Source organism: Neobacillus sp., assembly GCF_031988165.1.
In the GTDB taxonomy this organism is placed as follows: domain Bacteria; phylum Bacillota; class Bacilli; order Bacillales; family Cytobacillaceae; genus Neobacillus; species Neobacillus rhizosphaerae.
This window is the reverse complement of the sequence record NZ_DALZYO010000043.1, coordinates 1-44065: the sequence shown is the minus strand read 5'-3', so window position 1 is coordinate 44065 and position 44065 is coordinate 1. Positions and strand designations below refer to the sequence as shown.

Here is a 44065-nt window from a genome sequence, read left to right as displayed (position 1 = left end):
AGACCTGGAAGCCCCGGCTGATAGGCGGCTTTGATGAAGGTTTAAAAAGAATCCCTTGGATTTATCCATGGGGAGAAGTCAATGTGAACACGCACTATCATAGTGACCATGTAGGAGGGAATTTTCATCTTCAAAAAAATTATGGTGTTACGATTGCTGCTCATAAATGGGAAGCCGATTTAATTAATTCTTGTGACCCTGAAGCCTGTAGAACCTTATCGAGTTGATACAAAGCTCTCAGATAACGATGAGATTAATACAGGAAGTAGAAGCTTGAAAATCTTGTACACACCGGGTCATACGTTAGGGCATATTTCTTTATATGAACCTGAAGAAGAGATATTAATTTGCGGGGATCTCTTTCACAAAAATGATATCGGATGGTTAAATATCTTTCGAGAGGGTGTTACATCTATCCAACGATCTATAGAAAGTTTGGATCGGTTGTCCATGCTCCGGATCGGGCAGGCATATTCAGGACATGGACCTCAAATGGAGAATCCTCTGGCTGCCATTGATGCAGCAAGGGAACGGTTTGAAAAGTGGCTCAGGAAGCCAGAAAAAGTTTCATGGCATGCCTGCAAAAGGATTTTTTCATTCACATTAATCATTAAAAACGGATTAGCAAAAGAAGAAATCGATAACTACCTACTAAAGTGTGGTTGGTTTCAAGATTTTGCACGCTACTCTTTCCAGCTTCAACCAGATGAATTTATTCAAATCCTGCTCGATGAAATGATTCGTTCCGGAGCAGCAAGCTGGCACAATAATCATTTAATCGCCGCCACCTCATACCAAGCACCACAAAAGAAATGGATGAATAAGAACATAAAGCCGAAAGATTGGAAACCTCAAGATTTTCACACATAATACAGTATAAAACCTTCAGGGGGAGATTTATATGTCATTAAAAGTAGGAGATATTATTTCGTTTGAACGGACTTTTTCAGTAAGGGATGTTGAATTATTTACAGAGATTTCAGGTGATGAAGGGATTCATCATATAACGCCAGATGAACAGGGGAGACTTGTAATTCAAGGGTTATTAACGGCAACTCTACCAACAAAAGTAGGTGGAGATAATAACGTACTGGCTCGTACTATGAATTTTGAGTTTTTAAGACCTGTGTTTACGGGAGATACAATAATTTGTGAAGTTAAAATTGAAAAATACGAAAGGCAAGAAAATAATAGAACAGCTATTATTGCATCCTTTTTATGTAAAAATCAGAATGAAAAAGAAGTATTGAAAGGGAATTTTTCAGGTGTAATAGACGTTATCTCAACATAAAAAGAGGGGTTTATTTGAATATTATACGTTAAGGGGGTCCTAAAAGGGATTCCCTTTTTTTCTCCTATTTTGCAATAGTGCAACAAAAGCACTTAAAGAAAAAGGATGATCGATTCAGCATCTGCTGTTGGTTTGGAATAAAGTTTGATTAAAAACAACTTGCAAACACTGATCTTACCAGGAAGCAAAAGAGCTCATTTTGACTAAACATTGATCAAAATGAATTCTTTTCTCTAACTTATCCCTGTAGTTTTTTATAAAAAAGTTTAATCGCTTGCATGTGTCCTAGTTACATATTTATAGTACTTCTAAACTATGAATATAATTTGAATTATCTATTTTTCGTTTAATTGACAATTATCCTCTTTTGAAGAACTATTTTCTGATGGCACATGGTTTACCCCACACGTGTCCTTTTTGTTATTATCCGACTTGGGATCAATCCACTGTTGAAGCTTTGCACTTACTGACTGATTTAAGGGGCTTGTATAAACTGCTGTTCCAATACCCATAAATAAAATGATCAACATCATTACTATCATTACTTTTTTCATAAAAGAATGTTCACTCCTTATATTGTGCCATGTGTTGAAGTAGGTTCACCATATAATTCCTATTTTTTAACCATTATTCGGTTTATTTCCTTAAGTTCTTTCCCAGCTATTAAAAGACTACTTAATAAAATGGATGATATTTTTTTTCACTTTTGTACCTCTTTCAAGGGAGTTCTACTTCATTTTAACAAGGAATTAGTCTTTGAAATTTTGATAAATATTAAAAATCGGTGAAATATACGTAATCAATACAATCATCACAATAGTAATAAACATAAAATTTTCTTAAAAGATATATGTTATAAACTCAAACTTTGCACCTTGATAAGTAGGCGGAATACTTGCCAGTTAGAATTCTCACAAAATGCTAGTTAATACAAAAAACATCTCATTCTTTGAAAAGGGTTTCACAATTTATACATAATATTTACAGTTAATATCTTTTATAATTAATAGTGTGAGCAAATAAAAAAAAGTAGAGGTATTAATAATGAAATCTAAAAATACACGCAGTTCTAATAAGGGGAAAATTATTGCATTAACTGTAGGCCTTTTAGCGATAATTGGTATTATATTAGTATTTAGTTATACTCCTGAACCTGATAAAGAAAATGCTAAAACGCTTAATATGGAAGGTCAACCTACTATTGGTGAAAAAAACGCCAAGGTTCAAATTGTTGAAATGGGAGATATAATGTGTCCAGCATGTAAAGTTTGGAGTCTTCAGTATTTTCCTGTTATAAAAGAAAAATACATAGATACAGGAAAAGCAAACTTTTCCTTCACAAATGTTTTATTCCATGAAGAGCCTTCAAAAATAGGAGCCCAAGCATTTGAAGCGGTTTATGAATTATACCCTGATTATTTTTGGGATTATGTACACAATCTATATCAAGCGCAACCAGAAACTTCTAATCACGATGAAGTTTGGATAAACCAAGATATAGCTGTCGATGTTGCAGGTAAAACAATCCCTAATTTTAACAAAGACGAATTTATTGCAAAAATGAATAGTCGAGAAGTACGTGACCAAATAAGTAAAGATGATTCACTAGTAAAAGAAATAGGATTAAAATTAACACCTGGTATCTTTATTAACGGAGTGGAATTAACTGACCCATTTGATATGGACAAAATAAACGAACTAATTGAAGAGGGGTTAAAGTAATGAGAACTTCTAATTCAAATTACAATGTATATTATTTTGTCGCAGCTTGGATGGTGGCCATTACTGCAACACTAGGGAGTTTATTCTACAGTGAAGTAATGAATTTTATCCCTTGTAGTTTGTGCTGGTATCAAAGAATATTTATGTACCCACTTGTTTTAATTCTAGGAATTGCAATCTACCATAATGAATATAGTATAAAAAAATATATATTAGCAGTTTCATTTATTGGGTGGTTAATTGCGCTTTATCATGTTTTACTTCAAAAAATACCTGCAATGAAGGCAATTGAACCATGTAAGCAAGGTGTTCCATGCTCTGTTGATTATGTAAATTATTTAGGATTTATAACTATTCCAATGATGTCATTAACAGCATTTACTTTAATAATCATATCTATTTGGCGTGTAAAAAAGTAGCTGCTGCTACTTTTTTATTTTTGTTATAAAAGTATCTCTACTATAATTTTTACCATTTATATTAATTGAAAATAGAAATAGTAGAAGTCTATACTACATTTTCTTAGTACCTCTAAAGCTTGGCTGAAAAATACAAAATTGTTTTCACTACTTTCTAATATTTGTATCTAAATTACAATATTGGTGAAATTAAGCGCATAAGGGATTCGAGTATTCGTTTTCGAATACTTCGTTTTTGAAATGAATCCCATCTAATTTCCATGGATTCCTTAAAATCTTGCTCGAAATCACGCTTTATATCTAAAACCGTATTAGATTCATATAGTACTGAAATGAGTTCATAATTAAGCTCAAAGCTACGAATATCCATATTTGCTGTACCAATTGTTGCGATTTCATCATCAACAAGTACAATTTTTGCGTGCATAAATCCATCTTTATAGTGGTAAATTGAAGCTCCTGCTTTTAGTAGTGGTGTAAAGTAAGATTGAGATGCCTGGTCACTAATAACACTGTCACTTTTTCCTGGATATAGAATGCGGACATCAATTCCAGCGGTTGCGCTTAAACGTAGTAATGTTAATGTTTCTTGATCTGGTATGAAATAGGGTGTTGCAATCCAAATTGATTTTTTTGCAGATCCCATAACTGCTAATAGCGTATTACGAATGCTTATGTCATCTGAGCTTGGGCCACTTGCAACGATTTGAACAGCGCCTTCAGCTTGATGAATTCCACGTTCTGGAAAATAATCTCTGTTAATAAATGAATCCCAAGAATAATTGTTTAAACCGCTAGAAGCATAGAGCCAATCCTCTAAAAAAATAGCTTGTAGTTTATATAATGCTTTTCCTTCTATTTTCAAATGACTATCGCGCCAGATAGGAAACTTTTTCGAACGGCCGAGATATTCGTCACCAACGTTGAGCCCACCTGTAAAACCAATTGTTCCATCTACAATAACAATTTTACGATGGTTTCGATAATTGACTGTTTCAAGCAGCCACGGTGAAAGAATAGGATCAAATTCGATAACCTCAATTCCTGCATCCCTCATAGGTTGTAAGAAGCGATTTCGTAGTGAATTGCTTCCAAGCCCATCATAAAGAAAGCGTACGATTACACCGGATTGTGCTTTTTTTATTAAGGCCTCCCGAATTTTTGTACCAATTTCATCTGAGCGATAAATATAGTATTGGATATGAATGTGATGCTGTGCGCTTTCGATAGCTTGGATGATTTCTGTAAATGTTTCTTCCCCGTTTGTTAAAAGAGTTGTTGCTGTTTCATTTGCGACAGGACCACCGCCAAATTTTTGTATGACCTCTTTTAGATAGGTAGACCGCTCACTTAATGAAGATGGTAATGGAGATGTTAAATCAAAACGCTTATCTGTTAAAATTTCTCGGAATAACTTTCTTTGTTCCTCTGCACGATGTAAATGCCTTTTTCGTCTCCAACGGCTTCTGCCAAAAAGTAAGTAGAATAGTACGCCTATAGCCGGAAGAAGTGCTAATACTAAAAACCACGCTAATGTACTTTGTGGAGAACGATTTTCAATAAAGATAACAAAGGAAATCCCTATAAGAGTGATAGGCCATAATATACCTACAAGAGTGTTTAGCGATATGAAGGATTTATTAACGAGAATAAGGATAAACAGCACAATTGCAAACACAGTTAATAATTGAACGATACGATTTTTCATATGTATAAAATCCACCCACTCTTTCTTAAAATTTGTTGAGTATTGAACATGAATCTCTCTCCTTTGGACTATCATAAGCGGTATTAATTTCCAGTATTTTCAGGAAAAATCATTGATAATGATTAGTACCTGGTTCTAATATTTAATTATAAAATCTAGTGTAAAAATAGTAAAGGGGACAAACGAATGCGATCAAAAGGAAGGACTACAGCTATTGGTACCTATATACCCGAAAAAAACTTACCAATGATGATTTAGAAAATATAGTAGATACAAACGATGCGTGGATTGTACAAAGAACAAATACTGGTGCCTGTCACCACCCGATATATGTCGAGATTTGTAGAATCAGGGGTTTTTTCTTATTGAGCTACCGGGGCAGGTTAGCATTCCTGTAGATCGTTAAATATCAGGTTTGAAAAAAATAGAGCCCCTCAGTAAGATACGAGTATAGAGTCCAATCTAACTCAGAGTCTTAAGGAGGAAGCCCTACTATGAATTTTAAAATGCAATACAAACAAAATCAACACCAAAGCGATAGAGCAATTGCTATTATTTGCGGATCGATAATGGTAATAAACGAACAGGTTATTTAGCTGCCAATACATTTTTAAATTTAAACGGATATAGAATTTGTGTTAGAAATGAAGAACTATTCGCTAAATGTATAGAGATTGCTGATCAAAATTCTCGACCAAGACTTGAAGATGTTGAAATGTGGCTAGAAAAGTATTCTGAGATATATGATTACGAAAAGGACTTAGATGTTTAATGGTTACTTGTTTCAATAAAGGGAACAAGTAACCATTTTTTATATATAGAAATCCTAACCCTTTTGAAGACTGAAAAAAAGAACAATATTGATTGATGTTCTTGTCAGTCTTTGAAAGGTTTTTTTTCTTCCATAAATTTGAGAGAAACCGCTTTAAATATCACGATTACTTTATCCTCTCTAAGTTATTTGTATCTCGTTCTGACATTAATTTTGCAATAACTTCTTCTATGAAAATAAAGAATACTGTTCGAGTTTTTTCAAAAGGTAACAGATTTTCATCTTGAGTAGAATTTGTTAAGTAAAATATATTATCAATTTCTAAAGCCAATGAAGTATTATACTCTTCCAAAATTAATAACATTTCAGCCCCGCAAGACTTTACTGTATTTAAAAGGTTTTCAAAGGAAGAGAATTTACCAGTTACTGACAAAACAATTAAAAGTGTTTCTTTATCAACCAAATGTTGAGCATAATCTTCACTTTGGGCTACTGAAATATTTTTACCTGATAGAAGAGCGAGTTTATAAGCAAAATATTCCACACAAAAAAAGGATGGACCTAGTCCGAAAAGGACGATTTTGTTGTATTTATTAAACATACTTAAAAAATTATCTACTAGAACTGGGTCAAAGTTTTCTATAAAATGTTTTAACCTTTCTAGTTCACTCGACTCTTTTTTGTCTTCAGTCATTATTTGCTGTCCGCTAAAAAATTGCTTGTATTGTTTAAAATTTTCAAACCCTAGTTTTCTTACAAGTTTTGAAACCATAGAAGAAGATACATCACAATAATCAGCAGCCTCTAATATTTTTATATTAAAATTATTTTCTATAATTTTAGAAAGTTTGTTATGGACGGAAAGCTCTAATTGATTTAAGTTATTTAAATTTATATTTATCATCTACTTTTTCCTTTCTCTATATTGAAATCATTTTAATCTATTGTATTTCAGTAGTCAACGACGAGGAAAATTTTCCATAATAAATTAAAAAAATAAAAAAAGTAGAAAATTTTCTAATGAATTCGTTTACATTTAGATTTGGCTATTGTACAATGTCCATATCAAAAAACAATATTAGGATGGTGAAAAACATGAATACTGAAAAAATGAGTATTAAAGATTTCTCAATGAATTTTTTTAGCTTAAAAGGAAAAGTTGCCATTATCACTGGAGGAAATTCTGGATTAGGGCAAGGTTTTGCATTAGCACTTGCAAAAGCAGGGGCTGATATTTTTGCAGTTAGCATCGCTGATGACAATGATGAAACTAAGAAAATGATTGAAGCAGAAGGTGTTAAATACCATCTTATGATTACAGACGTTACTGAAGAAGGCGCTTGTAAACAAATAGCAGAAGAATGTATTCAAACATATGGAAAAATAGATATTCTCATGAATAACGCAGGTATTTGTATTAATGAACCAGATGTAACCAAGTTTTCACGAGTTCAATGGGATAAAATGATCTCTATCAATTTAACAGCTGGCTTTGAATTATCTCATGAGGTTGCTAAGTACATGATTCCACAAAAAAGTGGAAAAATCATTAATACTTGCTCATTGTTTTCATACCTTGGAGGTCAATGGTCACCAGCATATGCTGCAAGTAAACACGGTTTAGCAGGTTTTACAAAAGCTTATTGTGATGAACTAGCTCAATTTAATATACAAGTTAACGGTATTGCACCTGGGTATTTTGCTACTGCAGTTACAGCAGAGACAAGAGCTAACCCTGAAGCTAACCAACGTATTTTAGACCATATTCCAGCAAATAGATGGGGAAATATCTTAGATTTAATGGGTACAGTCGTATTTTTAGCTTCAGACTCTTCAAATTATGTAAATGGTACGTTAGTAAATGTTGATGGTGGATACTTAGTAAGATAATGAATTGTAGAAATTGATAAAAGGAGAAATGATACTATGGCTAATGAACAGTTATTAAAAGGTGAAAATAATACTATGGTTAAAGAACAGTTATTAAAAGAATTAGAGTCTATTATTTCATTAGAACAAATTAATACAGATGATGAGGCACTTTATGATGCGTCGGCAGACCGTTATAAAAAATATGCAAAAGCTAAAAAAGCACTTGATGTTCCAATGCCTATGGCAATTGTATACCCACACTCAGCAGAAGAAGTGAAGTCACTGCTAATGTTCTGTGATAAAAATAATATCAATGTTATTCCTAGAAGTGGAAAAACAGCTACTGAAGGCGGCCTTGAAAACTGGAAAGAAACCGCTTTAGTCATTGATGGATCAAGAATGAATAAAATCATTAAAATTGATCCATATAATATGCAAGCAACTGTACAAGCTGGTGTGAAACTACAAACGTTAGAAGATGAATTACGTAAAATTGGCTACACTACAGGTCACTCTCCACAGTCAAAACCAGTTGCACAATATGGTGGATTATTGGCAACAAGAAGTATTGGACAATTTTCAACCTTATACGGCGCTATTGAAGATATGGTTGTAGGATTAGAATGTGTATTTCCTAACGGACATATTTCTAGAATAAAAAATGTTCCAAGAAGAGCTGGCGGACCTGATATTAGACATATTGCCATTGGTAATGAAGGAACCTTATGCTATATAACAGAAGTTACCGTTAAAATTTTTAAATTTCACCCAGAAAACAATGTTTTCCATGGTTACTTAATAAAAGACGTTGATACAGGTATAAAGATTTTAAGAGAAGTTATTACAAATGGCTTTAGACCATCCGTTGCACGTGTATATTCTGAAGAAGATGCAAGACAACATTTTTCTCATTTCTATAAAGACAAATGTGTTTTAATTTTTATGTCAGAAGGACCATCAAGTATTGTCAAAGCAACTACTGAAGCGATTGAAGAAGCAGTTTCTAAATTTCAAGAAGGTATCATTGAAAAAGTAGAAGATAACTTAATAGAAAATTGGTTTAATAACTTGAATTGGACGCAAGAACATATTGATAAAGAATTCCAAAGAATGATTGATACTGATAAGCATGATGGTTTTACAACTGAAGTATCAGCTGACTGGGAAAACATTGTTAAGATTTATCACAATGTTATGAAAAGAGTAAGGGAAGAGTTTGATAGAATTGAAGATGTAACAATGCTTGGCGGGCACTCATCACATAGTTATCTTAATGGTACGAATATGTATTTTGTATACAACTATAATATTAATTGTGCACCGGAAGATGAAATGAGAATTTATCATCATCCAATTCATTCAATTATTATTGAAGAAACGTTAAAACTTGGCGGTTCAATGTGTCATCACCATGGTATTGGAAAATATCGTAACCAGTGGACAGAAGAAGAGCACGGTTCTGCTTACTATATGTTAGAAAAATTAAAAGAAGTGTTTGACCCTAATGGCATCATGAATTTTGGTACCATTTTCCCTCAAGAAGAAGGCAAGAAATATTTATAATAGTTTACATGAGGTGCATGTATGAGCAAGTATGTAATGGGGATAGATAATGGTTCTCAAAGTACAAAAGTAGCCATTTTTGATTTAGAAGGAAATGAAATTGCATTTGGTTCTTATAAATTAAAAGAAACTTTATCACCTAAACCAGGTGTAGTCATACATCCTGATGATGATTTGTGGGACAGCGTGTATGGTGGAATTAAAAATTGTCTAGCTAATTTCACTGGCAATCCTAAAGAGATTATCGGAATTGGTTTATGTACAATAAGATGTTGTCGCGTTTTGTTAAAGGAAGATGGCCATCTAGCTTATCCTGTGATAAGCTGGATGGATTCCAGACTTGACAAACCATATGTACATTCTGATGATCAAGTAAAGTATGTAACGACAACTTCTGGTTATCTCGGCTTTAGATTGACAGGGGAATTTAAGGACACTGCTTCAAACTATGAAGTTAACTGGCCATTAGACCGCGAAACGTTAGATTGGTCCAATGACGATGAAGTAATGAAGGCGAATGGGTTGAAAAGAGAGATGTTATTTGATCTTGTAAAACCGGGTGAAAAGCTGGGAACGCTACAACAAGAACTGGTTCATGAGTTTGGTCTTAATAAAGATATACCAGTAGTAGCAACAGCAAATGATAAAGCTGTAGAGGTTTTGGGCTCCGGAATTAAGGACGAAGGGACAATTATGATATCTCTTGGAACATTTATTTCGTCTATGTTGTTACGGGATGAATTTTCTGAAAATGCTAACAATTTTTTTCCTACGCTCGCATGTATTCCATTTAAATACGTTTATGAATCCAATGGAATAAGACGCGGTATGTGGACTGTGAGTTGGTTTAAAAAACTAATTGGCGAGGAACTTGTTACAGAATCTGGAAAACTAGGTGTATCGGAAGAGGAATACTTGAATATTCAAGCAAAAGATGTTCCAGTGGGCAGTGATGGTCTGATTACCATCCTCGACTGGTTGTCTACACCATCTATACCCTATCGAAAAGGTGTCATGATTGGTTTTGATCAGCGCCATACTAAATACCACATTTACCGCTCTATATTGGAAGCGATTGCATTCAATATAAAAAACAATATTGATGATATGTTAGAAGAAATAGATGTAAAGCTAAATGATTTAGTAGTGATAGGTGGTGGCTCCAAAAGTGATGTGATGATGCAAATTATTGCTGATCTTTTTGGATTACCCGTTCACAGACGTGAAGGCAGCAGTAGTGCCTGTCTAGGAGCTGCTATTTGTGTGTGCCACTATTTATCCATTTACAAAGATTTTTATGAGGCAACAAGTAAAATGGTTAAAACTCAACAAACGTTTGTACCAAACCAAAACAATCACGAACTCTATAATACTATCAACGAGACTGTTGTAAAAAATGTGAGAAAGCATACAGATGAGATTTTAAAGCTTACTTATCCAATTTTTAGCTAAGATAGGAGTTGTTTCAAAGTGGGAAATTTTAAAAGGTATTTTCAGTTTTTTCTGATTGTTTTAGCAGCAGGAGCGATATTTCCTCTTATCTATTTAAAAACAAATTATCAAGAAACGATTTTGGAAGTTTACGGAATAACTCTTGGACAGCTAAATGGTATATTTTCCGTGTTGGGTATAGCTTATCTCGTGGGATATGGACCAAGTGGCTGGCTTGCTGATAAATTTTCAGCAAAAAAACTTTTATTTATTTCACTCCTGATTTGTGGACTTACCGGACTATGGTTTGCTCAAGTTCCGAGCTATTCAATGGTTTTGGTGATATTTGGTATTTGGGGATTTTTTTCCGTATTCACCTTTTGGGCAGCTCATTTAAAACTTGTAAAGTTAATTGCTAAAAAGGAAGAAGAAGGAAGATTTTTTGGCGCTTTAGATGGTGGTCGTGGATTAATAGAAGCTATTTTGGCTAGTATAGCATTATTTATTTTTACAAGTATTTTAGGAGATAGTTCAGAATTTGTTCAGAAGAAAGAAGCCTTAAAATATGTTGTGTACATGTACTCCGCTATGCTTATAGTGGTGTCAGTACTTATTTTGTTTTTTGTTAAAGAAGACGAATTTTCTTCTAAAAAAGAAGAATCTTCATCTAAAGTAGGAACTACTAATAAAATTAATGTTAAAGATTTCAAACAAATATTTAGTAATAAGTTTATATGGCTGCTTGGCGGCATCATATTTATGTCCTATATTGTGACATGGGCTGTATATTATCAAGGTGGATTTTTACAAACGAATATAAAAATTGATGCAGGAACTGTAGGTAAAGTAACTGTATTAATGCTCTGGATGCGCCCGATTGGCGGGTTTTTAGGTGGATTTTTAGGTGATAAGTTTGGGAAGAGTAGTATTTTAATGACAGCCCTTGGGTTATCTGCCATTTTTTTAATTGCTATATCAGTCTTACCCATTACGATGCCTCACATTTACTTTTATGTCCTTGTAGTATTAATTGGATTAATGATTTATACCGTTAGAGGTCTTTACTGGTCGTTACTTGGTGATTGTAAGATAGATGAAAAGATACTCGGTCTTGCAATTGGTGTCATATCCTTTGTAGGCTATACACCAGATATTATCATGCCTATCGTAAATATTGTGTTGTTTAAAACATTCGGAGCTAACGGTGGTTATAATGCCTACTTTATCTTTTGTGCAAGCGCAGGTATTATTGCGATCTTAATAGCTTTATTCTTTAAGATTTCAGTGAAGAAAGATGCTATAAATTCCATTAAAACAGAAGAATTAATTGCAAAAAATGCTTAATTTATTATTGTAATATTAGGTCGAAAAAGTAGACCCCAAAATTTTTTATAACTTCCTGTGCCTGTCACCACCCGATATATGTCGAGATTTGTAGAATTAGAGAACCAGAGTAGGGATTTTGGGGCCATAATAAACTCAACTAAAGTGTTAAAGTGAGACAGAGAGACGGGGGTATTGCTCTCTGTCTTTTTTTGATTGGGTGTCAGTGGTGGAAGTACTTATTACTACCCAGTGATAGACATCACGAAAGGGATAGCGTCTTACTTTAAGGGGGGAAACAGAAGACAGTTCTCGACATCTTTTTATAGACATTGGATGTAAAAAGCGGTTTTGGAAGCAGGCTGAAGACATTTTTAATCAAACGTTTGAGTAGTGTTGGAAAATAGGAAAATGAGTAGAATTATGTAGGTTTAATAAAATAGAATCATTTACTCCGGAATATTGTACTTTTTTCTGCTAGAACCTTAATGTTTCATAGACAAAATATTTTCCTATGAGATGAAAAAATCCCTTATATATCAATGATCACTCTGTACTTAATTAAACGATTGAATAGTATAGCATATACGGAAAATGATCGAAATTTGTCCTTTAAGAGGGAAAAGGTTGTTCGTTTCAGAGTCAGTACATTTTCTAAGTACTTTTCTACAAATTTCTTTCACATTGGGAAGGACAAACCTTGATTTAATGGAGTTTGCAGCAAATTTAATCAAACGTTTGAGTAGTAGGGAAATGGCGAGTAAAAAATCGAATGATGTAAGTTCAAGAGAAACCAATCTCATTTTGTGGAAAGGTAAGTTATTACCTGCGAAATTCTCTTGCGGTTCTCGACAAACTTCTTTTTTGCTTGGTAGGGAAAAATCTTATAAGTCGTACTTACAGCTGATTCAACCAAACGTTTGATTAGTATATCCTATATGGAATTTAGTCGAATGGATGTCGCTTAATGGGATTAGAAAAATAACAAATCCTTATTCAAAATAAGAAAGTACCAGATTGGTAAGAATAGAACAGTGAAAGGGGTGTGAAGATGGAGTTAACAATTAACTGGAAAGAAAAAATGTCATTTTCGGGGGTTACTCCCTCCGGGCATGAAATAATTATGGATGCAGCTCCGGAAGTAGGAGGAGAGGATACAGGAGCAAGGCCGACGGAATTGCTTCTACAGGCGGTCGCAGGTTGTACAGGAATTGATATTATCTCTATTTTGCATAAAATGCGTCTAGAGCCTTCCGGTTTTCATATGGATGTTAAAGGCGAACGTGCCGGGGATCATCCTAAGCGATTTATTACTATTAACATTCATTATGCGTTAGAAGGAGAATTACCTGAAGATAAGGTCATTCGTGCTATTCAATTGTCAAAGGACAAATACTGTTCAGTTGCCCATTCCCTAAATTCAGAAATAACCGTTAGCTACTCGATAAATGGTTTGAAAGGCGAAAAAAACATATAATTCTTTAATGTAATAACGGCCAAATGAATGGTTACTTCTTTTAACAAAAAAACCACCCCGCGCAGAATAAAGGGTGGTTCGCACAAATAAGCAGCAGCTTTGATAACCACACCCTGACGGTAGCAGTTACAGGGAGAAGTGTTACAGCACTTCTCTGATTAAAAGGTACGGGTATTTGTTTGGGCTATGTATGATTCGTTCGAAACGGAGAAGCAAGGGAGTGTTCTCTTGCTTCTTTTGAAAGAATGTAAAAAGCATTTAGAATCTCATAGTGAAAAATGCGGAACTTGTCACGGAAGTTTGTGTGGATATGTCTCCCGCATTTATCAAAGGGGATTACTCTAGGAAAAGGCACAACCCTTGTTCAGACACTCTTCAAGGTTCCTTTTTGATAAAATGGAGGACAGCTCTCGACATTTATTTTCTGAGATTAGCTTGAAAAACTCAGTCTTAAAGCAGGCTAATGCCAAATTTAATTAAACGTTTGATTAGTGTTGGAAAACCGGAAAATAAGTAGAATTTTGCAGGTTTAATAGATTGGAATCATTTTCTCGTGGATATTGTTTGTTTTTCTGATAAGATGCTAACGGGCTATCGACAAAATTATCTCCTTCTAGATAAATCAAATCCCTATATAGCAAGGCTAATATCGTATTTAACCAAACGATTGAATAGTATATCACATACAAGAAATGGTCGATATTTTTTATTTTTATAGTGAAAATTTATCGAGACTTAAATCGGTAAGGGTAGGGGGATTCCTACCCTTTAATTGAGTGGCCGTCGTCGGGACGCGTGAAATTCCCCCATCTGTGATAGGCATGGAAGCACGAGAAGAACCGTCCTCACGCTTCCTATAGCTTGGGTTTTTTGATGAATAATGACAGTACAACATTCATCACCGCTAATAATAAACTAATTTTAAACACCAGTGCAGATCCCGATGCTGCTGCATGTGTCGGTTCATTCGCAATAGCTGCTACGTAACTATTCTGTTTTGCTGATAAAATCGAGACCATTACTGCAATACCAACTGCGCCAGCTACTTGTTGGACCGTTTGCGTTATAGCGATTCCATCTGGATAGTACTGTTTCGGAAGTGAATTTAGCGTGTTTGTTTGGACCGAAGCAAGCACCGCCCCTATCCCTAACATCATCACAATATGAGTTACGACAATTGTCCATAAAACCGTGTCTGTACCAAATTGTGAATACAATCCATAACCAATGGCTACTAAAAGGGTTCCAGGTGTAATCACTGCTTTCGGGCCATATTTATCAAATAAACGACCAATGGTTGGAGCTAATAAACAATTAAGCAAGCTGCCTGGCAGCAGGATCAGACCAGTTGTAAAAGCAGTAATCACTAAAGCCATTTGCATATACATTGGTAAAACAACAAGCATGGATAACATATTAAAGAACGTGATAAAACTCATAATGACGCCAAGTACGAAAAGAGGGGAATGAAATGCTTTTAGATTCAACATAGGATGCTCCATTTTCGTTTGACGAATTGAAAAAATAATGAGTGCAGCGAGTCCAATGATGATTGTTCCAAGAACAATTGGACTTGTCCACCCGACTTCACCAGAAACACTTACTCCGTAAACAATGCCTCCGAATCCAATCGTCGAAAGAATAACAGATAATACATCAATTGAAATCTTACGTATCTCATTCACATTCGGTAAATACTTGAACCCGAAAATAAGAGAAAACAGTAAGAAAGGTACAGTAACCCAGAAAATCCAATGCCATGATAATGTATCTAAAATAAGACCTGCTAATGTTGGTCCTAGTGCTGGGCCTGCTAACATAACTAAGCCCATGACTCCCATTGCGGCGCCTCGTTTATTTGGTGGGAAGATGGTAAAGATAACATTTTGAGTTAAAGGCAAATTAATCGCTAATCCTGCTGCCTGAATAATACGTGCCACCAATAAAACACTAAATAAGGGTGCTGCTGCTGCTAGAATTGTCCCGATAAGGGATAGCAATATAGAAGTCAAAAACATTTGACGAGTTGTTAATTTTTGCATCAAAATACCTGTTACCGGTACTAAAATACCTAATGTTAAAAAATAGCCTGTTGCTAACCATCCGATCGTCGTTGCATTGACATTGAATATTCGACCTAAATCTCCTAAGGCAATATTTAATGCCGTTTCACTAAAAAGTCCGACAAAGCCTGCCACTAAAAGAGCAGCCATTATCGGGCCTGTTTTGATTTCTTGTTTCGTATTCGGAACTGTATTCATTTGTTGTTTCGCTATCGAGTCTGTTTTGATTTGTGTATTCACGTATTTAACTCCTTCAATAAATTTGGTCATACATGCAAAATAATTTTTAGTGATTTATTACATGCTTAAAGATTTTTTTTACTTCTACGACCTTATATCCTTTCCGCTGAAAAAGAGTTGTCGTGCCTTCGATTATCAGCGATTATCCATTTCCGTAGTACACCCCCACTTACTAACGGGTCTGTTAACTATATCAATAATTTTTCCTTATTGTCAACAAAGTTGACAATATTAATACAAAGAAAAACCTCCACTTTGTCAACTTAATTGACAAGGTGGAGGTTTTTAACAGCCTTTATTGTTCGATTCCCCACTCTACCTTTAATAGATCCTTAAGAATCTTTACTTGCTCAACACCTATTTTTTCTGCAATTTTATTTTCAAGCTGGGCTTTCAGGACCTCGTTTTTTTCGTAGCATTCTTCTCCTAAAGCTGTTAACTGGATACACTTCTCTTTCTTGTTGTTTTCTAGATTATTGATTTCCACTAATCCTTTTACAGAAAGATTTTTGATAAACTTATGTATCGCCTGGCGAGAAATTTCTACATTTTTTGTAACATACGAAATGGTAGGCCGCTTTTTATAAATCCTGGCCATAATATACCATTCAGAATTTGAAATATAAATCTCACTTTTATCGTTCCATGCTTTCTCTGAGATTTTACGGACCAAACTATGACGTTCACTTATTAAATCTATAAGATCCAAGTTTTGTAATTCAGAGTTTGAAATCAAACGATCCACTCCAATCATAATCTTCGCCACTTACTATACAAAATCCACCATTGTATGTCAATTTGGTTGACAGCCAATAGCATATTGGGGTCAGACCTCCACTCAAGGTGTTTTAATAATGGTTTTGTAAGAAACCTCTTTTTAGATCAAAAAACAGTGGGGTAACAATTATTGCAATTTCCAATCGGGGTTTGCAGACTGAATAAAGTTATCCATTTTTTCAGTACTTAATTGTCCTTTTACAATATCATAATAGTTCCCGTCTATTTCCAAAGGATCTGTAAATGTAATGCTCATAAGTTTTTTGTCGCCATTATAAAAGTCTGCACTATGAATCCAACCTTTAAAATCATCGTGTTTCTTTTCTTTTTTTATAACATATCTATCCATCATCTTTATAAAATCATTTGTCTGATTCTTATCATTAAGAGTAAATGGGTTGTTTTTTCCTCTTCCATCAAAAAATACTATTTTTGTAATATCGCTATATTGTATATTTGTAACTTCGCTTATCTTTTTTTCTTTATTTTCAAAACCAGTACACCCAAATAATAGCGAACTAAAAATTACTGTTAGTATAAGCGTTAGTGTTAGTCTCTTTGTCATAATTAAATCTTTCCCCCTTTTTAACTCTTTTTAAATAGACGGAAAATTCCTTCATTTTGTTACTGGTGGTTATGCTGTTTAAGGGAAGCACAGGGGACAGGAGCCCCTCCCAATTACATATAGTGTTGCGCAGTGCCGCAGCTTATTCTGAAATTGGATATTAAAAAATCTTTAATAATCTATGCAGTAACCACTTCATGTTCAGTAAATCCATAACTACTACCGTTCCTGCTGCAACAAGGTTGTAATCCATGGAAGGCTCAAAGTTACTTAAAATCACATTAAGCAGATAAATCTCGACAATTTTCTTCAGTAATCTGATGCGAAAATCTAGTATTGACGCGGTCTCAAGGTATTTTTAATCAAACGTTTGATTGAGAGGGAAAAAAGAGGAGAATGGTCGAGGGCTGTCATTTCATCGTAGTTGGGTTGTTAAGGAGTATTGAAATCCCGTATAAATCTATCCAAAGCTTCGTTCCCTCTAATAACGCTTGTGCCATTGTCGCTCACCTCGTTTCACCTACTATTTATAAAATTTCCGTACCTAGGCACCATCCCAATTCTAGAAAACAAGAAAATTACCCCGGGGCGTCACAATCAAAATGGGCAAGGTTATTCTGGTACGGAATCGATGGTGTTTGTAACGGAAAGATATGGTAGTATTATTTAAAAGAAATATTCAATAAACCGAAAAATTATTTTGGGAGGCATAGCCATGCGCATTCAATGGAATTTGATTTTAGCACTTATTTTTACTTTTATCGTGGCCATCTTTGCTGTTTTAAACGTGTCATCGGTCAAAATCAATTACTTGTTTGGTAACAGCGAAATCCCAATAATTCTCATTATCATTGGATCAGCCCTGTTAGGGGGGTTAGTAGTGGGGATGTTCGGAACTCTTCGTCAGTTCAAGCTTCAGATGAAAGTAAAAAAGCTTGAAAAAGATCTAAATGAGATGAAATCACGGGAGAATCAAGTGATTGAACAGAACGCGGATATGGAGTCAAACTAATACACTTTAGTTCACTTTTGGTCAAAAGAAAAATAGGCAAAGTGACCGACCGGAACAGTTCATGTATAAAAGAAGCATTTCTTTAATAATCACCCTTTTCTACTTTAGTAGGAAAGGGCTTTTGTTTGATCACAGCCTAGGCTGCGGAAGTAGCTATTTATTAATTTTCTATTGGAAGCAATATTTGGGTTTGGCACCATTCCCAGTTCAGTCGCTTCCATAGATTTCTTTTAAAAAAAGTCATGATTAGAAACAGCCCTCGCCAATCTTCTTTTGTAATTTGTAGGGGAAAGTCGTGGGGAGGAGGGGAACAGGAACCTCGTCCTAGTGATAACGACCATTCATTATCAGGTTTAATGTGAAAGATACGAACAGTGCCTAGCACTGTTCGTATTATGGTTTATAATTAATACTCAAAGATGAGACAATCATCAATAGGGTAAAAATAAACAGAAAAATACTTAGACTGATTCCCCATATGGCATAAAGTCTCGATCGTTTTCTGGTAAATAGCCCAATTATCCCGAGAAAAAAACTTAGCAACGGAAGTTGATAAATAAAGATTCCAGGAAACACTTTTTCTTTTATTAAAAGGGCAACATTTAATCCTACTAACGAAATGAGCGCAATTAGAAAAGATAGAAAACCAGATATTGTTGGTAAGCTTTTATGATTACCTTTTTTCTTTATTCCCAGTTCCATAGCTTTACCTCCCCAACCTTTAGTGCACGTATTTCTTTCATATCTTGAAGCTTTCTAATTTCTTCAGTTGGACCAGTTATGACTGCGCCGTACACCTTTATGCCATGTTCTTTAATATAGGCCAAACGGCTGCTCATGGATAATGATTTGGCACGGGCAACTTTTTCAGCAACGGATTCATTTTTTTCAAGCAGTGATAAAATATCAAGAAATACCTCTTCATTTGATTCTCCATTGGTCTTAAATGGGGACCAAGTGGTGTGGTCGTACTGTGCAGGATAACCTAGCGGCGTAATCGGTACTCCTTCTTTATCTTCTTGAGTGACTTCCATTCCTGTATCCACCGCGAACCAGCGAAGTTCCATATTTTTTGGCATGCTTTCTTTCAAATCGTCTGGTTTCATTAAATGATTTAACGATATATAGACCTCAGAGACAGTCCCGTCCGGAAGCTTTTTTAATATATCCCACCCATCTGTCGTAGAAAATGGAATACTTACCTTTGGATGGACCATGACTTCCGTTTCCTTACTCGGGTTTTCAGCTAACGGCCGATCTAACAACAGATTTTTCTTTGGAAAACTAGGCTGGTCTAACAGAAAATCAATATCATAGTTCCCAATCTTATAGTCTTCTTTCCCAATCTTTTTTAAAACATCAAACTTTATATTCATCGAAAAGAGACCAATGTCATCCTCTACCTTTAATTTTTCTAAGCTCATATTGGGCTCAGTCACATAAATCGTTTTTGTGACAACATCAATTAAATGATCCGCCCTGCCGCCAATTCCGTAATACATGTAAGTGGCTAATGTCATAATCGGTACAATCAGTAGCAAAATAGCCAGGCTTACCATGATATTGGTTTTTCGCGCCATATTTTTTCCAAGATTGACAATCTTTTTTTGTCCTTCTTCTGTATATGGGTGAAAGTCATTTATTCCATTCATTGATTCCTTAAGATAGTTTTGATAGTCATCCTTTTCATTTGGAACATGATTTCTTTCATCACTCATCTACCTTCATCCTTTCTTTTACCCTGTCCATGACTTTTCTTCGTCCTCTATGTAAGTGGCTTTTTAGAGTATTAACTTTCATATTAAGAATTTCCGCTGCTTCATTGTATTTAAGCTGATGCAAGTCACATAATAACAAGACATGTCTTTCTTGCTCCTTTAAGGAATGAATATCATTTAGCAAAAGTTGAAAACTTTCTTTTTCAAGCAGTTTTTTTTCCGGAGTTTCCATGGAGAGATTGCCCGGTTCTTCTATCTGATCCTGAATGATCAGACGCTTATTTTTTCTTTGAAAATCGATAAAAGCATGATAGGCCACTTTAAATAGCCATGCTCTGATATTGGAAATTTCATAATCCTCCAATTGCAAATACGCTCGGTAAAAAGCCTCTTGAACCAAATCCTCAGCGATAAAATGATCCTTTGAAAGGGAGAAAAGATATCGATATAAATCATTTACGTTTTCTTGATACGCTTTATCAAGCTCCACTGCTGCTCCCCCTTTCAACCTAACCACGTTTAACGATAGCAAATTGTTGCAAGGATGGAAATTTTTTATTTAAATGTAAGCGTAAACCGGTGAAATCTTATGCTAGTAATGCTATTTCTACTATTAATAGTATTGGTAATGGGGTCAGAAGCACACTAAGCAGCTTGTTTTTTTAAAAACTTGAAAAATGAAGTTGAATCTAGTTTGATCAGGCCACTATATTATTGTGTTTGTCACGAATCGAAGTTTGTCGAATATGCTTAGTTTTTTGATAGAGTATGGAATTTAGGTAAGATCTATTAGACAGTTTCCCGTGTCGCTAGGTGATAATGTCCAATAGAGCTGTTCTAAAAGACCGTTTCCTGGTGTCACAGGGTGATATTGTCCAATAGGAATCTTCTAAAAGACCGTTTCCACGTGGCACTAAGGAATATTGTCCAATAGGGATTTTCTATAAGACCGTTTCCCGGTGTCACAGGGTGATATTGTCCTATAGGAATCTTCTATAAGACCGTTTCCCGGTGTCAGTGGGTGATATTGTCCAATAGGGATTTTCTATAAGACAGTTTCCCGGAGCACTGGGTGATAATGTTCAATAGAGTTCTTCTATAAGACAGATTCACCCTGGCATATGGTGATAATGTCCAATAGAGCTCTTCTATAAGACAGATTCACCGTGACATTTGGTGATAATGTCCAATAGAGTTCTTCTATTAGACAGATTCACGGTGACATTTAGTGAATATGTCTAATAGAGCTTTTCTATAAGACAGATGCACCGAGACCCTGGGTGATTGTGTCTAATAGCGCTTTTCTATAAGACAGATTCACCGTGACCCATGGTGATTATGTCTAATAGAGCTTTTCTATAAGACAGATTCACCGAGACCCTGGGTGATTATGTCTAATAGAGCTTTTCTATAAGACTGTTCCACAGTGACCCTGGGTGATTATGTCTAAAAGCGCTCTTCTATAAGACCGTTTCCCCGTGAGCCAAAGCATAAGAACAGTCCCCTTGCTTCCTGGATAGGTATAGATTTGGATAAATTTGCTCTAAACTAAGAAGTCTTAAAAAAATCAGCTTAGGTAATGGGGTTATTAAGATGCAAGCATACTTTCAATTTCATTCAAAACTTGATTCGTTTCGTCTTTTTTCAGTGGAGCACCTCTTAACGATTGGGATTATTTTCGTTCTTTGTATTCTCCTGTATGTTAAGAGGAATGAGCTTAAGGAGAATGGGAAGCGAAGGATTTTTCGTTTCTCTTTGGCCTTTCTCTTAGTTGTGTCCGATGTTTCGGAACACCTTTGGCTTGTTGCTGAGAATGCTTGGTCAATAAGGAGAGATTTGCCGCTGCATCTCAGTGATATTGTCGTTATACTCGCCATTTTCATGCTGCTTACGAGAAGCTATAAACTTTTTCAATTCATGTATTTTGCGGCGCTTGGTAGTTCCATTCAAGCCATATTGACACCTAATCTTGGCAAGTTTTCGTTTCCTCACTTTCAATATATCGAGTTTTTTGTTTCACATGGAGGGGTAGTATTAGCCTGTTTGTTTATGGTAGTGGCCTTCAACTATCGGCCGACCATTCCTTCCATGTGGGTGACCATTCTGATTGTGAACCTATATGCAGCATGTGTATTTTTCCTTAATAAGTTGTTGGGAGCAAATTACCTATATATCATGAAAAAACCTAGAACCGCTTCCCTTTTAGATTATCTCGGTCCATGGCCGTGGTATCTTCTTTCACTGGAGTTGGTGATGATTGTGAGTTTTTACATTCTCTATAGTCCATTTTGGATCAAAGGAAAAAATAGATGAATTAACTGGGAAGCAAGGGGAAGGCTCTTTTGCTTCCTCAATTTTTTTAGAATCACCCCTTCATGTGTCCGGGGAGATGCTGTATCGACTGAACCACAAGAGCTAGATAGACTCAATACGATAAAGGGTCACCAAGATGGGGAATCCCACCTTATAAATGAGCGGGATGATTTTGTTCCACGAGTTTTCACTCCCTTCTCCTAATGGTTCAAGAAGAGGCCTGTTTCATGGTGAATCCAGTCTTAGAACCGACCCGATGCTTGTCACTAGCCTTTTTTTATTTTTTGGCCATTTAGCCTATTACTATAAAAAGATTGTCCAAGCTATTTTTCCTTAATTGCATAGTTTAGAGTATTACGTTAAGGAGGTGACTAAAATGGTCCAAATTATTGATTATCAAGCAACAGAACCAGTTCGAAAGGTTAATCAAATTAGACCAAGAAATATTCCTCATTCTCCGAAAAAAGTGGTCTTAGCAACTATTCGTATAACGATTCCTCGAAATAATGCAAATAATAATCATGTAGAATTAATTGCGACAGTGGGAGTGCGCGGGGTTACTGGTACATCTCAACTTTTATTTAAAATCTTTCGTGATGGAAAAGAAATCTTCAGATCTCAAGATGGAGTAGAATCAGATCCTACATCAGAGGTTAACTATACTGTAACATTTCAAGCTATAGATATGAATGTGGGACAAGGTACCCATACTTATCAAGTAACTGCTGAAAATATTACCAATGGTACGGAAGCGGCTGTTGTAGGACCAATTTCCTTTAGTGGTTTAGCAATAGCTCCTTCTGATAAAGATCATGATAGTGATCGAGATCGGAACACGAGTCGAGATCGTATCACGAGTCGTGATCGGGACAGAGACCGAGACATGGAACGAAACACGAGTCGTGATCGGGACAGAGACCGAGACATGGAACGAAACACAAGACGTGATCGGGACAGAGACGGAGACATGGAACGAAACACAAGACGTGATCGGGACAGAGACCGAGACAGAGATCGAAACACAAGGCGTAGCATGAATCGTAATCGAGATCGAGAAAGAAACATGAGAAGTGGTTTCGATAATATATTTAGAATGTTCTAGGGATATAAAAAGTTGCAAGGGGACGGCTCTCTTGCTTCTTTTCAGTCCTGTTTTTTACTGTTAGAAAGTTTACTTTCGTTAACAATGATGGCCACTGTGAAGGTTTGGCCATTTTTTTTGAAGTTTAATCGTTTTGCGAACACGAAAATCGGGTGTCAGGCACAATCAAGATCTGGCTTTTTGACTGTTTTGGAGGGAGGCTGGAAGAAAATGCTTCTAAATTAATTGCAAATGACCTTATAAACGAATTAGATATTTACGTTGTGGATAAGGGTTTTAACTGGACATATGTGAAAACACATGAAACTGGTTGGGTCGGACCTTATTTCAGTCGAAAATGATGAAAATTTTAAGTTGTTCAACTAACTGGGTGCATTCCTTTGGGATCGGGCTGTCATTGCGACAGCATTTTGTTGTTGTTCCACTAAGGGACAGAAAAATCTATATATGGTATAATTTAGTAAAAATTACAAATAAACAGAATGAGTGGTTGCATTGAATAGATTAACAAAATCATCATAAGATAAGTCGTTATTTGGAGTTTGTTCAGGAATAGCTGAATATTATGGTATTTCCCCTTTTGCTGTAATGCTACAATTTATTTTAATTCCAACTTCTGTTTCTATTTACTTAATTTTTGCAGTATTTTTACCTGAGAAAAATTCAGCACTATATTAAATTAGACAATTTTATTGCTTGGTTGGAAAAGGGACTTCTTCTTTTAGTAACTAGTGTTTTACTTAAAGATCTAGCTGCGGTTCCAGCGGATTTTTCTTTTTCAACTAAAGGGAGTTGAAGAAGGATTCTAGGTTTAGCTATTATGTGAATAATTGAATTGGTGGTAATCAAGATGGAAATTTTGATTGAGAAATTACACGCTAAAGATTTTGAGAAGTTATTTGAATTTGAACTTGAAAATAGAGCTTTTTTTGAGGAAATGGTGCCGAGCCGAGGGGATGATTACTATAACTTTGAGACCTTTAAACAAAGGAATAAAGCCCTGATGGATGAGCAAGCTCAAGAGTTAATTTACCTTTATTTAATTAAGAATAAAGAAGGCTTAATTCTCGGAAGAATGAACTTAGTAGATATTGAAAAATCACAGGGTTTTGGTCATATAGGTTATAGAGTGGGAAAAGCATACACTGGAAAAGGTATTGCTAATAAAGCATTGAAACTTTTATTAGAAACTACAAGTAAGCTAGGTATAAAACAGATTTCAGCGAAGACAACAACAAATAATATAGCATCTCAAAAGGTTTTGGAGAAAAACGGATTTAAGTACATAGCAACAGGTAATGAAGAATTTATAATGAATGGACAACTTTTGTCTTTTGCTAATTATATTTGGGAGAAATAACATATAGCTTCTTCAACTCTTATGAAAATAAAAACTGAAAAAGAGCATGAAAAATTAAAAAAAGCTGAGCCTCTTGAAAGGTTGGATATAGGGATGGCTGATAACTCAATTGTCTTTCCCCTTTTACTCAAAATGATAGCAGGTAAGCCGGCGCAACAACCAGAAAAAGGATTAATCTCCCATGAGTGTTACCCCTAAAAGGGCGCGACAGTCGATGGTACACTGTGATCGTTGGAGTCAGACTAACGGATGGGCTCAAAGGCACCATAGTTCAAAGACCTTCTTCGCCAGCATAAAAAAGTATAGACTGCCTGATCCATTTTCATTCTCCGTGGTGCAGCGCTGATTTTGCGTTGCATGGATGGCTATCGGGTGCAAAAGTTTAGATTAAAGCTGTCATTGAGGTAGCTTATCTTTTTGTGCTAATGGGCTGGATACTTCATTAATAATGTTTATATCATAAATAAGGGAGGATTAAATAATTTGAGGTTTTTATTTGCTATCCCACTTATTCTTATTGGGGCTTTTTTGATCGGGTTATCGATTGATGATATTGGCGATATAGGTAATGTCATTATGGATATTATAGGATGGGGAATTATTTTAGTCGCTATTTTAATTGGAAGACACAAGAAAGAAAAAAACCATCATCATAAACAAACGGGTAGCGATGCTTCAATAATGGAGGATCGCTTTTTCCTTATTTAAGTAACGTGGCAAGTTAGTTTAACAGGTATAGTCAATAAGATATAAAGGATTAATAAGTAAATAGTCGAAAGGAAGATGGTTATGGTTTATATCGCTCTTCTTCGGGGGATTAATGTGGGTGGAAAAAATAAGATTGACATGAAGTTGCTTAAACAAATGTTTGAACAAGTCGGGATGAATGATGTGGTGACATACATTAATACAGGTAATATTATTTTTTCATACAAAGGCCCATCAAAAACTGAACTATCACGTATTTTGGAAGAAGCGATACATTATGATTTCGGATTACAAATTAAAGTAGTAGTTCGTAGTGTCGATGATGTCAGAGGAATCATTAACGCTATTCCTGACACATGGAAAAATGACAAAGACATGAAAAGTGATGTCATGTTTTTATGGGATGAAATTGATGATGAATCTGTACTTATGAATTTGGTCATCAAACCAAATATTGATACGGTGAAATATGTCCCCGGCGCGATTCTATGGTCCGTTGACAAGAAAAATGTAACCAAAAGCGGAATGTCAAAGATCATTGGATCAAAGTTATACAAACAAGTTACGGTAAGAAATGTCAACACCGCTCGTAAGATATATGAACTCATGCAAGCTCAAAACAGTTAGTTCGCCCGATGATAATTGTACAATTGCTTTTTATTGTTTTGTGCAAGGAGAACCGGTTCATTCGGAGTGAGGGGGAAATTAAAAGGACCACTATGGTTTAAAAAACGAATTTATTATCAACTGAGATTAGAGTAAGTTTAAGTGGAATGGAAAAATAACCGTACGGTCTCAATTAACAATCAAATCTGAAATTTAAACGAAGGAGACACGTATGGATATTAGTTTTTCTTAGCAAGTGATGTGTATGTGAAACTATCTATTTAAAGTCACAGGTGCTTTCCTTTGAGATTGGTGCTGTCATTGCGACAGCTTTTTGTTGTTGTTCCACTAACGGTTCAATAAGAAACTCCAGTAAAAGTAACATATAAATCGTCGAAAGACGGTCTTTTTTTATGCGAAAATAAAACTATTAAAATGTATCGTTCAAAAATATTTTAAAAGTGAATTATAAAGTTGAAACTTTTTTATACCTTCGCTCACTCTAATACGCAGAAGGGAGGATAAGTAATGACAGAACTAAAACTTATTAAGAATGCTATAAAGGGAAATAAAAAATGTCTAGAGGAACTACTTGTTTTACATAGTGACCAATTGTTCCGTACAGCTTACCTATATGTTAGAAATCGTGAAGATGCTTTAGATGTTGTTCAAGAGACATCTTACAAAGCCTTTTTATCAATAAGCCAATTAAAAAACGAGAATTTCTTTCTAACTTGGTTAACAAAAATTTTAATAAATTGTTGCTATGACATATTGAAAAGGAACAAACGTGAAATCCTAATTGAAAATATGATTGAGCAGGTTTCGGATAAGAAGGAAATGAGAATTGAGAGTTTAGACTTATTGGAGGCAGTTAATCAGCTTAATGAAAAATATAAAACTGTTATCATTCTTTTTTACTTTCAGGACCTTCCGATAAGTGAAGTAGCTAGAGTAATAAACATACCTGAAAATACAGTAAAAACCTATTTAAGTAGAGGGAAAGAACAAATAAAAAAGTTGTTAGGGGGAATGTATAATGGAGAAAAAATCATTTCAAGAAGCGTTTGAGATGATTAACGTCCCAAAGGAGGATGTTATAAATGCAATTAGGAATGGGAGGGACCGTGCTTATTTAAATGAACGCAAAAAGAGTATCAAAAAAATCCTGTGGTCTACAGCTGCTGCTACTATCTTAGTTTCTTCGAGTTTTATTTCTCCTTCACTCTCTAAAGTGATGGCGGAGGTACCACTTCTAGGAAACGTCTATACAACCTTTAACGACACGATTGGTCGAAGCCTTGAATCAAAAAGTTTAATTACTGAGTTAAACAAGTCCGCAAGTTTTAACGGCATAGACGTGTCTATAACAAACGCATATTATGATGGGGGCGTAGTAGGGGTTACTTTTAATGTTAAGGGGAATATGAAGGTTGAGAAAAATGGTAAACTGGTCGGCTTTTATCAGATATTCGATGGCAAGGATGATAAATCTGATAGTAAAGAACTGGTATATATGGAGCCTTCAGAAAATGGATATGTCGGGCATATCCAATTAAGTTATCCACAAACACAATTGCCTTCGAATACTACTTTCCCACTTGAATTCAATAGAATTGGTGAACAAGAAGGAAGTTGGAAATTCGATGTTCCGATTAAACAATTGCCATATGTGATAAAGAAAGTTGACAAGGAAAGCATACAAGATATTGCAGGTGTTAAAGTCCATTTTGATTCTGTTATTAAAGGTAAAGCTTCGACAGCTATCAACTATACAGCCACTTTTCCTGTTGAGGGGAGAAATGACCAAGTTAGGTTAGAAATTTATGATGATAAAGGTAAAAAAATCAATATTTCAAAGGATGGCATTGACCTAGAAACCTTTAAACTGAATGATAAAATAGTTGTTAAAGGAAGAAGTATTATACCCGAATCATTAGATGGTAAGACTAGTTATATAGAAGTCCATCCGAAAGTTGCTTTAAGTGAGAGAAGTCAATTTGTTGGGTTAAATGAACCTATGCCAGTTAACATTAAGGCAAGCAGGCAGGATTTATTTGTACAGATTGATAAAATTTCAGTAAATAATAACAAGAATTTGAGGGTTGACTTTCAAGTAAATAAGGGTGTTAAAAAGGATTGGAACTTTGAATTTTTTAAGGATTTTGCTCGCACTGATGTGATTTTAGTTAAAAAGACAGAAAAAGATATATATAAGGAACCCATCAATCATTCATTGGAAACTGTTAATAAAGATGGTTTGCGATTTAGAAGCACTTTTGATATTAGTAAACTAAATGATTTCAGCCTAAATAATTATGTAATAAGGGTTAATATGGGGTCATTAAGTTCGAATATTCCTGTTGAATTAGATGATGTTAGGATTGATTTGAATGAACTGCCAAATTGAAATTTGAAGCAAGCTTACCCAATTAAATAAACCCTTATTAAACAATCGGGGGCAAGAGTTGAAGAAGGGGCTGCTGCGGCGGGCTCTTTTCCTTATGGAGTTAAAGAATATCCTTATATTTAGTAGGAAAAAAAGGTAAATCCAGATATATATAGAATAAGTAATAAAAAATTATGGGGGATAAAATGTCTACTATGAGCTGGGAAGAGTCATATTTGGGTCAACTACGTAACTTAATTGGTCATAAAAAGTGCAAAGTAATTTCATTTTAGAAAAATGAAAGACTTAAAAAAGGTTATTGACAAAAAAATTAATAAGTATTATGATTATCTCAGATTCAAGATAATTTAATTCGAGATTTTATTGGGGGTGAAATAAATGGAGAAGAAATGCACGAATTTGCCCTTTCTGGTATTAATGCAAACATCTAAAGCTATTCATGAACGAATAAAGGAAGAAATGACAAAAAACAAGCTAAGTATAACGGAATTTTCTGTTTTAGAGGTCCTCTACCAAAAAGGGAAACAAACTATTCAACAAATTGGAAATTGCATATTAATCTCAAGTGGTTCGATGACCTATGTTATAGACAAGCTAGAACAAAGAGGTTTATTAAGTCGAAATGCCTGCCCCGATGACCGCCGAGTGATACATGTGATATTAACTGATGATGGGAATGAATTGATGAAGGAAATCATGCCGAAATATCGTGAGTTAGTCGATAATATGTTTGATTCATTAAATTCTGATGAGGCAGAGATTTTGGTGCATCTTTTGAAAAAAGTAAGGAATAAAGTATAAACGTTCATTTTTTTAAAAATAATATCTCGGATTCGAGATAAAAAACATTTAGGAGGATTTTATGATGATAAATATTGGTCTATTAATAATTCGTTTGGTGATTGGTGTACTATTCGTGGGTCACGGTGCTCAAAAATTGTTTGGATCGTTTGGTGGTCACGGATTAAAAGGTACGGGAGGCTGGTTTGAATCCATTGGCATGAAGCCAGGAGTAACCATGGCTCTTTTCGCAGGATTAGCAGAACTTATTGGTGGAATTTTGTTTACTTTAGGACTTTTAACCCCACTTGCAGGAATTATGATTGCAGGAACCATGGTAATGGCTATCGTAAAGGTACATGGTCCAAACGGATTATGGGCAACATCAAATGGATATGAATATAACCTAACTTTGCTTGCAGTTGCTATTGGTATAGCTTTAATCGGTCCTGGTCAATATGCTCTAGATTCATTTTTATTCTAAAATATCTCTAATTAGAGATTCTTGAATTAAAACAAAATGTTTTAAGACTTTAATTATTGAAGTAGGAACAAAATAAGGTATCAAGTTCCTTTAAAAAACTAGATTTCAGATGAAAAGGGAGTGTTGAAAAATGAGTAAAAAAACAATGGGTATTCACCATATTACAGCAATCGTCGGTCATCCTCAAGAGAACGTTGATTTCTACGCAGGAGTTTTGGGTTTGCGTTTAGTCAAGCAAACGGTCAATTTTGACGATCCAGGTACTTATCACCTTTATTTCGGGAATGAAGGTGGAAAACCAGGAACAATCATTACCTTCTTTCCATGGGCAGGAGCACGTCAAGGAATCATTGGTGACGGTCAAGTAGGAGTCACATCCTATGTTGTTCCCAAAGGTGCGATGGGATTTTGGGAACAAAGACTAGAAAAGTTCAATGTTTCTTTTACTAAAATGGAACGTTTTGGAGAGCAGTATTTGGAATTTGATGATCCACATGGACTTCACTTGGAAATTGTTGAAAGAGAAGAAGGAGAAACTAATAATTGGAACTTTGGTGAGGTAACACCTGAAGTTGCCATCAAAGGTTTTGGGGGAGCTACTTTACTATCAACACAACCTAACAAAACAGCTGAATTGTTAGAAAATGTTATGGGACTTGAATTAATCGGTAAAGAAGGAGATTTCATCCGTTTCCGTTCTTCAGCCGACATCGGAAATGTAATCGACCTAAAAATAACTCCAATTGGCCGTGGGCAAATGGGTGTGGGGACAGTACACCACATTGCATGGCGGGCTGTTGATGACGAAGATCAATTGGATTGGCAAAAGTATGTTGCATCGAATGGATATGGTGTCACTCCTGTAAAGGACCGAAATTATTTTAATGCTATTTACTTTAGAGAACATGGAGAAATTCTATTTGAAATTGCGACCGATCCCCCAGGATTCGCACATGATGAATCACAAGAAACCATGGGAGAAACATTAATGTTGCCTGAACAGTATGAACCTCATAGAGGACAAATTGAACGAAGTTTGCTACCGTTTGAAGTAAGAGAACTAGACTGATTTTACGAAAAGGAATGATTTCTTTGCTTTCAATTGATCCATCCTCAATGTCTGAAAGAGATAATTATAAATTTCTTATAGGAAGTATCATACCTAGACCAATTGCTTTCGTTACAACGATTTCAAAAGACGGTGTTTTGAATGGTGCCCCATTTAGCTACTTTAATATCGTATCATCCAATCCCCCGATGATTTCATTATCTATTCAACGGTCAGAAGGGAGACAGAAGGATACAGCGAGAAACATCATCGAGTCAAAGGAATTTGTGATCCATATCGTTGACGAACAAAATGTTGAAAAAATAAATAAAACAGCTGCAAACCTTCCTCCTGACCAGAGTGAGATTGAGTTAGCTAACTTAACTCCAGTAGACAGTGTAAAGATTTCTGTACCAGGTGTAAAGGAAGCGAAAGTTCGAATGGAATGTTCATTAGAGCATTCCTTAGAATTGGGAGGTTTGGATACACCAGGGTGTGATTTTATTATCGGCAAAGTTGTTCAATTTCATATTGAAAATGACATTTATGAAAATGGAAGAATAGATCCTTGGGGTTTAGCTGCTGTAAGTCGATTGGCTGGAAATCATTACGCCAAAATCGGTGAGATTTTTGAAATAGAAAGACCTAAATAGTTCCTTTTACAATCCACTTAGTGAAATGGAGAGGATAAGATTGCAAAAAACAGCAGGTATCCATCATATAACAGCCATGGTTAACGATGCACAAAGGAATATTGACTTTTATGCAGGCGTACTTGGGTTACGACTCGTTAAAAAAACCATAAATTTTGATCGTCCAGAAGTGTACCATCTTTATTTTGGGAATGAAACGGGTCAACCAGGTACTGTCATTACTTTTTTTCCATGGGCTAAACAGCTAAAAGGTCGAATTGGAACGGGGCAGGTTGGTGTGACCAGTTATATGATACCGAAGGGCTCGGTTCAATTTTGGGAGAATCGATTGCGGAAATTTGGAATTGAATTTACTTCATCCAATCGCTTTGGTGAAACCTATTTAAAATTTAACGATCCTGACGGACTCCAACTTGAATTGACAGAACGAGATGAAGGACCAATGAATACTTGGAACTTTGGTGAAGTACTAGCAGAAAATGCCATTAAGGGGTTTGGTGGTGCTGTTCTGTTTTCTGCACAGCCGCATAAAACTACGAACGTGCTAGAAAATATTTTGGGATTAGAATGTGTTGGACAAGAAAAGGAATTTCTTAGATTTAAATCTGGAGAACATCTCGGTAATATCATTGACATTCAGTTAAATCCTTCTGTCCGAGGGCTTATGGGAGCAGGAACGGTTCACCATTTGGCGTGGAGAGCAAAGGATGAAGAAGATCATCAAAGGTGGAGATCAATTCTCTTAGAAAAAGGGTATTATCCGACAGAGATTCTTGACCGAAACTACTTCAAAGCTATATATTTTCATGAAGAAGGGGGTATCCTCTTCGAAATAGCAACCGACCCACCAGGTTTTACGGTAGATGAACCTGTTGATGAACTTGGAAAAAAACTCATGCTACCATCTTGGTTAGAGTCAAAAAGAGAAGAATTAGAAGAAACCTTACCGCCTGTGGAGGTTCGTGTTCTGGAGGGAGATAAATCATGAAACATATATTCAATAAAGGGCAAGATCCAACAAAACCAACGTTACTTTTGCTACATGGTACGGGTGGAACTGAATTAGACCTATTACCTCTTGCAGGTAGAATTGATGATGAGGCGAACTTGTTAAGTGTCCGTGGGAACGTATTAGAAAATGGAATGCCACGATTCTTCAGAAGATTAGCCGAAGGAGTATTTGATGAGGAGGACCTTATTTTCCGAACAAAAGAATTAAATGAGTTTCTTGATGAAGCAGCAGAAAAGTATGATTTTGACAGAGATAATATTATTGCAATAGGTTATTCAAATGGAGCAAATATAGCTGCTAGTCTATTATTTCATTATCAAAATGCTTTAAAAGGTGCCATTCTTCATCATCCCATGGTACCGAGACAAGGAATGGATCTTCCCGACTTATCAGGTAAGTTTGTGTTTATTGCAGCTGGAACGAATGATCCAATCTGTTCACCGCTAGAATCGGCTGAACTACAATCATTATTAGAAAAGGCTCATGCAAATGTAGAACTTCATTGGGAGAATAAAGGTCATCAATTAACCGCACAAGAAGTTGAAGCCGCAGCAAGTTGGTATCGCAAGTTCATAAGCAAATAATTAAAGTCTGCATGGAAGCATTAGTCTGAAGAAGTTGCAGCTTGTGTCCAACTGTTTCACTAGATGATATAGAGTGGGCAGATGCCATTTTTTTCAGTGTTCCGACCCGATTCGGAAACATGCCTTCTTAGATTATGCAGTTCTTAGATACAACGGGTGGTCTGTAGTTTAACGGGAAGCTAGTGAATAAAGTAGTAAGTGCTATGACTTCTGCTCAAAACCCCCATGGTGGTCAGGAGGCCAACCATTTTATCATTATATACAACGATGCACCATTGGGGGGCTTTTGATGTAACTCCAGGCAATACTGATCCAGTAATAGTTGGTACTGGAGGAGATCATTATGGAACGAGTGTAACGGTTGAGCAGAATGGCACAATGTTTGAAGACTTCTCTGCTGTTCAAGCAGCTGTAAAGTACCAAGCAAAACGTGCCGTTCTAAAAAAAGAAATTAAATGGGTTATTCTAGGTACTTAAGATACTCTCCCCAATCAGTCATATTCCACTTCTCAATAATTTCAGGAGCAATATTTGTGACAAACAAAGCCGCTTTAATAGCTCCCAATTCCCAGTCTTCAAATGTTATTTATAATGAATGATCCAATTGGATTTTTGAGTAATTAATCGCGTTTCAAGCCTCTTTACCCGACTGATTAACGATGGTTTCATGAAAATCCTCTCCTATAAAAAGTAATCCTCTAATCGCACATCTCTCCCTTTTTCCGTTTCTGCCTCTGTTTTGGACGGAGACACAATCTGTTAGCACTTTTTGGTAACATTATGTTTTACATTTTTACCCCTCTACTTGGCTGTGTTCGGACCTATTTTAGGCTAATCTCTTTATAAATACAACATAAAACAACAAATATTTATTGTGTAACGATAAATATTTGTTGACTAAGAAGGTGTTTGGGATTACTATATGGTTAGCTAGCTAAGAGGGGGAGTTTTTATGAGAGAGAAAGGATTATCAGCGTGGTTAAAATTAATAATTGTTTTTTGCGGATTTTTTGGTCTGTTGTTTTGTATTTATATTGCACCTGAAACTGGAAGGGAAATATTACTGGATTCAGGAAAGTTGAAGACGCTATATAATCCCTTTATTACATTCATTTGGATTACAGGGATTCCATTTTTTACTGCTCTAGTTTTAGGGTGGAAGATATGTTCGGATATTGGCTCTGATCAGGCTTTTACCGTTAAGAATGCAGATAGATTGAAAATAATAAGTGTCTTATCAATGATTGAAGGTTTTTTGTACATTGGTGCATTACTATATCTTTTCGTAGTCGGAAGTTATCATGCTAACATTTTAGTTATTCTTTTGCTGATTCTATTTTTCTCAGTCATTATTTCTGTATTTACTTCCATGCTTTCTCATTTAGTTAGAAATGCTAGTGAAATAAAGCAGGATAATGATCTAACGATTTGAGGTGTTATAGGATGGCTATTATAGTAAATTTGGATGTAATGCTGGCTAAAAGAAAAATGAGTGTTACAGAATTATCCGAAAAACTAGGGATTACAATGGCAAATGTATCAATCTTAAAAAACGGAAAAGCAAAAGCTATTAAATTTTCAACTTTAGAAAAAATCTGCGAAGTTTTAGAATGTCAACCAGGTGATATTCTAGAATATCAAAAAAAATAATTCAGGTTATCTGAATAATGGAGAGTATATGATGAAAAAGAAATATCTATTAGCTTCTACACCCATATTTTTAGGGGTTATTTGTATGATTAGTTACTTCATGATTGGTTCAAGAGTAGAACCGGATGGTACTTTGGTTGAACCTTTCTTCTTGATTCCATTAAGTTATCTTTTTGTTTTTAGTGGTATTATCGCATTATTGTTTGTGGCTATCGTTTCGGTGTTCAAAAAAAGCAAACATATTTGATTAATGAGATAAAAGAAAAGCCAATTTCCTTACAGGAGATTGGCTTTTTTATTTAAAAACTTGCTTAACGTATAAAAATTTCACAAGGCAGTGTCTCTTATTAGCAATATATTGGTAATAAAAACTAAATTATAATGACTCGTTTTTAGTTATATCATACTTTAACAATTGTTGATGGTCATAAAATTTCTCAAAGATAATACCCATTAAATAGAAAAATAGTAGACCAAAACAAATGTGGATGAGTGTAAATTTTATTCCAAATGAAGCAGATTCATATACAATAACCGGTAATTTTGCAGTTGTCCAAACTCCTAGAAAAAATACAATGTACCGTATGCTTGCTCCTTTTTTTAATAAAAGTGCCGCAATTGGAAAAGCTACGTAGAGGGGACCCGCTGCAACTCCTCCTAATAGTAGGGAGAACAAAATGCCATAGATGCCGGATTTTTCTCCCATATATCTAATTAGTGTTTCTTTCTCCACCCATTTATCAAGCAAACCTACGAATATTAAGACAGGAGGGAGTAGAAACAGCATATCTAAAATGCTTTTTCCTGTTAATTGAAATGCGTTCCATCCCACTGATTGGTTTATAAAAGTAAGGATTATTAGCCCAAATAATAAAATCAAAAAGAAACGATATCTTTTTAATTTATTCATACCATTACCAGCCAAATAATATATGAAAATAGTAGAGACATTAACAATGCAGATGCGTTGCGATAATAGGCAAAACTACGCCCGAATATCTTTTGTTCCATAGGTAAAGTTGTGATTCCTACGGACATTAATGTGGACATTAATACAGCTACTTGAGGGAGTCCTGCACCATTTTGGACTAACGTATGTCCAAGAGGAAATACAACAAAGCTTGGGACTAGTGCAATAGATCCAATTAATGTCGAATAAACAATACCTATTAATCCAGATTTTTCTCCAATGATTGAAGAAATTAAGGATGGCGTTAAAATAGATAGTGATAGTCCAACAAAAAGCATAATGGATAACATGTCAGGTATAATATTACGAAAGCTTTTCCATGACTTTAATAGAGCTTCTTTTGTTTTATTTCGATCTTTTATAAAAGAAATGCTGGTAAGAATAATAGCTATAGCATAAAGGATAGCACCATTAATCATAATTAGACTCCTTCCATTCTTTATATTTGTTTAAGAAAAATGATAAATTCTTAAGTTTTTCTTCAATATCTATTTGAAAATCTTCTAATTTTCTTTTTCCGACTGAAGTTATCATGTACATCTTTATTGGCTTATCTTGATCAGATGTATCCAAATAAGACTCAACAGCACCTTCTTTCTCTAATGTTTTTAATGTGCGATATAGGATGGCACTATCAATTGGATTGCTGGGAAGCTCTTCTTCACATTTCTGCAGAAGTTTCCCTCCATAGTTATCTCCCTCTGTTAAAAACAGCAAAAGAAATGCACCTGTATGTCTCCCTGTATGTTTCATTAAATATAGAACCTCCTAATTTAAATGTAAAAATTCACTTCGTCACCATGTTACTGTTAATAACATATTACTGTTATTAACAGTATTGTGTTATTAACAGTATATTTTTAATATAAGATCATGTCAATACTAAAATATACAACATGTTTTTTCTTTGTGATAACATAAAAAATTAGAATGTGAAGTATTACACTTAAATTAACGGGTGCAAGAGCTGAAGGTCCGAGTCGCCAGAATTGGCTGCTTTCTTATTGCTAAAGTAAGCAGGTTAGTTTATTAAGAAGTCGGGGAAACTACTCAATGATACTAAATATTGAGGTGACAATATGGCATTTTCATTTCGTTTAATTTTTGTTCTTACTTTGTTATCTTGTTCTCCGATGATAACAATGGCTCAGGAAATTAAATATAATCACAACAGCATTACAATTTCAGAAATAAAGAAAAAAGTTGACTTTTCCGTTTTAACTCCAAATAAAATTCCTGTTGATTGGACATTAGACACCAAAATAACCCCATGGCTAATGCTACATTATATGGACAGCACAGATATAAAGCTGATGGTTGCAATTCATCAGAAAAAAGGTTTTCCATTATCAAATGACGATTTTCCTCTCGCTGAACAAGTGGATATTAGTGGAAACAAGGGTTATTTTCAGAAATGGGTAGATAGTGGGGAAGTTGATAGGAACGGTGATACTATAACGGGTGGTTTACTTAATTGGGTACAAGATGGAACATTTATAGAAATGAACAGTTCAAGATTATCTAAAGAAGAAATGTTAGAAATTGCAAGGTCGATGAATTAGCGATATTGTACGATTGCTGAACAAAGGTAGTCGTTTTTTTATTGAAGTAGTGGCAGGTTAGTTCAATAACAAAATCAGTTATATCATATAACATCTGCATTTAAAATGTAGTAGATGGTTAATTAAAAGAGTCAGGGGGAATTATCTTGGATAAAAAAATAAAGCTTTAATTATTGTAAATGTACAAAAAGCATTTGAGGATAAAAAATGGGGGGAACGAAACAAGTTTTTAGCCCCCAGGGGTACACAATTGCGTGACTACAAGAAGTCGCGGAAAATAGCTTCTTCAAAGCCGGCGAGTTATCTCACGAGGACAAGCAAGATAATATCCGTTCTATTGTAAGAGAAATACAAATATTTGGGACGGAATCGGGCTTTTAAATACCCGGCAAAAATATTATCAAACGCGGGCATGATTGCTTTCTTGTTTGTTTAATATTTCGATTCAATTAAATCCAAGAAAGAGATTTATTAGGTAGAATTTTATAGTATGAATCATGGAACAATTTCAAAAACAGTACCTTGGTTAAAATCAGTCACTTTCATAGAGCCATAAACCCCTAAATATAGTCTGGTTTGATCCAGATTCGTTCCCAAATTAACATAATAAGCTGATTGAGACCCAAAATTATAATCGGTTTTAATAACACTAAAATCATTTAGTTTACCATCTGTTCTTACCTTGGTATAAGCTAAAACTCCTCTAACCGGAGGCCCGGATTCTTCATTCTTGGCAAGATCGGTAAACACAATGCTTCCCGTTAAATTGGGGATTCCATTCCCCATATAGGCTTGAACTCCTGTAAGTGCAGTTCCTCCAAACTTATCGGGTCGGGGATCTTTATGAAAATAACTAGTTAAAGGCTGAAGACGCCTCACTGAAGTTTTTACTGCTTCATTGTAATATGCAATTGTTTTCTCATCTAAAGTCGGATTTTCAGAGCAGACCCTTATAAACGAGGCAGGAAAAGCACCTTCCCACCCTCGCCAACCAAAGTTAATAAATCCTTCTTGGTCATGTTCAGTGTTTCTTAAAGAAGCTTGAATAAGCTGAGTAACCGGTATTGGTTTATAATGAACGAATGAAAAAATCGACTCTACCAAATCCTGTCCAACATTTCCTACATATTTGATATACTGATTGTTAAACCTTTGAAATGAAATGCCTGGTATATTGCGAACCCCTTTGGCAATTACCGTTAGCGTTTCCTGAATAGGTGCGGGCAGTTCATTAAAACGTGTGACTACGGGTGGATTATAGATAAATGTATTCTTAACTACATCAATTTCAATTATTTTACCGGCGATTTCCATATCATCCTGGCATAAATTAAATGGATCATAGCCTGATCCACCATCCCCGGTTGTTAAAACAAGTTTTCCGGTTTCAGGTGAAAAGTTTAAGCTATTGACACCATTATGATTAAAAAATGGTCTTCTTAAGTTAAGTAATGTCCGTCGTTTTTGAGGTTGACCATTCGTTTGTAAAATCCATTCTTCAACTGTATCAATATGATCATATAGAGTTTCTCTATTTATCCACCTTAGGTTTAAAGTTCTGGGATCACACGGGTCAGGCTTAAAAGGTTCTGGAAGAGCACCTGGACCTTGTGTTCCAGCTACTGAATAATGAAGATAAAACAGACCGTTATTATAAAATTCTGGATGAAACGCTAGCCCTAGCAATCCCCGTTCATCATATCCACCACTAGAAACACCTAGTTCAGAATCACCTAGTTTTATGATTCGCGAGCGAATATCTAAAAAAGTCCTTAAACTTGAGTTTCCTATGTAAAAGATCTCTCCTACCTGGGTTGCAATAAATAATCTTTCAATTGAGTCACCTGGAAGTATAGTTGTTTTCAAAACAGTGGGTAAATTTATCTTACTTACAATGGGACGTAAACTAACCTTAACTTTTATCAACTAACTTTACACCCCTTCTTATTGTTTTCTTTATAAGAATATGATTAGAACTGTTCTATTAGTACCAAATTAGCGCTGGGGAATCTGACAAGGCATTGCACCATTTTCCGCACCAGCGTACTTAAACGAAAGAGTGCTTTCCTAAAAGAAGGAAAGCACTCTTTCTTATTGAACTAAGCAGTTTAGCAGTTGAAGAGAGGATGGCGCAATTGACTTATATTGTGTAGGAAGAAATTAAGGATTTTGAGAGGTTAAATAATGGTGGAAGTTAGGAAAAAATAAAACCCTTGAATGACACTAAGATAGAAGTGACTCATCCAAAGGTGTTGGGTAAATACCCTGTTTGAATACTAATAACTAAGATTATTTTTGTTAAATATTTAACCGTTTACAATTTCCCCACCATTACGTGACACATAAACTGCGTTGGGGAGAATTTCTTTGATTTCCGGAATAACTGGACCATTGGGACCATCAGGAACATTATCTGTGTAAATGACGGGAAGCCCGACTAGTTTGGCCAATCTCGCCAACCCCACCACATTTCTACGAAGTGTCATAACGTCCAGATCCTTCACAGTTTGAAATAAACCGGTTTGATTATCGATGAGAAGTAAGACTGCATCATTTGGATCTATCAATGTCTTCTTGACCATACCCGGCTTTCCGTAAGCTTGGAGTGATCCAGGAACATTATAGGCATCGGAAGGATATTGAGGATACCGGGGATCATAATAATAAAAATTGTCCATGGGTTTAAAAACACCTCTTCTGCAATTTTTTCCTTACACAAAGACATATTATTCAAAGGGTAGGCAACTGTTCTAAGTGACAACAAAGATCACTGCCACAAGTAGCCGCTGTAATTTAGGTATGAAAAAAAAGGAAACAACATAAATAAATTGAGAAACAAACATTAAAGCGACTTAGAATATGTTCTTAGTCGCTTGTTAAAGAAATTATAAATTAATTTATTCAACCGTTCGTTGTTATACGGTGTTTTGGGTAAATAGAAGAGGTTCCTTTCAACTCGACTAGTTGAACAAGGATTTACCACTTCACAAAAGAATTTATAAAAAGGAAACTAAAAACGCTAGTTAACAGTCGAATGCCCTTGTGGTATTAGGTATAGAAATTATAATATAAAATAAGGGCTTAATCTGATGATACTTTATATAAACTGATGCATAAGCTAGAAGTGAACATCAGCCATAGCGCCACAGCGCCACATACTTTACTTCCTCAGTGGTTTATAATGCGTCCGGTGCATTAAAGCCAAATAAAAAAGCCCTATAACAAGGGCTTTTTTATTTGTAAAAATTAGGTTGGATGCTTTTAATTAATAAAAGCAAGTTGCTCCAATGATAATTAATAAAATAAACAAGACAACGATTAAGGCAAAACCTCCGCCATAACCAAAGCCGCCACCGTAACCGTAGCCACCGCAGCCACAGCCACCGAATCCTCCATATCCGAACATAAATTTCCCCTCCTTTTAATGATTATTATTTAATTAATAAAAGCCGCCGTATCCTCCGCCCAAAAAGGACGCTCCTATAATAATAAGAAGGATAAACAATACAACTACTAATGCGAAACCTCCACCAGCACCTACACCATCCATTTAATAACCTCCTTTACATCTATTCAATACAAAATATGATAAAATCCAAAAGGTGTCAGGGCTCTTGCGAAATACAATAGCCCAATATCTACTATTCATTACAAGAACCTGCATTATGTAGCAAAAAAAAAGACTCCTTAACGCTAAAAGTGCTTAGTTAATTTAAAAATAAAAAATAAAAAGGCTTAACCACCTTGGTTCTTCATATAAACAGATGCATAATCTAGAAAGTAGCCGCTATAGCCCAAATTTAATCGTAATAATGACGTTTTTTAATCTTCTTATCACTTTTTCATTTCAATCTCAATTCTCTTTGCTAAGTCAGATGATACTTTATTGAAATACTCCATAACTTTCTTTCTAATATCATCAGATATGACTTTCAAATCACTAGCTAAATTTTCGACAAGATGTTCTTTTTCTATTTGAGTTAACCTCGTATAGAATTCACCAGCCTGCCCAAAATCGTCTTGCTTTGTTATAGAAGTTCTTTCTAGTTTGCCTTCAACATATCTTCCATCACCACTTGTAATTTGATTAGCTGGTGTCCAATTTTGCTGTTGGTTAACCGGTAATTTACGAAATTCAGCTCCAATTCTTCTTCTTTGAGAATCACTATAAATATTGGCACGGCCCTGCAGTATTTTATCATCAGATAATTCTGCGCCGTCTAGAAAATTAGAAGGGGAGAAGGCGACTTTTTCTACTTGTTCCATATAATTAGCAGTATTTTTATTTAATACCATTTTACCTACTGGTATTAGGGGATACTCTTTTTCATCCCATACTTTTGTATCGTCTAAAGGATCATAAGAAAGATTTGCTTCATCCTTTGGGTCCATGAGCTGGACATATAAGCCATATTCCACCGGTTTACCACCCGCAATCACATCGTATAAATCTTTACCAGCGTAATCAGGATTTTCAGCGGCTAGTCTATTTGCTTCTTCGCGACCAATGTATTGTACACCTTCAAATGGGTACCAATGGTATTTAACGTACTTTCTAATACCTTGAGCATTTCTCCAAACATATGTATTTACACTATGTCCTGGAATGTGGCGAAGAGTTTTTACCGTACCAGCATCAGAGTATACGCGTACAACAAAATGAATCGATTCAGGCGCTCTTGCTACAAAGCTCCAAAACCTATCAGGATCAATTAAATTATTTTTTGGTGAAGGTAAGAATGCTTTAATAAATTCCGGAAATCGTATCGCATCACGAATAGAAAAGACAGGAATGTGATTACATAAAAGGTCAAAAACGCCTTCATCTGTATAAAATTTTGTAGCAAAGCCACGTACATTTCTAGATGTATCAGGTGTTCCTTTCGTACTGACAGCTAACGAAAAGCGAACCATAACAGGAACTTTCTGATTAGAATTTTGTAAAAAGCTCAGTTTTGTATGTTCGGACATCGAATATATCGTTTGAAAATAACCAAATGCACCAAATCCTTTTACATGAACAGGTCTTTCTAAAATCTTTTTATGAATAAATTCTTGTAAGGTTTCGTGTAGTACACCATCTTGTTCCAGTACAGGTCCCCCAGAGCCGATTGTCTGGGAATGAAGTTTAGCTGGCTCATTGGAGAGGTCTCGATTCTCATAATGGCTTTCATCTAATAAAGTTTGCCTCTGTTTATGATGTTTTTCATTCATTATTATAGCCTCCAAAATTTAATTTCCATCAATCGTTACTAAATATGATTTTTAAGGCTCGAATATGTATCTTCTTCTTTTATTTTCAACATTCATTAGGAAAATAGTTTCTTAAGTTAGTAGCATTTTTCAGGGAATTGCAATATAAAGTGAATTTGAACCGATGTGTGAACAGACCGCTAGTCTTTGGGGAATTTAAATGGCAATAGAACCATATAAAATTATGAAAGGAGGAGAGTTATAAAATGCAGATAATGAACAAATATTTTCGTACGAGTGCGAGTATGGTTTATATTATGACCAATAATGAAGTAATGAATCAAATCATTGCCTTTTACAGGGACATGAATGGAAATCTCACCTTTTTCGGGTCCTACCCAACTAATGGAAGAGGTACTGGTCCAAGGGAAGTGTCTACTGCAACAGCAAACGATGGTGTCGATCCCCTTGCCTCGCAAAGCGCCCTGACTTTGTCCCGAGATGGACGTTTCCTACTTGCAGTTAACGCGGGCAGCCATAGTATCAGTAGTTTCGTCATAACCGACAACGGAGCACCTGTTCTTGTGGATGTGAAGCCATCAGGAGGTGCCCAGCCCAATAGCATAGATGTGTTTGGTCATCTTCTCTATGTTTCCAATGTAGGTAATGCTGCTAACAATTTTGCATCCAATATCACTGGTTTTCGGATAAATGATAATGGACACCTTACTCCCATTCCCGGATCTACCCATTCTCTCAGTACCTTCAATGCTCAGCCAGCTCAGGTTCTCTTCACTCCAGATGGCAGTAAAATCGTTGTATCCGAGCTTACTTCAAATCATCTCAGTGTATTCCATGTAAATAAAAATGGTACGGTTACAGGACCAATCATTAATGATTCTTACGGTCAAGGACCATTGGGCGTTTATTTTCTTTCCTCTGGAATCCTCTTAGTTACAGAAGCAGTTTCAAATGCGCTGTCATCTTATTCATTAAGCAACGACGGTATCCTTCATGTGATAAGCGGATCTGTACCAAACGGATATAAGACTGCTTGTTGGGTTGTAACAACGAGGGATGAACGTTTTGCATACACTACGAACACCTTAAGCGGCACCATCTCCACCTATCGAATCGATTCCAATGGAGCACTGTCGGTGGTAAGGCATATTACCAGTACACCGCCAGGTACAGCACCAGGTCTTCCGATGGATGTTGGAGTGAGTAAAGATGGACGGCATTTTTACACACTTAACGGAAATCAGGGTACAGTGTCAGTATTTACTATCCAAGATGATGGTAGTCTCGTTAGATTGCAGATTGCTGCCTGGACTAACTTTCCTTACTTTGGGTCGCAAGGTTTAGCTGTTCTTTGATTTCATTGGGCTCACCATACTGTGTGGAACAGAAAAATATAGGAGTTGCTAAAAATAAGGCAGCCGATATACTGGTGGCTTTTGTATGAGACAACATAATTTCCAGCAAGATTTGAAGAATTGCGATTGAAGGGCATTTTTTAATCAATCTTTATTTTAAAACTACACGAATCTCTCAAAAGGTATCAGAAATAACAAATTATCAAAAAAGTGGCGTAAAACCCCTTTCTTCAGAAATGGGGATATGCCATGTTTTTTTACTTCCAATTACCAATAGAAACTAGTATAATAAAAATATAGA

General features: G+C 35.4%; 46 protein-coding genes and 6 pseudogenes. 35 read left to right on the top strand and 17 right to left on the bottom strand.

The window, feature by feature from the left end:
* The 3 genes from RTR43_RS21410 to RTR43_RS21400 form a co-directional block, all read left to right on the top strand.
* On the top strand, positions 1–227 hold a 227-nt coding region (locus RTR43_RS21410), incomplete at its 5' end, for an MBL fold metallo-hydrolase (protein WP_312475019.1).
* Positions 193–870, top strand: a complete 678-nt coding sequence (locus RTR43_RS21405; RefSeq protein WP_312475016.1) for an MBL fold metallo-hydrolase — start codon at positions 193–195, stop codon at positions 868–870. The genes RTR43_RS21410 and RTR43_RS21405, both read left to right, overlap by 35 nt.
* Positions 871–901: 31 nt before the next feature.
* Positions 902–1291, top strand: coding sequence for a hotdog domain-containing protein (locus RTR43_RS21400; RefSeq protein WP_312475013.1), 390 nt, complete (start codon positions 902–904; stop codon positions 1289–1291).
* A gap of 335 nt (positions 1292–1626) precedes the next feature.
* Here the strand turns inward: RTR43_RS21400 and RTR43_RS21395 are convergent, their stop codons facing one another.
* Positions 1627–1845: a hypothetical protein gene (locus RTR43_RS21395; RefSeq protein ID WP_312475011.1), complete on the bottom strand. Its 219-nt coding sequence runs from the start codon at positions 1843–1845 to the stop codon at positions 1627–1629.
* Between the two features lie 490 nt (positions 1846–2335).
* Between RTR43_RS21395 and RTR43_RS21390 the strand changes: the two genes are divergently transcribed.
* Positions 2336–3013, top strand: coding sequence for a thioredoxin domain-containing protein (locus RTR43_RS21390; protein ID WP_312475009.1), 678 nt, complete (start codon positions 2336–2338; stop codon positions 3011–3013).
* A complete protein-coding gene (locus tag RTR43_RS21385; protein WP_312475007.1) occupies positions 3013–3432 on the top strand; it encodes a disulfide oxidoreductase in 420 nt (139 codons plus the stop codon). The genes RTR43_RS21390 and RTR43_RS21385 overlap by 1 nt, the downstream gene beginning before the upstream one ends.
* Before the next feature lie 172 nt (positions 3433–3604).
* Here RTR43_RS21385 and RTR43_RS21380 read toward each other — a convergent pair whose 3' ends face one another.
* Positions 3605–5140: a cardiolipin synthase gene (locus RTR43_RS21380; protein WP_312475006.1), complete on the bottom strand. Its 1536-nt coding sequence runs from the start codon at positions 5138–5140 to the stop codon at positions 3605–3607.
* Positions 5141–5326: 186 nt separating this feature from the next.
* On the opposite strand from RTR43_RS21380, the pseudogene RTR43_RS21375 reads away from it, so the two are divergent.
* Positions 5327–5442, top strand: a pseudogene (locus RTR43_RS21375) (ketoacyl-ACP synthase III); the annotation flags it as partial.
* 636 nt (positions 5443–6078) lie between these two features.
* On the opposite strand, the gene RTR43_RS21370 reads toward RTR43_RS21375, so the two are convergent.
* Positions 6079–6816 (bottom strand): MurR/RpiR family transcriptional regulator, encoded by a 738-nt coding sequence (locus tag RTR43_RS21370; protein WP_312475004.1) that lies wholly within the window; start codon positions 6814–6816, stop codon positions 6079–6081.
* Between the two features lie 206 nt (positions 6817–7022).
* On the opposite strand from RTR43_RS21370, the gene RTR43_RS21365 reads away from it, so the two are divergent.
* From RTR43_RS21365 to RTR43_RS25685, 6 genes are all read left to right on the top strand, one after another.
* Complete coding sequence (locus RTR43_RS21365; protein WP_312475030.1) at positions 7023–7802, top strand: SDR family NAD(P)-dependent oxidoreductase; 780 nt, start codon at positions 7023–7025, stop codon at positions 7800–7802.
* A 36-nt stretch (positions 7803–7838) separates the two neighbouring features.
* Positions 7839–9347, top strand: coding sequence for an FAD-binding oxidoreductase (locus RTR43_RS21360; protein ID WP_312475003.1), 1509 nt, complete (start codon positions 7839–7841; stop codon positions 9345–9347).
* Positions 9348–9368: 21 nt separating this feature from the next.
* On the top strand, positions 9369–10799 hold the full coding sequence (locus tag RTR43_RS21355; RefSeq protein ID WP_312475001.1) for an FGGY-family carbohydrate kinase: 1431 nt from the start codon (positions 9369–9371) through the stop codon (positions 10797–10799).
* Positions 10800–10817: 18 nt separating this feature from the next.
* Positions 10818–12122: an MFS transporter gene (locus RTR43_RS21350; RefSeq protein WP_312474998.1), complete on the top strand. Its 1305-nt coding sequence runs from the start codon at positions 10818–10820 to the stop codon at positions 12120–12122.
* 1030 nt (positions 12123–13152) lie between these two features.
* On the top strand, positions 13153–13578 hold the full coding sequence (locus RTR43_RS21345; RefSeq protein WP_312474995.1) for an OsmC family protein: 426 nt from the start codon (positions 13153–13155) through the stop codon (positions 13576–13578).
* A gap of 186 nt (positions 13579–13764) precedes the next feature.
* Positions 13765–13923, top strand: coding sequence for a hypothetical protein (locus RTR43_RS25685; protein WP_396954608.1), 159 nt, complete (start codon positions 13765–13767; stop codon positions 13921–13923).
* Between the two features lie 509 nt (positions 13924–14432).
* Here RTR43_RS25685 and RTR43_RS21340 read toward each other — a convergent pair.
* The 3 genes from RTR43_RS21340 to RTR43_RS21330 form a co-directional block, all read right to left on the bottom strand.
* On the bottom strand, positions 14433–15839 hold the full coding sequence (locus tag RTR43_RS21340) for a DHA2 family efflux MFS transporter permease subunit (RefSeq protein WP_312475027.1): 1407 nt from the start codon (positions 15837–15839) through the stop codon (positions 14433–14435).
* Positions 15840–16176: 337 nt separating this feature from the next.
* A complete protein-coding gene (locus tag RTR43_RS21335) occupies positions 16177–16635 on the bottom strand; it encodes a MarR family winged helix-turn-helix transcriptional regulator (protein ID WP_312475025.1) in 459 nt (152 codons plus the stop codon).
* Positions 16636–16785: 150 nt separating this feature from the next.
* Positions 16786–17223 (bottom strand): hypothetical protein, encoded by a 438-nt coding sequence (locus RTR43_RS21330; protein ID WP_312474991.1) that lies wholly within the window; start codon positions 17221–17223, stop codon positions 16786–16788.
* Between the two features lie 715 nt (positions 17224–17938).
* On the opposite strand from RTR43_RS21330, the gene RTR43_RS21325 reads away from it, so the two are divergent.
* A complete protein-coding gene (locus tag RTR43_RS21325) occupies positions 17939–18235 on the top strand; it encodes a LapA family protein (RefSeq protein ID WP_312474987.1) in 297 nt (98 codons plus the stop codon).
* Positions 18236–18628: 393 nt separating this feature from the next.
* Here the strand turns inward: RTR43_RS21325 and RTR43_RS21320 are convergent, their stop codons facing one another.
* From RTR43_RS21320 to RTR43_RS21310, 3 genes are read right to left on the bottom strand one after another with little or no spacing between them, the layout of a single operon-like run.
* On the bottom strand, positions 18629–18937 hold the full coding sequence (locus RTR43_RS21320) for a hypothetical protein (protein WP_312474985.1): 309 nt from the start codon (positions 18935–18937) through the stop codon (positions 18629–18631).
* Complete coding sequence (locus RTR43_RS21315) at positions 18922–19953, bottom strand: anti-sigma factor (RefSeq protein WP_312474982.1); 1032 nt, start codon at positions 19951–19953, stop codon at positions 18922–18924. The genes RTR43_RS21320 and RTR43_RS21315 overlap by 16 nt, the downstream gene beginning before the upstream one ends.
* Positions 19946–20443 (bottom strand): sigma-70 family RNA polymerase sigma factor, encoded by a 498-nt coding sequence (locus tag RTR43_RS21310; protein WP_312474979.1) that lies wholly within the window; start codon positions 20441–20443, stop codon positions 19946–19948. The genes RTR43_RS21315 and RTR43_RS21310 overlap by 8 nt, the downstream gene beginning before the upstream one ends.
* Before the next feature lie 1103 nt (positions 20444–21546).
* Here RTR43_RS21310 and RTR43_RS21305 point away from each other — a divergent pair.
* From RTR43_RS21305 to RTR43_RS21215, 19 genes and pseudogenes are all read left to right on the top strand, one after another.
* Positions 21547–22266, top strand: a complete 720-nt coding sequence (locus RTR43_RS21305) for a YwaF family protein (protein WP_312474975.1) — start codon at positions 21547–21549, stop codon at positions 22264–22266.
* Between the two features lie 376 nt (positions 22267–22642).
* A pseudogene (locus RTR43_RS21300) lies at positions 22643–23074 on the top strand (exosporium protein C); the annotation flags it as partial.
* Positions 23075–23574: 500 nt separating this feature from the next.
* A pseudogene (locus RTR43_RS21295) lies at positions 23575–23709 on the top strand (DUF4275 family protein); the annotation flags it as partial.
* Between the two features lie 193 nt (positions 23710–23902).
* Positions 23903–24046: pseudogene (locus RTR43_RS21290) on the top strand (PspC domain-containing protein); the annotation flags it as partial.
* 172 nt (positions 24047–24218) lie between these two features.
* Positions 24219–24728, top strand: coding sequence for a GNAT family N-acetyltransferase (locus RTR43_RS21285; protein WP_312474972.1), 510 nt, complete (start codon positions 24219–24221; stop codon positions 24726–24728).
* 483 nt (positions 24729–25211) lie between these two features.
* Complete coding sequence (locus RTR43_RS21280; RefSeq protein WP_312474970.1) at positions 25212–25436, top strand: serine kinase; 225 nt, start codon at positions 25212–25214, stop codon at positions 25434–25436.
* Between the two features lie 81 nt (positions 25437–25517).
* Positions 25518–26063: a DUF1697 domain-containing protein gene (locus tag RTR43_RS21275; protein WP_312474967.1), complete on the top strand. Its 546-nt coding sequence runs from the start codon at positions 25518–25520 to the stop codon at positions 26061–26063.
* A 507-nt stretch (positions 26064–26570) separates the two neighbouring features.
* Positions 26571–27113, top strand: a complete 543-nt coding sequence (locus RTR43_RS21270; RefSeq protein ID WP_312474965.1) for a sigma-70 family RNA polymerase sigma factor — start codon at positions 26571–26573, stop codon at positions 27111–27113.
* Positions 27082–28452: a DUF4179 domain-containing protein gene (locus RTR43_RS21265; protein ID WP_312474962.1), complete on the top strand. Its 1371-nt coding sequence runs from the start codon at positions 27082–27084 to the stop codon at positions 28450–28452. The genes RTR43_RS21270 and RTR43_RS21265 overlap by 32 nt, the downstream gene beginning before the upstream one ends.
* A gap of 378 nt (positions 28453–28830) precedes the next feature.
* On the top strand, positions 28831–29253 hold the full coding sequence (locus RTR43_RS21260) for a MarR family winged helix-turn-helix transcriptional regulator (RefSeq protein WP_312474959.1): 423 nt from the start codon (positions 28831–28833) through the stop codon (positions 29251–29253).
* A gap of 64 nt (positions 29254–29317) precedes the next feature.
* Entirely contained in the window at positions 29318–29716 is a 399-nt protein-coding gene (locus tag RTR43_RS21255; RefSeq protein ID WP_312475023.1) for a DoxX family protein, read from the top strand.
* A 130-nt stretch (positions 29717–29846) separates the two neighbouring features.
* Entirely contained in the window at positions 29847–30785 is a 939-nt protein-coding gene (locus RTR43_RS21250) for a ring-cleaving dioxygenase (RefSeq protein WP_312474957.1), read from the top strand.
* Positions 30786–30808: 23 nt separating this feature from the next.
* Positions 30809–31417 (top strand): flavin reductase family protein, encoded by a 609-nt coding sequence (locus RTR43_RS21245; RefSeq protein WP_312474954.1) that lies wholly within the window; start codon positions 30809–30811, stop codon positions 31415–31417.
* Between the two features lie 40 nt (positions 31418–31457).
* A complete protein-coding gene (locus RTR43_RS21240; RefSeq protein WP_312474952.1) occupies positions 31458–32405 on the top strand; it encodes a ring-cleaving dioxygenase in 948 nt (315 codons plus the stop codon).
* Complete coding sequence (locus RTR43_RS21235) at positions 32402–33013, top strand: alpha/beta hydrolase (RefSeq protein WP_312474950.1); 612 nt, start codon at positions 32402–32404, stop codon at positions 33011–33013. The genes RTR43_RS21240 and RTR43_RS21235 overlap by 4 nt, the downstream gene beginning before the upstream one ends.
* A gap of 47 nt (positions 33014–33060) precedes the next feature.
* A pseudogene (locus RTR43_RS21230) lies at positions 33061–33490 on the top strand (NAD(P)H-dependent oxidoreductase); the annotation flags it as partial.
* 475 nt (positions 33491–33965) lie between these two features.
* The gene (locus RTR43_RS21225) at positions 33966–34445 is read left to right on the top strand and encodes a DUF2975 domain-containing protein (RefSeq protein WP_312474947.1); all 480 of its coding nucleotides are present in this window, start codon (positions 33966–33968) and stop codon (positions 34443–34445) included.
* An 11-nt stretch (positions 34446–34456) separates the two neighbouring features.
* Entirely contained in the window at positions 34457–34663 is a 207-nt protein-coding gene (locus tag RTR43_RS21220; RefSeq protein WP_248737590.1) for a helix-turn-helix domain-containing protein, read from the top strand.
* 31 nt (positions 34664–34694) lie between these two features.
* On the top strand, positions 34695–34910 hold the full coding sequence (locus tag RTR43_RS21215) for a DUF3955 domain-containing protein (RefSeq protein ID WP_312475021.1): 216 nt from the start codon (positions 34695–34697) through the stop codon (positions 34908–34910).
* Between the two features lie 129 nt (positions 34911–35039).
* Here RTR43_RS21215 and RTR43_RS21210 read toward each other — a convergent pair whose 3' ends face one another.
* From RTR43_RS21210 to RTR43_RS21200, 3 genes are read right to left on the bottom strand one after another with little or no spacing between them, the layout of a single operon-like run.
* Complete coding sequence (locus tag RTR43_RS21210) at positions 35040–35573, bottom strand: permease (RefSeq protein WP_312474941.1); 534 nt, start codon at positions 35571–35573, stop codon at positions 35040–35042.
* On the bottom strand, positions 35570–36052 hold the full coding sequence (locus tag RTR43_RS21205) for a hypothetical protein (RefSeq protein ID WP_312474938.1): 483 nt from the start codon (positions 36050–36052) through the stop codon (positions 35570–35572). The genes RTR43_RS21210 and RTR43_RS21205 overlap by 4 nt, the downstream gene beginning before the upstream one ends.
* Positions 36045–36386, bottom strand: a complete 342-nt coding sequence (locus tag RTR43_RS21200) for a PadR family transcriptional regulator (protein WP_312474936.1) — start codon at positions 36384–36386, stop codon at positions 36045–36047. The genes RTR43_RS21205 and RTR43_RS21200 overlap by 8 nt, the downstream gene beginning before the upstream one ends.
* A gap of 326 nt (positions 36387–36712) precedes the next feature.
* On the opposite strand from RTR43_RS21200, the gene RTR43_RS21195 reads away from it, so the two are divergent.
* Both RTR43_RS21195 and RTR43_RS25680 read left to right on the top strand, forming a co-directional pair.
* On the top strand, positions 36713–37195 hold the full coding sequence (locus RTR43_RS21195) for a DUF4367 domain-containing protein (protein WP_312474934.1): 483 nt from the start codon (positions 36713–36715) through the stop codon (positions 37193–37195).
* 169 nt (positions 37196–37364) lie between these two features.
* A pseudogene (locus RTR43_RS25680) lies at positions 37365–37430 on the top strand (cysteine hydrolase); the annotation flags it as partial.
* Between the two features lie 260 nt (positions 37431–37690).
* On the opposite strand, the gene RTR43_RS21190 reads toward RTR43_RS25680, so the two are convergent.
* The 5 genes from RTR43_RS21190 to RTR43_RS21170 form a co-directional block, all read right to left on the bottom strand.
* Positions 37691–39121 carry a PQQ-dependent sugar dehydrogenase gene (locus tag RTR43_RS21190; protein WP_312474931.1) on the bottom strand — a complete coding sequence of 477 codons (1431 nt, stop codon included), beginning with the start codon at positions 39119–39121 and terminating at the stop codon, positions 37691–37693.
* A 380-nt stretch (positions 39122–39501) separates the two neighbouring features.
* Positions 39502–39873, bottom strand: a complete 372-nt coding sequence (locus RTR43_RS21185) for a cysteine hydrolase family protein (protein ID WP_312474928.1) — start codon at positions 39871–39873, stop codon at positions 39502–39504.
* Positions 39874–40460: 587 nt separating this feature from the next.
* Positions 40461–40601 carry a YjcZ family sporulation protein gene (locus tag RTR43_RS21180; protein ID WP_205178539.1) on the bottom strand — a complete coding sequence of 47 codons (141 nt, stop codon included), beginning with the start codon at positions 40599–40601 and terminating at the stop codon, positions 40461–40463.
* A gap of 33 nt (positions 40602–40634) precedes the next feature.
* Positions 40635–40745: a YjcZ family sporulation protein gene (locus RTR43_RS21175; RefSeq protein WP_312474922.1), complete on the bottom strand. Its 111-nt coding sequence runs from the start codon at positions 40743–40745 to the stop codon at positions 40635–40637.
* Between the two features lie 284 nt (positions 40746–41029).
* The gene (locus tag RTR43_RS21170) at positions 41030–42409 is read right to left on the bottom strand and encodes a catalase (protein WP_312474920.1); all 1380 of its coding nucleotides are present in this window, start codon (positions 42407–42409) and stop codon (positions 41030–41032) included.
* A gap of 245 nt (positions 42410–42654) precedes the next feature.
* Here RTR43_RS21170 and RTR43_RS21165 point away from each other — a divergent pair, with 245 nt between their 5' ends.
* Positions 42655–43764 (top strand): lactonase family protein, encoded by a 1110-nt coding sequence (locus tag RTR43_RS21165; RefSeq protein ID WP_312474917.1) that lies wholly within the window; start codon positions 42655–42657, stop codon positions 43762–43764.
* Positions 43765–44065: the final 301 nt, after the last annotated feature.

Bases quoted from the DNA above. Each gene is read 5' to 3' on its own strand.
- RTR43_RS21380 (WP_312475006.1), bottom strand. From the start codon at position 5,140: ATGAAAAATCGTATCGTTCAATTATTAACTGTGTTTGCAATTGTGCTG.
- RTR43_RS21400 (WP_312475013.1), top strand. From the start codon at position 902: ATGTCATTAAAAGTAGGAGATATTATTTCGTTTGAACGGACTTTTTCA.
- RTR43_RS21275 (WP_312474967.1), top strand. From the start codon at position 25,518: ATGGTTTATATCGCTCTTCTTCGGGGGATTAATGTGGGTGGAAAAAAT.
- RTR43_RS21340 (WP_312475027.1), bottom strand. From the start codon at position 15,839: ATGAATACAGTTCCGAATACGAAACAAGAAATCAAAACAGGCCCGATA.
- RTR43_RS21175 (WP_312474922.1), bottom strand. From the start codon at position 40,745: ATGGATGGTGTAGGTGCTGGTGGAGGTTTCGCATTAGTAGTTGTATTG.
- RTR43_RS21330 (WP_312474991.1), bottom strand. From the start codon at position 17,223: ATGACAAAGAGACTAACACTAACGCTTATACTAACAGTAATTTTTAGT.
- RTR43_RS21265 (WP_312474962.1), top strand. From the start codon at position 27,082: ATGGAGAAAAAATCATTTCAAGAAGCGTTTGAGATGATTAACGTCCCA.
- RTR43_RS21180 (WP_205178539.1), bottom strand. From the start codon at position 40,601: ATGTTCGGATATGGAGGATTCGGTGGCTGTGGCTGCGGTGGCTACGGT.
- RTR43_RS21195 (WP_312474934.1), top strand. From the start codon at position 36,713: ATGGCATTTTCATTTCGTTTAATTTTTGTTCTTACTTTGTTATCTTGT.
- RTR43_RS21320 (WP_312474985.1), bottom strand. From the start codon at position 18,937: ATGGAACTGGGAATAAAGAAAAAAGGTAATCATAAAAGCTTACCAACA.
- RTR43_RS21165 (WP_312474917.1), top strand. From the start codon at position 42,655: ATGCAGATAATGAACAAATATTTTCGTACGAGTGCGAGTATGGTTTAT.
- RTR43_RS21225 (WP_312474947.1), top strand. From the start codon at position 33,966: ATGAGAGAGAAAGGATTATCAGCGTGGTTAAAATTAATAATTGTTTTT.
- RTR43_RS21210 (WP_312474941.1), bottom strand. From the start codon at position 35,573: ATGAATAAATTAAAAAGATATCGTTTCTTTTTGATTTTATTATTTGGG.
- RTR43_RS21285 (WP_312474972.1), top strand. From the start codon at position 24,219: ATGGAAATTTTGATTGAGAAATTACACGCTAAAGATTTTGAGAAGTTA.
- RTR43_RS21365 (WP_312475030.1), top strand. From the start codon at position 7,023: ATGAGTATTAAAGATTTCTCAATGAATTTTTTTAGCTTAAAAGGAAAA.
- RTR43_RS21235 (WP_312474950.1), top strand. From the start codon at position 32,402: ATGAAACATATATTCAATAAAGGGCAAGATCCAACAAAACCAACGTTA.
- RTR43_RS21220 (WP_248737590.1), top strand. From the start codon at position 34,457: ATGGCTATTATAGTAAATTTGGATGTAATGCTGGCTAAAAGAAAAATG.
- RTR43_RS21390 (WP_312475009.1), top strand. From the start codon at position 2,336: ATGAAATCTAAAAATACACGCAGTTCTAATAAGGGGAAAATTATTGCA.
- RTR43_RS21370 (WP_312475004.1), bottom strand. From the start codon at position 6,816: ATGATAAATATAAATTTAAATAACTTAAATCAATTAGAGCTTTCCGTC.
- RTR43_RS21345 (WP_312474995.1), top strand. From the start codon at position 13,153: ATGGAGTTAACAATTAACTGGAAAGAAAAAATGTCATTTTCGGGGGTT.
- RTR43_RS21215 (WP_312475021.1), top strand. From the start codon at position 34,695: ATGAAAAAGAAATATCTATTAGCTTCTACACCCATATTTTTAGGGGTT.
- RTR43_RS21250 (WP_312474957.1), top strand. From the start codon at position 29,847: ATGAGTAAAAAAACAATGGGTATTCACCATATTACAGCAATCGTCGGT.
- RTR43_RS21170 (WP_312474920.1), bottom strand. From the start codon at position 42,409: ATGAATGAAAAACATCATAAACAGAGGCAAACTTTATTAGATGAAAGC.
- RTR43_RS21270 (WP_312474965.1), top strand. From the start codon at position 26,571: ATGACAGAACTAAAACTTATTAAGAATGCTATAAAGGGAAATAAAAAA.
- RTR43_RS21335 (WP_312475025.1), bottom strand. From the start codon at position 16,635: ATGATTGGAGTGGATCGTTTGATTTCAAACTCTGAATTACAAAACTTG.
- RTR43_RS21315 (WP_312474982.1), bottom strand. From the start codon at position 19,953: ATGAGTGATGAAAGAAATCATGTTCCAAATGAAAAGGATGACTATCAA.
- RTR43_RS21355 (WP_312475001.1), top strand. From the start codon at position 9,369: ATGAGCAAGTATGTAATGGGGATAGATAATGGTTCTCAAAGTACAAAA.
- RTR43_RS21205 (WP_312474938.1), bottom strand. From the start codon at position 36,052: ATGATTAATGGTGCTATCCTTTATGCTATAGCTATTATTCTTACCAGC.
- RTR43_RS21360 (WP_312475003.1), top strand. From the start codon at position 7,839: ATGGCTAATGAACAGTTATTAAAAGGTGAAAATAATACTATGGTTAAA.
- RTR43_RS21395 (WP_312475011.1), bottom strand. From the start codon at position 1,845: ATGAAAAAAGTAATGATAGTAATGATGTTGATCATTTTATTTATGGGT.
- RTR43_RS25685 (WP_396954608.1), top strand. From the start codon at position 13,765: ATGTATGATTCGTTCGAAACGGAGAAGCAAGGGAGTGTTCTCTTGCTT.
- RTR43_RS21260 (WP_312474959.1), top strand. From the start codon at position 28,831: ATGGAGAAGAAATGCACGAATTTGCCCTTTCTGGTATTAATGCAAACA.
- RTR43_RS21325 (WP_312474987.1), top strand. From the start codon at position 17,939: ATGCGCATTCAATGGAATTTGATTTTAGCACTTATTTTTACTTTTATC.
- RTR43_RS21305 (WP_312474975.1), top strand. From the start codon at position 21,547: ATGCAAGCATACTTTCAATTTCATTCAAAACTTGATTCGTTTCGTCTT.
- RTR43_RS21255 (WP_312475023.1), top strand. From the start codon at position 29,318: ATGATAAATATTGGTCTATTAATAATTCGTTTGGTGATTGGTGTACTA.
- RTR43_RS21185 (WP_312474928.1), bottom strand. From the start codon at position 39,873: ATGGACAATTTTTATTATTATGATCCCCGGTATCCTCAATATCCTTCC.
- RTR43_RS21200 (WP_312474936.1), bottom strand. From the start codon at position 36,386: ATGAAACATACAGGGAGACATACAGGTGCATTTCTTTTGCTGTTTTTA.
- RTR43_RS21385 (WP_312475007.1), top strand. From the start codon at position 3,013: ATGAGAACTTCTAATTCAAATTACAATGTATATTATTTTGTCGCAGCT.